The 57671-nt window shown below is 40.2% G+C and carries 38 protein-coding genes, 1 tRNA gene and 2 pseudogenes (2 of these 41 cut by a window edge); 19 read left to right on the forward strand and 22 right to left on the reverse strand.

The window, feature by feature from the left end; all coding sequences use genetic code 11:
• Window positions 1-843, reverse strand: the 5' portion of a protein-coding gene (locus AACQ83_RS05635) for a helix-turn-helix domain-containing protein (protein WP_112876807.1). Its footprint begins 69 nt before the window's first position; only the first 843 of its 912 coding nucleotides appear in the window; its start codon is at window positions 841-843; the stop codon falls past the left edge of the window.
• Between the two features lie 601 nt (window positions 844-1444).
• On the opposite strand from AACQ83_RS05635, the gene AACQ83_RS05640 reads away from it, so the two are divergent.
• Together AACQ83_RS05640 and AACQ83_RS05645 are read left to right on the forward strand one after the other, a co-directional pair.
• Complete coding sequence (locus AACQ83_RS05640; protein ID WP_112876808.1) at window positions 1445-8563, forward strand: Tc toxin subunit A-related protein; 7119 nt, start codon at window positions 1445-1447, stop codon at window positions 8561-8563.
• A 143-nt stretch (window positions 8564-8706) separates the two neighbouring features.
• A complete protein-coding gene (locus AACQ83_RS05645; RefSeq protein WP_112876809.1) occupies window positions 8707-11523 on the forward strand; it encodes an RHS repeat protein in 2817 nt (938 codons plus the stop codon).
• Between the two features lie 331 nt (window positions 11524-11854).
• Here the strand turns inward: AACQ83_RS05645 and AACQ83_RS05650 are convergent, their stop codons facing one another.
• The gene (locus AACQ83_RS05650) at window positions 11855-12799 is read right to left on the reverse strand and encodes a LysR family transcriptional regulator (protein WP_315903371.1); all 945 of its coding nucleotides are present in this window, start codon (window positions 12797-12799) and stop codon (window positions 11855-11857) included.
• A 656-nt stretch (window positions 12800-13455) separates the two neighbouring features.
• Between AACQ83_RS05650 and AACQ83_RS05655 the strand changes: the two genes are divergently transcribed.
• Both AACQ83_RS05655 and AACQ83_RS05660 read left to right on the forward strand, forming a co-directional pair.
• The gene (locus AACQ83_RS05655) at window positions 13456-21033 is read left to right on the forward strand and encodes a Tc toxin subunit A-related protein (RefSeq protein WP_112876811.1); all 7578 of its coding nucleotides are present in this window, start codon (window positions 13456-13458) and stop codon (window positions 21031-21033) included.
• Window positions 21034-21085: 52 nt separating this feature from the next.
• Window positions 21086-25570, forward strand: a complete 4485-nt coding sequence (locus AACQ83_RS05660) for a SpvB/TcaC N-terminal domain-containing protein (RefSeq protein ID WP_112876812.1) — start codon at window positions 21086-21088, stop codon at window positions 25568-25570.
• Window positions 25571-25796: 226 nt separating this feature from the next.
• Here AACQ83_RS05660 and AACQ83_RS05665 read toward each other — a convergent pair whose 3' ends face one another.
• From AACQ83_RS05665 to AACQ83_RS05675, 3 genes are all read right to left on the reverse strand, one after another.
• Window positions 25797-26393 carry an ATP-binding cassette domain-containing protein gene (locus tag AACQ83_RS05665; protein WP_112876813.1) on the reverse strand — a complete coding sequence of 199 codons (597 nt, stop codon included), beginning with the start codon at window positions 26391-26393 and terminating at the stop codon, window positions 25797-25799.
• A 139-nt stretch (window positions 26394-26532) separates the two neighbouring features.
• The gene (locus tag AACQ83_RS05670; protein WP_112876814.1) at window positions 26533-27360 is read right to left on the reverse strand and encodes a DUF692 domain-containing protein; all 828 of its coding nucleotides are present in this window, start codon (window positions 27358-27360) and stop codon (window positions 26533-26535) included.
• Window positions 27361-27397: 37 nt separating this feature from the next.
• A complete protein-coding gene (locus tag AACQ83_RS05675) occupies window positions 27398-27841 on the reverse strand; it encodes a hypothetical protein (RefSeq protein WP_112876815.1) in 444 nt (147 codons plus the stop codon).
• A 664-nt stretch (window positions 27842-28505) separates the two neighbouring features.
• On the opposite strand from AACQ83_RS05675, the gene AACQ83_RS05680 reads away from it, so the two are divergent.
• From AACQ83_RS05680 to AACQ83_RS05695, 5 genes and pseudogenes are all read left to right on the forward strand, one after another.
• Window positions 28506-31253, forward strand: a complete 2748-nt coding sequence (locus tag AACQ83_RS05680; protein WP_112876816.1) for an RHS repeat protein — start codon at window positions 28506-28508, stop codon at window positions 31251-31253.
• A gap of 299 nt (window positions 31254-31552) precedes the next feature.
• A pseudogene (locus AACQ83_RS24545) lies at window positions 31553-31702 on the forward strand (transposase); the annotation flags it as partial.
• 631 nt (window positions 31703-32333) lie between these two features.
• A complete protein-coding gene (locus AACQ83_RS05685; protein WP_112876817.1) occupies window positions 32334-32939 on the forward strand; it encodes a hypothetical protein in 606 nt (201 codons plus the stop codon).
• On the forward strand, window positions 32914-33315 hold the full coding sequence (locus tag AACQ83_RS05690; protein ID WP_112876818.1) for a hypothetical protein: 402 nt from the start codon (window positions 32914-32916) through the stop codon (window positions 33313-33315). The genes AACQ83_RS05685 and AACQ83_RS05690 overlap by 26 nt, the downstream gene beginning before the upstream one ends.
• Window positions 33316-33331: 16 nt before the next feature.
• Window positions 33332-34306, forward strand: a complete 975-nt coding sequence (locus AACQ83_RS05695; protein ID WP_158537756.1) for a hypothetical protein — start codon at window positions 33332-33334, stop codon at window positions 34304-34306.
• A 284-nt stretch (window positions 34307-34590) separates the two neighbouring features.
• Here AACQ83_RS05695 and fbaA read toward each other — a convergent pair whose 3' ends face one another.
• The 3 genes from fbaA to epd all read right to left on the reverse strand — a co-directional run bounded on the left by fbaA (window position 34591) and on the right by epd (window position 37995).
• Entirely contained in the window at window positions 34591-35667 is a 1077-nt protein-coding gene (gene fbaA, locus AACQ83_RS05700; protein WP_112876820.1) for a class II fructose-bisphosphate aldolase, read from the reverse strand.
• Window positions 35668-35729: 62 nt separating this feature from the next.
• Window positions 35730-36893: a phosphoglycerate kinase gene (gene pgk / locus AACQ83_RS05705; protein ID WP_112876821.1), complete on the reverse strand. Its 1164-nt coding sequence runs from the start codon at window positions 36891-36893 to the stop codon at window positions 35730-35732.
• An 82-nt stretch (window positions 36894-36975) separates the two neighbouring features.
• The gene (gene epd, locus AACQ83_RS05710; protein ID WP_112876822.1) at window positions 36976-37995 is read right to left on the reverse strand and encodes an erythrose-4-phosphate dehydrogenase; all 1020 of its coding nucleotides are present in this window, start codon (window positions 37993-37995) and stop codon (window positions 36976-36978) included.
• Between the two features lie 384 nt (window positions 37996-38379).
• Between epd and AACQ83_RS05715 the strand changes: the two genes are divergently transcribed.
• Window positions 38380-38907 (forward strand): MarR family winged helix-turn-helix transcriptional regulator, encoded by a 528-nt coding sequence (locus AACQ83_RS05715; protein WP_158537757.1) that lies wholly within the window; start codon window positions 38380-38382, stop codon window positions 38905-38907.
• A 16-nt stretch (window positions 38908-38923) separates the two neighbouring features.
• Window positions 38924-39295, forward strand: a complete 372-nt coding sequence (locus AACQ83_RS05720) for an antibiotic biosynthesis monooxygenase family protein (protein WP_112876824.1) — start codon at window positions 38924-38926, stop codon at window positions 39293-39295.
• Window positions 39296-39401: 106 nt separating this feature from the next.
• Here AACQ83_RS05720 and tkt read toward each other — a convergent pair whose 3' ends face one another.
• Window positions 39402-41396 carry a transketolase gene (tkt, locus tag AACQ83_RS05725; protein WP_112876825.1) on the reverse strand — a complete coding sequence of 665 codons (1995 nt, stop codon included), beginning with the start codon at window positions 41394-41396 and terminating at the stop codon, window positions 39402-39404.
• Window positions 41397-42229: 833 nt separating this feature from the next.
• Between tkt and AACQ83_RS05730 the strand changes: the two genes are divergently transcribed.
• From AACQ83_RS05730 to AACQ83_RS05745, 4 genes are all read left to right on the forward strand, one after another.
• Entirely contained in the window at window positions 42230-42919 is a 690-nt protein-coding gene (locus AACQ83_RS05730) for a PAS domain-containing protein (RefSeq protein ID WP_112876826.1), read from the forward strand.
• 60 nt (window positions 42920-42979) lie between these two features.
• A complete protein-coding gene (locus AACQ83_RS05735) occupies window positions 42980-43663 on the forward strand; it encodes a helix-turn-helix transcriptional regulator (protein ID WP_112876827.1) in 684 nt (227 codons plus the stop codon).
• Between the two features lie 17 nt (window positions 43664-43680).
• On the forward strand, window positions 43681-44349 hold the full coding sequence (locus AACQ83_RS05740) for a helix-turn-helix transcriptional regulator (RefSeq protein ID WP_112876828.1): 669 nt from the start codon (window positions 43681-43683) through the stop codon (window positions 44347-44349).
• Between the two features lie 606 nt (window positions 44350-44955).
• The gene (locus tag AACQ83_RS05745; protein ID WP_011145309.1) at window positions 44956-45222 is read left to right on the forward strand and encodes a helix-turn-helix domain-containing protein; all 267 of its coding nucleotides are present in this window, start codon (window positions 44956-44958) and stop codon (window positions 45220-45222) included.
• A 115-nt stretch (window positions 45223-45337) separates the two neighbouring features.
• Here AACQ83_RS05745 and AACQ83_RS05750 read toward each other — a convergent pair.
• Window positions 45338-45414 (reverse strand) — tRNA-Asp (locus AACQ83_RS05750).
• A gap of 129 nt (window positions 45415-45543) precedes the next feature.
• Window positions 45544-46290: a DNA polymerase III subunit epsilon gene (gene dnaQ / locus AACQ83_RS05755; protein ID WP_112876829.1), complete on the reverse strand. Its 747-nt coding sequence runs from the start codon at window positions 46288-46290 to the stop codon at window positions 45544-45546.
• Window positions 46291-46347: 57 nt separating this feature from the next.
• On the opposite strand from dnaQ, the gene rnhA reads away from it, so the two are divergent.
• Entirely contained in the window at window positions 46348-46818 is a 471-nt protein-coding gene (gene rnhA, locus AACQ83_RS05760) for a ribonuclease HI (RefSeq protein ID WP_112876830.1), read from the forward strand.
• Here the strand turns inward: rnhA and AACQ83_RS05765 are convergent.
• Window positions 46815-47531, reverse strand: coding sequence for a class I SAM-dependent methyltransferase (locus tag AACQ83_RS05765; RefSeq protein ID WP_112876831.1), 717 nt, complete (start codon window positions 47529-47531; stop codon window positions 46815-46817). The genes rnhA and AACQ83_RS05765 overlap by 4 nt on opposite strands.
• A 42-nt stretch (window positions 47532-47573) precedes the next feature.
• On the opposite strand from AACQ83_RS05765, the gene gloB reads away from it, so the two are divergent.
• A complete protein-coding gene (gloB, locus tag AACQ83_RS05770; protein WP_112876832.1) occupies window positions 47574-48326 on the forward strand; it encodes a hydroxyacylglutathione hydrolase in 753 nt (250 codons plus the stop codon).
• Window positions 48327-48397: 71 nt separating this feature from the next.
• Window positions 48398-49759: a murein transglycosylase D gene (mltD, locus tag AACQ83_RS05775; RefSeq protein ID WP_112876833.1), complete on the forward strand. Its 1362-nt coding sequence runs from the start codon at window positions 48398-48400 to the stop codon at window positions 49757-49759.
• A 191-nt stretch (window positions 49760-49950) separates the two neighbouring features.
• On the opposite strand, the gene AACQ83_RS05780 is transcribed toward mltD, so the two are convergent.
• From AACQ83_RS05780 to AACQ83_RS05805, 6 genes and pseudogenes are all read right to left on the reverse strand, one after another.
• Window positions 49951-50772 carry a peptidase domain-containing ABC transporter gene (locus AACQ83_RS05780; protein WP_339366761.1) on the reverse strand — a complete coding sequence of 274 codons (822 nt, stop codon included), beginning with the start codon at window positions 50770-50772 and terminating at the stop codon, window positions 49951-49953.
• Window positions 50749-51042 (reverse strand): annotated as a pseudogene (locus AACQ83_RS05785) (ABC transporter transmembrane domain-containing protein); the annotation flags it as partial. The gene AACQ83_RS05780 and the pseudogene AACQ83_RS05785, both read right to left, overlap by 24 nt.
• A gap of 140 nt (window positions 51043-51182) precedes the next feature.
• Window positions 51183-51500, reverse strand: coding sequence for a hypothetical protein (locus tag AACQ83_RS05790; protein ID WP_192880992.1), 318 nt, complete (start codon window positions 51498-51500; stop codon window positions 51183-51185).
• 60 nt (window positions 51501-51560) lie between these two features.
• Complete coding sequence (locus AACQ83_RS05795; RefSeq protein ID WP_049583242.1) at window positions 51561-51767, reverse strand: helix-turn-helix domain-containing protein; 207 nt, start codon at window positions 51765-51767, stop codon at window positions 51561-51563.
• A 9-nt stretch (window positions 51768-51776) separates the two neighbouring features.
• The gene (locus AACQ83_RS05800) at window positions 51777-52340 is read right to left on the reverse strand and encodes a DUF2975 domain-containing protein (RefSeq protein WP_158537758.1); all 564 of its coding nucleotides are present in this window, start codon (window positions 52338-52340) and stop codon (window positions 51777-51779) included.
• 684 nt (window positions 52341-53024) lie between these two features.
• A complete protein-coding gene (locus AACQ83_RS05805; RefSeq protein ID WP_240000706.1) occupies window positions 53025-53204 on the reverse strand; it encodes a hypothetical protein in 180 nt (59 codons plus the stop codon).
• Window positions 53205-53487: 283 nt separating this feature from the next.
• On the opposite strand from AACQ83_RS05805, the gene AACQ83_RS05810 reads away from it, so the two are divergent.
• The gene (locus tag AACQ83_RS05810; RefSeq protein ID WP_240000707.1) at window positions 53488-54048 is read left to right on the forward strand and encodes a 2OG-Fe(II) oxygenase family protein; all 561 of its coding nucleotides are present in this window, start codon (window positions 53488-53490) and stop codon (window positions 54046-54048) included.
• Window positions 54049-54421: 373 nt separating this feature from the next.
• Here the strand turns inward: AACQ83_RS05810 and AACQ83_RS05815 are convergent, their stop codons facing one another.
• From AACQ83_RS05815 to AACQ83_RS05830, 4 genes are all read right to left on the reverse strand, one after another.
• Window positions 54422-55339 (reverse strand): MFS transporter, encoded by a 918-nt coding sequence (locus AACQ83_RS05815; protein WP_240000708.1) that lies wholly within the window; start codon window positions 55337-55339, stop codon window positions 54422-54424.
• Between the two features lie 320 nt (window positions 55340-55659).
• The gene (locus AACQ83_RS05820) at window positions 55660-56331 is read right to left on the reverse strand and encodes a dTMP kinase (RefSeq protein WP_112876836.1); all 672 of its coding nucleotides are present in this window, start codon (window positions 56329-56331) and stop codon (window positions 55660-55662) included.
• A gap of 289 nt (window positions 56332-56620) precedes the next feature.
• The gene (locus AACQ83_RS05825) at window positions 56621-57295 is read right to left on the reverse strand and encodes a hypothetical protein (RefSeq protein ID WP_112876837.1); all 675 of its coding nucleotides are present in this window, start codon (window positions 57293-57295) and stop codon (window positions 56621-56623) included.
• Window positions 57296-57316: 21 nt separating this feature from the next.
• Window positions 57317-57671: the 3' portion of a hypothetical protein gene (locus AACQ83_RS05830; RefSeq protein WP_112876838.1), read on the reverse strand. 686 nt of this gene lie beyond the right edge of the window; 355 of the gene's 1041 nt are visible here — the last part of the coding sequence; its start codon lies beyond the right edge, outside the window — the gene reads right to left on this strand; the stop codon is at window positions 57317-57319.

Raw genomic sequence — 57671 nt, forward strand, 5'->3', positions numbered from 1 at the left:
ATACCTTACCGATGGTGCTGGACGTGGTTCAAAATTCAGAAATGTTATACCTTTATCAATATGGGCAGAATAGCGCATTTCATTGGGTGTCATTAAACTTATCGCGACACCCGCTTTTACCAGATCCAATCTATTAGTAAAATCAGGGATCGTCAATAACGCTAAATTCTGGTATTCAGGCAGATAATTCAATGGCATAAAATTATCGCATTGTTTTAAAAAGGCACTATTATGCTGAACCAAAGGAAAGCTATATATTATTTCATCAACATGACTCTCTGGTTCTAAAATATCATTGGATACGGCAAGAGACAACTTTTGATAAGCACCATCTATCCTGATGATATCATCATTATCTGGATAACATTCAGTCGTCACATAAACCGTTATATCCCCTTTCATTAAGGAAGAAAATATTGCGTCTTGTCTTGTTAAATCATCAATGAGGAAATTGTTGATTATACAAATATCGCGGTAATGATAACGTTGCACTGCTCTTTTTACGACCGTAGATATCTTATTAACATATTCTCCACTTGTGCCAATAACCAGTTTGTCTCTGTTTGATAATTTATAATTTCTACGACAATTCCAGTTATCCTCAACTTTTTGGATCCTTTCATAACATGGCAACAACTCCTGATATAATGCCTTACCCTCTTCCGTAAGCTTGGTTTTTCCCGGTAATCGCTCAAATAATTGGCAACCTACACGCTGTTCCAGTTGATATACGAGCCTGCTAAGTGGAGAGGGGGTAATGCAAAGCGTATCCGCTGCTAACGTGAATGACTCTTTCTTAGCTGATTCCATAAAATACTTTAGTTGCTTTGAACAAAATATCATCACATACCCTCTTGTTTTCATTCCAGAAATGGAATATTAACCATAGAACATGACAATGATGTTTCTACTTTGCATTATTTTACATTAGGACATGTATTAATTGATATTGGATTTCACTATTTATATTCTTAATGCTTACTAAACACTTAATTAATTATTATAAAATAAAAATAAATTACCAATATATTTAAATAATAATTTTAATGAAACTTTATATTTTGTGATTAAGTGCAAATATATCTCATCATCACTAATATTCTATATTTCAATTAGTTAAATAAACATCGATAATATTTATATTAAATCAATACCAATATACCATTAAATAAAATACACAATTGATATTTACCATAACTTAACTTCTCTGTTTTCTCATTACGCATAAATCATGATGTACACAACAACCGCTTATTCCCTCCAGCTTTGTTCAAAAAACAATTGCAAATTTTGCGGCTGCTTTTTTTGCAACAGCTATTTAAACAAAACAGTGACATAGTGATTATCCTCATCTTTCTATAGAACGGAATCATTCTCTTATTGTATCGATGGTACAGAGAGCACACGGATGTTTCATTTACCTTATGATTTAAAAGGAATAAACATGAACTCATACGTGAAAGAGATACCTGATGCATTGCAAAGCCAGTGTGGTATTCATTGTCTGACCGATATTTGCCTCTATTCTTTTAATGAATTCCGCCAGCAAGTCTCTGATCATCTCTCTTGGTCAGAGACCAACCGCTTATATCGTGATGCACAACAGGAACAAAAAGAGAATCAATTATATGAAGCACGTATTCTCAAACGCGCTAACCCACAGTTACAAAATGCAGTGCACCTCGGTATTACCCTCCCTCATGCTGAATTGCGAAGCTACAATAATGAATTCGGTAGCCGAGCCAGCCAATATGTGGCACCGGGTTCAGTTTCCTCTATGTTCTCCCCCGCGGCTTATTTAACTGAACTCTATCGTGAAGCGCGTAATTTACATGCCAGCGACTCCGTTTATCATCTGGATGAACGCCGCCCAGATCTCCAATCAATGGAGCTCAACCAGAAAAATATGGACACTGAGCTTTCCACGCTTTCTCTGTCCAATGAAATTTTGTTGAAAGGAATTAAAGCTAATAAGTCTAATCTGGACAGCGATACTAAAGTGATGGAAATGTTATCCACTTTCCGTCCTTCCGGTACGATACCTTATCATGACGCTTACGAAAATGTGCGTAAAGCTATCCAATTACAAGATCCTCAACTTGAGCAATTTCAGAAATCACCCGCTGTTACTGAATTAATGCATCAAGCTTCACTATTAGGGATTGATAACTCTATCTCGCCGGAATTGTTTAATATCCTGACGGAAGAGATTACCGAGGCTAATGCAGAGGAAATTTATAAAAAGAATTTTGGCGATATTGACCCTACCTGGTTGGCAATGCCAGAATATCTGAAAAGTTATTATAATTTTAGTGATGAAGAGCTTAGCCAATTCATTCACAAATATCCAGATAATGAACTCAATACTCAGAAAATACATTTACTAAAAATCAATAAAATTATTTTATTATCACGAACCGTAAACCTGCCATTTTTAAAAATAGATGAAATTGTTCCAGAACAGAGTATTAATCCAACGGTATTAGGAAAAATCTTTCTAGTTAAATACTATATGAAGAAATACAACATTGATACTGAAACTGCCTTAATACTATGTAACGCACCTATTTCACAGCATTCCTATCGTAATCAACCTAGCCAATTTGATCTCCTATTTAATACTCCACCACTCAACGGGCAATATTTTGCTGTTGGAAATACCGACATTGACTTAAATCTGAATAGCACCAATAATTGGCACAAAACAGTACTTAAACGTGCTTTTAATGTCGATGATATTTCTCTTTATCGATTGCTCCATATTGCTAATCATGAAAATAAAGATGGAAAAATTGCTAATAATATAAAGAATCTTTCCAATCTTTATATGACTAAACTACTGGCCGATATTCATCAATTAACGATTGATGAACTGTATTTGCTACTGATGACTATCGGTGAAGATAAGAGAGATCTCTATACAATTGATGATGAAAACTTACAGGAACTGATTAACAAACTCGATACACTAAGCAATTGGTTGCATACACAAAAGTGGAGTGTCTATCAGTTATTTTTAATGACCACCACCAACTATGACAAAACGCTAACGCCTGAAATTCGAAACTTACTAAATACGGTCTACAATGGTTTGCAGAATTTTGACAAAGAGAAAACAGATCTTCTGGCTGCCATAGCACCTTATATTGCCGCAACGCTACAATTACCGTCTGAAAATGTCGCACATTCTATTCTTCTCTGGGCTGATAAGATAAAACCAAGCGAAAATAAAATAACGGCAAAAAAATTCTGGAACTGGTTACAAAATAAAGACATTTCAGAATTATCAAAACCACCAGAAATGCAGGAACAAATTATTCAATACTGTCACTGTCTGGCACAATTGACAATGATTTATCGTTCTTCCGGCATTAACGAAAACGCTTTCCGTCTCTTTATCGAAAAGCCAACTATTTTTGGCATTTCTGATGAACCTGATAAAGCGATACCAGCCCATAATGCACCAACATTAATCATCCTAACCCGCTTTGCCAATTGGGTTAATTCCCTAGGTGAAAAAGCCTCCTCTATTCTAACGGCTTTTGAAAATAAAACCTTAACCGCGGAACAATTAGCTAACTCCATGAATATTGATGTTAATTTACTGGAACAAGCCAATATTCAAGCACAAAATTACAACCAAGTTACTAAAGAAAATGCATTCTCCAATTGGCAATCTATCAACATTATTCTGCAATGGGCCAATGTAGCCAGTAATTTGAATATCTCCCCACAAGGTATTTCATCCCTGATAGCATTGGATTATATACAACCGACTCAAAAAACACCGACCTATGCCCAATGGGAAAGCGCAGCTATGGTATTAACTGCCGGGTTAGATCCCCAACAAACTCATACCCTGCACGTATTCCTAGATGAATCTCGCAGTACTGCATTAAGCAATTACTATATTGGCAAGATCGCTAATCGGGCAGCATCAATTAAAAGCCGTGACGATCTATACCAATATTTACTGATTGATAATCAAGTTTCCGCTGCAATAAAAACTACACGTATTGCCGAAGCCATTGCCAGTATCCAATTGTATGTCAACCGGGCGCTGGAAAATGTAGAAACCCACGCCGTTTCTGATGTTATAACCCGTCAATTTTTTATCGATTGGGATAAATATAATAAACGTTACAGCACCTGGGCTGGCGTTTCACAATTAGCCTACTATCCTGAAAATTATATCGATCCGACGATGCGTATCGGGCAAACGAAAATGATGGATACGCTACTACAATCCGTCAGCCAGAGCCAATTAAATGCCGATACAGTAGAAGACGCATTTAAATCTTACCTAACCTCATTTGAACAAGTCGCTAATTTGGAAGTCATTAGTGCGTATCATGACAATGTTAATAATGACCAAGGGCTAACCTATTTTATCGGACACAGTAAAACAGAAGTTAATCAATATTACTGGCGCAGCGTCGATCACAGTAAATTCAATGACGGTAAATTCTCCGCCAATGCCTGGAGTGAATGGAATAAAATTGACTGCGCAATTAATCCCTACCAAAGCACCATCCGCCCAGTTATCTATAAATCCCGCTTATATCTGATTTGGCTGGAACAAAAGGAAACAGCTAAACAAGATAAGGATAATAAAGTCATTACTGACTATTGCTATGAATTAAAATTGGCTCATATTCGTTATGATGGTACCTGGAATACACCAATAGCCTTTGATGTGAATAGCAAAATATCAGCATTAGAACTGACAAAGTCTCAAGCTCCCGGACTCTATTGCGCAGGTTATCAAGGGGAAGATACCTTGCTGGTAATGTTTTATAGAAAAGAAGATGAATTAGATGATTATAAAACTGCGCCAACGCAAGGATTATATATTTTCTCCGATATGTCTTCCAAAGATATGAGCAATGAACAACGCAACTCTTATCGAGATAATAGTTATACACATTTCGATACTAATAGTGTCATAAGAATAAATAACCGATATGCAGAAGATTATGAAATCCCTTCATTGATGAATCATAGCAATAGCCATGATTGGGGGGAATATAATCTCAGCCAAGTATACGGCGGAAGTATAGTTATCAATTACCAAGTTGCATCAAGTGATTTAAAAATCTATCTTTCACCAAAATTAAGAATAATTCATGATGGAAAAGAAGGCCGAGAACGTATTCAGTGTGACCTGATAAAGAAATATGGAAAACTGGGAGATAAATTTATTATTTATACAAATATAAATAAAAACCCGAATCACTCTAAAAATGATAAACTTATCTATCCCGTTTATCAATATCGTAATAATGACAAAGGACGTCTGCTATTTTATAGGAGCAATACAACTGGTACTGTAAGGGCTTGGTTCCCAACAACTAAAGAAGAAATAACCGCAACTACAAGTAGTAACCAAGATTGTATTATCGATACGATTAATAATGCAGATCTATTTAAAGCATATTTCTATATGGAAGATAAAGAGGGCCAGATTGCCACCGATATTAGTGGATCAATAGATATCAACACAGCAATTTCTTCTGAAAAGGTTCAAGTTACAATCAAAGCTGGCAAAGAATACTCTCTTACGGCGAATAAGGATGTCTCCGCTCAACCATCACCTAGCTTTGAAGAAATGTGTTACCAATTTAATATTCTCGAAATAGAAGGTTCTGACTTGAAATTTATTAATAATTTAGCCAATATTGATGTCACATTTACAGCCTTTGCAGAAAATAACCGTAATTTGGGCAAGGAACGTTTCAGTATCCCTGTCACCCGAAAGGTTAAAACCGATAACGCGCTAATTCTTTGCCATGACAAGAATGGCGCTCAATATATGCAATGGGGAGCCTATCACGTTCGCCTTAATACCCTATTTGCTCGCCAATTAGTTGAACGCGCCACAACAGGTATTGATACGATTCTCAGTATGGAAACTCAGAATATTCAGGAACCGATGATGGGAATAGGGGCTTATGTAGAACTCGTTATGGATAAATATGATCCTGATATCCACGGTACTAATAAATCATTTAAGATTATGTATGGTGATATTTTTAAATCAGGCGATTATTTTCCCATTTATCTAGGAACATTAAGCGATACTACACAAACAATTGTAAGATTATTCTTACCTCGCTTCGATGATGCTTATGGAGACAAAAACAATCTCTATGTTTACGCAGTTTATCAAAAAGTGGAAACAAATTTCATTCGATTTGTTAAAAAAGATAATAATGAACCCGCTATATTCGACACTACCTATAAGAACACGACTTTCCCAGGGCTTGTATCAGCCAGAGTAATACCAACTTTCACGGAACCAATGGATTTCAGCGGCGCCAACAGCCTCTATTTCTGGGAGCTGTTCTACTATACCCCAATGCTGGTTGCTCAGCGTTTACTACATGAACAAAACTTTGATGAAGCTAACCGTTGGCTGAAATATGTCTGGAGCCCAGCTGGCTATATTATTCGTGGCCAAATTAAAAACTATCACTGGAATGTGCGCCCGTTACTGGAAAATACCAGTTGGAACAGTGATCCTTTGGATTCCGTCGATCCTGACGCGGTGGCACAGCACGATCCAATGCACTATAAAGTAGCCACCTTTATGCGCACTCTCGATCTACTGATGGCACGCGGCGATCATGCCTATCGCCAACTGGAGCGGGATACGCTGAACGAGGCCAAAATGTGGTATATGCAGGCGCTGCACCTATTAGGTGAGAAACCCTATCTGCCGCTGAGTTCCACATGGAATGATCCACGTCTGGACAATGCCGCAAGTACTACCACACAAAAAGCATATTCCTACGCAATAACCACCCTACGGCAAGGCACGCAAATACCATCATTATCATTGCGCTCCGCTAATACCCTGACCGATCTTTTCCTGCCACAAATCAACGACGTTATGCTGAGCTACTGGAACAAACTGGAACTGCGCCTGTATAACTTGCGTCATAATCTCTCCATCGATGGTCAACCGCTCTATCTGCCGATGTATGCCACACCGGCCAATCCGAAAGCGTTACTCAGCGCTGCCGTTGCTACGTCTCAAGGCGGCGGCTCGCTTCCACAGCCATTTATGTCACTGTGGCGCTTCCCGCATATGCTAGAAAATGCCCGTAGCATGGTCACTCAACTCACACAGTTCGGTTCCACGTTGCAAAATATTATTGAACGCCAAGATGCTGAGGCCCTAAATGCTCTGCTGCAAAATCAAGCCAAAGAGCTGATATTAACGACGCTAAGCATTCAGGACAAAACCATCGAAGAAATAGATGCTGAAAAAACCGTGCTGGAAAAATCCAAAGCCGGAGCAAAATCGCGCTTTGACAACTACAGCAAATTATACGACGAAGATGTCAACGCCGGTGAGCGTCAAGCTCTGGATATGCGAATAGCTTCCCAAAGTATTACCGCCGGATTGAAAGGCTTGCATATGGCTGCTGCCGCACTGGAGATGGTACCTAATATCTACGGCTTTGCGGTCGGGGGAACGCGCTTTGGGGCAATTGCCAATGCCATTGCTATTGGTGGCGGGATCGCCGCAGACGGTCTATTAATTGAAGCGGAGAAAGTCTCTCAATCTGAAATATGGCGCCGTCGCCGTCAAGAGTGGGAAATCCAGCGTAATAATGCCGAAGCAGAGATGAAACAAATCGATGCTCAACTCAAATCGCTAACGGTACGCCGCGAAGCAGCCGTATTACAGAAAACCAGCCTGAAAACCCAACAGGAACAAACTCAAGCACAATTGGCCTTCCTGCAACGAAAATTCAGCAATCAAGCGCTATACAACTGGTTACGTGGTCGGTTAGCTGCCATTTATTTCCAATTTTACGATTTAGTCGTCGCCCGTTGTTTGATGGCAGAACAAGCTTACCGTTGGGAAACTAACGATTCCTCTGCACGCTTTATTAAACCGGGAGCCTGGCAAGGAACCTATGCTGGCCTGCTCGCTGGTGAAACTTTAATGTTAAATCTGGCACAAATGGAAGATGCCCATCTGAAACAAGAGCAACGCGCACTGGAAGTGGAACGCACGGTTTCTCTGGCGCAGGTGTACCAATCCTTAGGGGAAAAAAGCTTTGCTTTGAAAGATAAAATTGAAGCGTTGCTACAAGGAGGTAAAGAGACTGCCGCCGGTAACGACGGCAATCAATTGAAATTAACCAGCAATACGCTATCCGCGACACTAACCCTGCAAGACCTGAAACTCAAAGATGATTACCCAGATGACATGCAATTAGGCAAAACACGCCGCATTAAACAAATTAGTGTCTCCTTACCGGCACTATTGGGACCATATCAAGATGTTCAAGCTGTTCTGTCTTATGGTGGCGACGCCACCGGCTTAGCTAAAGGTTGTAAAGCCTTGGCGCTCTCCCACGGCCTGAATGACAACGGTCAGTTTCAGCTCGATTTCAACGATGGCAAATTCCTACCGTTTGAAGGGATCGATATTAATGACAAGGGGACATTAACGCTAAGTTTCCCCAATGCCACCAGTAAACAAAAAACCATATTACAGATGCTGACCGATATTATTCTGCACATTCGTTACACTATTCTCGAATAACCATCACCTGCAACAGGCCCTAATCAGGGCCTGTCATTAAAAATCATTTTACGTACCACCGTTATTTCAATTACCTCAATAGAAAAATTATCCTTATTATGTAAAAGGACTGAATTCAATTAACATAACAAAGGAAGTAAATGATGAAAAACATTGACCCAAAACTTTATCACCATACGCCTACCGTCAGTGTTCACGATAACCGTGGACTCGCTATCCGTAATATTAGTTTTCACCGCGCTACCGCAGAAACAAATACCGATACCCGTATTACCCGCCATCAATATAATGCCGGCGGATATTTGAACCAAAGCATTGATCCTCGCCTGTATGACGCCAAACAGACTAACAACTCCGTACAACCGAATTTTATCTGGCTGCATAATTTGACCGGCAATATCCTGCGAACAGAGAGCATCGATGCAGGCCGAACAATTACCCTCAACGATATTGAAGGTCGTCCGGTATTAACCATCAACGCAACCGGTGTCCGCCAAAACCACCTTTATGAAGATAACACCCTACCCGGTCGCCTGCTCGCTATCACCGAACAAGCACAGACAGAAGAGAAAACGACCGAGCGCCTTATCTGGGCCGGCAATACGCCGCAGGAAAAAGAACACAACCTTGCTGGTCAGTGTGTCCGCCATTACGATACCGCAGGGCTCACTCAACTCAACAGCCTTGCCCTGACCGGCGCCGTTTTATCACAATCTCAGCAACTGCTCGTCGATAACCAAGATGCCGATTGGACAGGTGAAGACCAAAGCCTCTGGCCGCAAAAACTGAGTAGTGATGTCTATACCACCCAAAATAGAACCGATGCCTCCGGGGCTTTACTTAGCCAAACCGATGCCAAAGGCAACATTCAGCGGCAAGCCTATGATGTGGCCGGGCAGTTAAAAGGTTGTTGGTTAACATTAAAAGGTCAGGCCGAACAAGTGATTATCAAATCGCTGACCTACTCCGCCGCCGGACAAAAATTACGCGAAGAGCACGGTAACGGGGTTATCACCGAATACAGCTATGAACCGGAAACTCAGCGGCTTATCGGCATTACCACTCGCCGTCCATCAGACGCTAAGGTGTTGCAAGACCTACGCTATCAATATGATCCAGTAGGCAATGTGATCAATATCCGTAACGATGCGGAAGCTACCCGCTTTTGGCGTAATCAGAAAGTGGTCCCGGAGAATAGCTATACCTATGATTCTCTGTATCAGCTTATCAGTGCCGCCGGGCGTGAAATGGCCAATATTGGTCAGCAAAATAACCAGCTTCCCTCCCCTGCTCTACCTTCTGACAATAACACCTACACTAACTATACTCGTACCTATAGTTATGACCGTGGCGGCAATTTGACGAAAATTCAGCATAGTTCACCAGCCACGCAAAATAACTACACGACGGATATAACGGTTTCAAATCGCAGCAACCGTGCAGTACTCAGCACACAGACCGGAGATCCAACCCAAGTTGATGCCTTATTTGATGCGGGAGGCCATCAAACCAACTTGCTATCCGGTCAAGTTCTAACTTGGACACCACGAGGCGAATTGAAACAAGCCAACAGTGCCGCGGGAAACGAATGGTATCGCTACGATAGCAACGGCATACGACAGCTAAAAGTGAATGAACAACAAACTCAGAATATCCCGCAACAACAAAGGGTAACTTATCTACCGGGGCTGGAAATACGTACAACCCAACATGGCAGCACCACCATAGAATATTTGCAAGTTATCACACTCGGTAAAGCCGGTCGCGCGCAAGTCCGAGTATTGCATTGGGAGAACGGTAAACCAGAAGATATCAACAACAATCAACTTCGTTACAGCTACGATAATCTTATTGGCTCCAGCCAACTTGAATTAGATAGCGACGGGCAAATTATTAGTGAGGAAGAGTATTATCCATTTGGCGGTACAGCGCTGTGGGCAGCAAGGAATCAAATTGAATCTAGCTATAAAACCATTCGCTATTCAGGTAAAGAACGGGATGCTACCGGGCTGTATTATTACGGCTACCGTTATTACCAACCGTGGGCGGGCAGATGGTTAAGTGCAGACCCGGCAGAAACAATTGATGGACTGAATTTATATCGCATGGTGAGAAATAATCCGGTGACACAATTTGATGTTCAGGGATTATCACCAGCCAACAGAACAGAAGAAGCGATAATAAACCAGGGTTCCTTTACAGGAATGGAAGAAGCCGTTTATAAAAAAATGGCAAAATCTCAAACCTTCAAACGTCAAAGGGTTATCGCTGCCCAAACAGAGCAAGAAGCCCATGAATTATTGACCAACAATCCCGGTGTAGATATTAGCCCTATTAAAAACTACACCACAGATAGCTCGCAAATTAATGCCGCGATAAGAGAAAACCGTATTACGCCGGCAGTAGAAAATTTAGATTCCACATTATCTTCCCTACAAAATAGACAAATGCGGATAACTTATCGAGTGATGACCTATGTAGATAATTCCACGCCATCACCTTGGCACTCGCCACAGGAAGGAAATAGTATCAATGTTGGTGATATCGTTTCAGATAACGCTTATTTATCAACATCAGCCCATCGTGGTTTTCTGAGTTTTGTCCACAAAAAAGAAACCAGTGAAACTCGATATGTCAAAATGGCATTTTTAACGAATGCTGGTGTCAATGTCGCCGCCGCATCTAAGTATAATAATGCTAGCGAAGAGCAAGTATTTAAGATGGATTTAGATGATTCGAGGAAAGGCTTCGTTGAAAAATTGAAAATAAGAGCCAGTGGACCACAAGCTGGACAAGCGGAAATATTGCTCCCGAGAGAAACACCATTCGAGGTTATTTCAATGAGGCATCAAGGTAGAGATACTTATGTATTATTACAAGATATTAATCAATCGGCTGCCACTCATAGGAATGTACGTAATACTTATACAGGCAACTTGACGTCATCCAGAGCAAATTGAGTTGGGTAAAATAGCCATTAATTAATATATATCCGTCATCTTTCAAGTTGCCTCTTTGTTGGCTGCACTTACTCACCCCGGTCACATAGTTATCTATGCTCCCGGGGACTCGCTCCCTTGCCGTCGCGATGCATCTTGAAATCTATAGGGTATAGTAATAGAAAATCCCCTGAAAAAATATTTTAGGGGATTTAATGATTTTACCGAAAACCATAAGAAGAAATTTACTTCATAATTTCCTTACTTATTTTAATTACATAAAAAACAATAAATATTCTAGCTATAAAAATAATTAACAAAACCTTCCGCAATCTATCCATTTAATCTATTTCTAAATAATTAAATCAGAAATAAATAAATTCAATGGCTCTTTATATTTATGTCTGAGAGTATAAGCACAATATTTCACTGATGGTGTTGGATACGATTTAAAATTTAAAAAGGTAATACCTTTATGAATATCAGCAGAACAAAGCACTTCATTAGGTGTCATTAAACTTATCGCGATACCTGATCTCACTAAATCCAACCGATGAGTAAAATCAGGAACAGTTAGCAAAGTTAAATTCTGGTACTTAGGTAGACAATTCAGTGGAGTAAAGCCGTCACATTGTTTCAAGAAAGCACTATTATGCTGAGCCAAAGGCAATGTGGATATAATATCATCAGCATGATTTTCCGATCCTAAAATATCATTAGCGATAGCAAGACGCAGCACCTGATAAGTTCCATCTATTCTTATAATATCATCGTTGTCAGGATAATGTTCAGTCGTCACATAGACAGTTATATCTTCTTTCATTAAAGAAGAAAATATTGCCTCTTTTCTTGCTGAATCATCAACCAGAAAATTGTTTTTTATGTAAATATCACGATAATGATAACGTTGCACCGCTCTTTTTATCACTGCCGAAATTTTATTAATATATTCTCCACTTGTCCCAATAATAAGTTTGCCGGCGTTCACTAATCTCCCATTTCTACGATAATGCCAATTATCCTCAACTCGTTGAATTCTCTCATAACACGGCAATAGCTCCTGATATAAGGCCATCCCTTCCTCAGTCAATTTAGTCCTTCCCGGCAATCTTTCAAACAATTGACAGCCCACACGTTGCTCCAATTGATATATGATCCTACTTAGGGGGGAAGGAGTAATACAAAGCGTATCCGCTGCTAAAGTGAATGACTCTCTTTTCGCCGATTCCATAAAATATTTCAAGTGCTTTGAACAAAATAGCATCATATATCCTTCTATTCTAATTAATTGTTCCATCCGAGATAGAATGGAATATTAACAATGAAACATTACAACAACTTTTCTTCTTTGCATTATTTAACATTGAAATATGCATTAACTGAGATTGAGTTTTATCATCTTTATTCTTAGCAGTTATCAAACATTTTTTATTATTGTTGCAAAATAAACGTAATTCACCCTTACATCACAATAATATTTCTAAATAAACACCACATGTTATTATTAAGAAAAAACAGGCAACATCAAAAATTTAATTAAATATTTCAATCGGTTGTAAAAACACTCATAATGTTCAACATAAAATAATCACATATTTAACATCAAGTAAATTACACAATCTATATTCACCATCACTGAACTTCACCCTTCTCGCACAGTTCATTATGTAAACAACAGAGTGCCATTTCCATTCAACGCTTATTAGAAAGTCAGTTGCAAATTTTGCATCTGCTTTTTTTGCAACAGCTATTTAAAGAAAACAGTGAGATAGTGATTCTCCGAGAGATCAAGATTAGGTCTATTTTTCATTCGCAAACTATTATCTCAGCGATTTCTCAAAACCTATCTTTGATTATCCCTTCTTCCGATGGAACGGAATCACTCTCTTATTGATCCATGATGTAAAAGCAACAAGGCTGTTTCATTTACTTTATGATTTAAAAGGAATAAATATGAACGAGTCTGTAAAAGAGATGCCTGATGTATTAAAAAGCCAGTGTGGTTTTCACTGTCTGACAGATATTAGCCACAGTTCTTTTAACGAATTTCATCAGCAAGTCTCTGCTCACCTCTCTTGGTCCGAAGCACACGACTTATATCATGATGCACAACAGGCCCAAAAGGATAATCGGCTATATGAAGCGCGTATTCTCAAACGCGCCAATCCTCAATTACAAAATGCCGTACATCTTGCCATCATCGCCCCTAATGCTGAACTGATAGGCTATAACAGTCAATTTGGCGGCAGAGCCAGTCAATATGTTGCGCCGGGTACCGTTTCCTCCATGTTCTCCCCCGCTGCTTATTTGACTGAGCTTTATCGTGAGGCACGCAATTTACACGCAAGTGGCTCCGTTTATTATCTGGAGACCCGCCGCCCAGATCTCAAATCAATGGCGCTCAGTCAACAAAATATGGATACAGAACTTTCCACACTCTCTTTGTCCAACGAGCTATTATTGGAAAGTATTAAAACTGAGTCTAAGCTGGATAATTATACAAAAGTGATGGAAATGCTCTCCACTTTCCGTCCTTCCGGCGAAACGCCTTATCACGATGCTTATGAAAATGTGCGTAAAGTTATTCAACTACAAGATCCTGGGCTTGAGCAATTAAATGCATCACCGACAATTGCCGGGCTAATGCATCAAGCCTCGCTATTGGGTATTAACGCTTCAATCTCACCTGAGCTGTTTAATATTCTGACGGAGGAGGTTACCGAAGGTAATGCTGAGGAACTTTATAAGAAAAATTTTGGTAATATCGAACCGGCCTCACTGGCTATGCCGGAATACCTTAAACGTTATTACAATTTAAGTGATGAAGAACTTAGCCAATTTATTGGTAAAGCCAGTAATTTTGGTCAACAGGAATATAGTAATAACCAGCTCATTACTCCAGTAGTCAACAGTAGTGATGGCACGGTCAAGGTATATCGGATTACCCGCGAATATACAACAAATGCTTATCAAGTAGACGTAGAACTCTTTCCCTACGGTGGTGAGAATTACCAGTTAAATTATAAATTCAAAGATTTCTGGAATGCCTCCTATTTATCCATCAAGTTAAATAATAAAAGAGAACTTATTCGAACTGAAGGAGCTCCTCAGGTCAACATAGAATATTCAGAACATATCACATTAAGTACCACTGATATCAGTCAACCTTTTGAAATTGGCCTAACAAGAGTACTTCCTAATACTAATTACGCCTATGCTGCCGCAAAATTTACCGTTGAGGAATATAACCAATACTCTTTCCTGCTAAAACTCAATAAAGCAATTCGCTTATCCCGTGCAACAGAATTGTCACCCACTATTCTGGAAGGCATTGTGCGCAGTGTTAATCCACAACTGGATATCAACACAGAAGTATTAGGTAAAGTTTTTCTGACTAAATATTATATGCAGCGTTATGCTGTTAATGCTGACACTGCCCTAATACTATGCAATGCGCTTATTTCACAACGCTCATATGATAATCAACCTAGCCAATTTGATCGCCTGTTTAATACGCCATTACTGAGCGGCCAATATTTTTCTACCGGAGATGAAGAGATTGATTTAAATCTAGGTAGCACCGGTGATTGGCGCAAAACCATGCTCAAGCGTGCATTTAATATCGATGATGTCTCACTCTACCGCTTGCTTAAAATTACCGACCATAATAATAAAGACGGAAAGATTAAAAATAGCCTAAAGAATCTTTCCAATTTATATATCGGGAAATTACTGGCAGAAATCCATCAATTAACCATTGATGAATTGGATTTATTGCTGGTTGCTGTGGGTGAAGGGGAAACTAATTTATCCGCTATCAGTGATAAACAATTGACTACCTTGATCAGAAAACTCAATACCATTACCGGCTGGTTACAGACACAGAAGTGGAGCGTGTTCCAGTTATTTATCATGACCGCCACCAGCTATAACAAAACGCTCACGCCTGAAATTAAGAATCTGCTAGATGCCGTCTACCATGGTTTACAAGGTTTTGACAAAGACAAAGCAGATTTACTACATGCCATGGCGCCCTATATTGCGGCCACCTTGCAATTATCATCGGAAAATGTCGCCCATTCAGTACTGCTTTGGGCAGATAAGTTACAGCCCGGCGACGGCGCAATGACAGCAGAAAAATTCTGGGACTGGTTGAATACTCAATATACGCCGGGTTCATCGGAAGCAGTAGAAACGCAGGAACATATCGTTCAGTATTGTCAGGCTCTGGCACAATTGGAAATGGTTTACCACTCCACCGGCATCAACGAAAACGCCTTCCGCCTGTTTGTGACAAAACCAGAGATGTTTGGCACGTCAACTGAGGCAATACCTGCACATGATGCCCTTTCATTGATCATGCTGACGCGTTTTGCAGATTGGGTGAACGCTCTAGGTGAAAAAGCCTCCTCGGTATTAGCGGCATTTGAAGCTAACACGTTAACAGCAGAGCAACTGGCTGATGCCATGAATCTTGATGCTAATTTGCTGCTGCAAGCCAGTACTCAAGCACAAAATCATCAACATCTTCCGCCTGTGACGCAAAAAAATGCGTTCTCCTGTTGGACATCTATCGATACTATCCTGCAATGGGTTAATGTCGCACAGCAATTGAATGTCGCCCCACAGGGTGTTTCCGCTTTGGTCGGGCTGGATTATATTCAATCAATGAAAGAGACACCGACCTATGCCCAGTGGGAAAATGCGGCAGGCGTGTTAACCGCCGGATTGAATTCACAACAGGCCAATACATTACACGCTTTTCTGGATGAATCTCGCAGTGCCGCATTAAGTACCTACTATATCCGTCAAGTTGCTAAGGCAGCGGCGGCTATTAAAAGCCGTGATGACTTGTATCAATACTTACTGATTGATAATCAAGTTTCCGCTGCAATCAAAACCACCCGGATCGCCGAAGCCATTGCCAGCATTCAATTGTACGTCAACCGGGCATTGGAAAATGTGGAAGAAAATGCTAATTCAGGGGTTATCAGCCGCCAATTCTTTATCGACTGGGACAAATACAACAAACGCTACAGCACCTGGGCGGGTGTTTCTCAATTAGTTTACTATCCAGAAAACTATATTGATCCGACCATGCGCATCGGACAAACCAAAATGATGGACGCATTACTGCAATCCGTCAGCCAAAGCCAATTAAACGCCGATACGGTCGAAGACGCCTTCATGTCTTATCTGACTTCGTTTGAACAGGTGGCTAATCTTAAAGTTGTTAGTGCATATCACGATAATATTAATAACGATCAAGGGCTAACCTATTTTATCGGCCTCAGTGAAACTGATACCGGTGAATATTATTGGCGCAGTGTCGATCACAGTAAATTCAGCGACGGTAAATTCGCGGCTAACGCCTGGAGCGAGTGGCACAAAATTGATTGTCCAATTAATCCTTACCAAAGCACGATTCGGCCAGTAATGTACAAATCCCGCTTGTATCTGCTCTGGTTGGAACAAAAGGAGATCACCAAACAGACCGGAAATAGTAAAGATGGCTATCAAACCGAGACAGATTATCGTTATGAGCTGAAATTAGCGCATATCCGTTATGACGGCACCTGGAATACGCCAATTACCTTTGATGTCAATGAAAAAATATCCAAACTAGGGCTGGCAAAAAATAAAGCGCCTGGGTTCTATTGTGCCGGTTATCAGGGTGAAGATACGTTGCTGGTGATGTTTTATAATCAACAGGATACACTGGATAGTTATAAAACCGCTGCAATGCAAGGGCTATATATCTTTGCCGATATGGCATCCAAAGATATGACCCCAGAACAGAGCAATGTTTATCGGGATAATAGTTATCAACAATTCGATACTAATAATGTCAGAAGAGTGAATAACCGCTATGCAGAGGATTATGAAATCCCTTCATCGGTAAATAGCAATAACAGTTATGGCAGAGGAGAATATAACCTCAGTATGGTGCATGGTGGAGATATTCCAATTATCCGTTACCAAGCATCATCAAGTGATTTAAAAATCCATATCTCACCTAAGTTAAGAATTACCTATGAAGGAGCTGATGAGCGAACTCGTCATCAATGCAACCTGATAAAAAAATATGGCAAATTGGGTGATAAATTTATTGTCTATACCAATCTGAGTGTCAATACACAATGGACATCAAATAAAAAGTTAATATACCCGGTATATCAATATAGTGGAAACACCACTAATAATAGTCAGGGTAGATTGCTGTTTTATCGGGATAACCAAATTGGTAAAGTAAGTGTCTTTCTTCCTAATTGGGGAAAAAGCCTATATTCAGAAGTTACCAATAGTGATAACGGCTATATTATAGACACTTCTAATCAAGAACCTTTATTTAAGCAATATCTCTATATGGAGGACACGAATAATGGGCTCCGTATTATTGCTACTGATGTCTATAACGCGGAAGAGATCAAAACTGCAATTCCTGCTGCAAAAGTTCAGATAACAGTAAAAGCGGGTAGCAAAGAACAAACTTTTACCGCGGATAAAGATGTCTCCGTTCAGCCATCACCTAGTTTTGATGAAATGTATTATCAATTTAATACCCTCGAAATAGATGGTACTGGTCTGAATTTTAATAATAATTCAGCCAGTATTGATGTCACCTTTACTGCATTGGCGGAGGATGGGCGCAAGTTAGGTTATGAAAGTTTCAGTATTCCTGTCACCCGCAAGGTGAGTACCGATAATGCCCTGACCCTTCACCATAATGAAAATGGTGCGCAATATATGCAATGGCAAGCCTATCGTACTCGCCTGAATACCCTATTTGCCCGCCAGTTGGTTGCACGCGCTACTACCGGAATCGATACAATTCTGAGTATGGAAACTCAGAATATTCAGGAGCCTGTTTTATGGAGTGATAATTTTACTGCAACATTACCAATATACGACTCAAGTCTTCATGGTAACAGCAAAAATATCACAATTATGTTAGGAAACAGTGAAAAACAATCTGATCAAAAAAATGTCATTTATCAGGGTGAACTAACAGATAAAAATCAATTAATTAATCTCTCTGAAACTTATATATCCGTAAAAGAGCGTAGTAACAATACAAAACCAGTGGATAATAAAGGGAACGATAGCTGGATTTATTTATTTGTAAAATATTCTGCTGATCCAATAAAAATTGGCGAGTTTTGGTTTAAGAATGGTACGAATTTTCAAGGTTATTATCCCAAAGGTAATGAAAAAAACCGTGATCCTATTTTTATAGAAAATCAAAAAACTGAACCGATGGATTTCACCGGCGCTAACAGCCTTTATTTCTGGGAACTGTTCTACTATACCCCGATGCTGGTTGCTCAACGTTTGTTGCATGAACAAAACTTTGACGAAGCTAACCACTGGCTGAAATATGTCTGGAGCCCATCCGGGTACATTGTCCACGGCCAGATTCAAAACTACCAGTGGAACGTCCGCCCGTTACTGGAAGACACCAGTTGGAACAATGATCCTTTAGATTCCGTCGATCCTGACGCGGTAGCACAACACGATCCAATGCACTACAAAGTCTCAACCTTTATGCGCACCCTTGATCTGTTGATAGCACGCGGCGATCACGCTTACCGCCAACTGGAGCGAGATACACTTAACGAAGCGAAGATGTGGTATATGCAAGCGCTGCATCTGTTAGGCGATAAACCTTATCTGCCGCTGAGTACCACATGGAGTGATCCACGGCTGGACAGAGCCGCTGATATTACTACCCAAAATGCTCACGCCAGCTCAATAGTCGCTCTGCGGCAGAGTACACCGGCACTTTTAGCATTGCTCAGCGCCAATACCCTGACCGATCTCTTCTTGCCACAAATCAATGAAGTGATGATGAATTACTGGCAGACATTAGCTCAGAGAGTATACAACCTGCGTCATAACCTCTCTATCGACGGTCAGCCGCTCTATCTGCCAATCTATGCCACGCCGGCAGACCCGAAAGCGTTACTCAGCGCGGCGGTTGCCACATCTCAAGGCGGAGGCAATCTACCAGAGCCATTTATGTCCCTGTGGCGTTTCCCGCACATGCTGGAAAATGCACGCAGCATGGTTAGCCAGCTCACCCAGTTCGGCTCCACATTACAAAATATTATCGAACGTCAGGACGCGGAAGCACTCAATGCGTTATTACAAAATCAGGCCGCAGAGCTGATATTGACTAACCTGAGCATTCAGGACAAAACCATTGAAGAATTGGATGCCGAGAAAGCTGTGCTGGAAAAATCCAAAGCAGGGGCACAATCGCGCTTTGATAGCTACAGCAAACTGTATGATGAAAACATCAACGCTGGTGAAAACCAAGCCATGACGCTACGAGCGTCCGCAGCCGGGCTTACCACAGCAGTTCAGGCATCCCGTCTGGCTGGCGCTGCGGCTGATTTAGTGCCTAACATCTTCGGCTTCGCCGGTGGTGGTAGCCGCTGGGGAGCTATCGCTGAGGCAACAGGTTATGTGATGGAATTCTCCGCTAATGTTATGAACACCGAAGCGGATAAAATTAGCCAATCTGAAACCTACCGTCGTCGCCGTCAGGAGTGGGAGATCCAGCGTAATAATGCCGAAGCGGAGCTGAAACAACTCGATGCCCAACTTAAATCGTTGGCAGTACGCCGTGAAGCCGCCGTATTGCAAAAAAACAGCCTGAAAACCCAGCAAGAACAGACCCAATCTCAACTGACCTTCCTGCAACGTAAGTTCAGCAATCAAGCGTTGTACAACTGGCTACGTGGCCGGCTGGCGGCGATTTACTTCCAGTTCTACGATTTGGCTGTCGCACGTTGTTTAATGGCAGAACAGGCTTACCGTTGGGAACTCAATGATGACTCTGCCCGCTTCATTAAACCGGGTGCCTGGCAAGGAACCTATGCCGGCCTGCTTGCTGGTGAAACTTTAATGCTAAGTCTGGCACAAATGGAAGATGCCCATTTGAAACGCGATAAACGTGCACTGGAGGTCGAACGCACAGTGTCGCTGGCCGAAGTTTATGCTGGGTTACCGCAAGATAAAGGCCCATTCTCCCTAACTCAGGAAATCGAGAAGCTGGTGAATGAAGGCTCAGGCAGTGCCGGCAGTGGTAATAATAATTTGGCATTTGGCACCGGCGCGGACACTAAAACCTCTTTGCAGGCATCCATTTCATTAGCTGATTTGAAAATTCGTGAGGATTACCCGGAATCCATTGGCAAAATCCGACGTATCAAACAGATCAGTGTCACCCTGCCCGCGCTGCTAGGACCCTATCAGGATGTGCAGGCAATATTGTCTTGCAGCGATAAAGCCGGATTAGCTAACGGTTGTGAAGCGTTGGCAGTTTCTCACGGTATGAATGACAGCGGCCAGTTTCAGCTCGATTTCAACGATGGCAAATTCCTGCCATTCGAAGGTATCGCCATTGATCAAGGCACGCTGACCCTGAGCTTCCCAAATGCATCAACGCCGGGCAAAGGTAAACAAGCCACTATGCTAAAAACCCTGAACGATATCATTTTGCATATTCGCTACACCATTAAATAACCATCCCAACGTACTAAAACAGGCTCCGAATCGGGGCCTGTAAGGAGTTTTCATGCAGAATTCACAGACATTCCGTGTTGCCGAGTTGTCATTACCCAAGGGCGGCGGGGCCATTACCGGTATGGGTGAAGCGTTAACACCCACCGGGCCGGATGGTATGGCTGCCTTATCCCTGCCATTACCCATTTCTGCCGGGCGTGGTTACGCCCCCTCACTCACTCTGAATTACAACAGTGGAACCGGTAACAGCCCGTTTGGTCTCGGTTGGGACTGCAACGTCATGACAATTCGTCGTCGCACCAGTACCGGCGTGCCGAATTACGATGAAACCGATACTTTTCTGGGGCCGGAAGGTGAAGTGTTGGTCGTAGCATTAAATGAGGGAGGTCAAGCTGATATCCGCAATGAATCCTCATTGCAGGGCATCAATTTAGGGGCGACCTTCACCGTTACCGGTTATCGTTCTCGTTTAGAAAGCCACTTTAGCCGGTTGGAATACTGGCAACCCCAAACAACCGGCACAACCGATTTCTGGCTGATATACAGCCCCGACGGACAGGTCCATTTACTGGGCAAAAATCCTCAAGCACGCATCAACAATCCACTAGATGCTACGCAAACAGCACAATATGTTAGCCAAACGGCACAATATATTAACCAAACGGCACAATGGCTGTTGGAAGCCTCGGTATCATCCCACGGTGAGCAGATTTATTATCAGTATCGCGCCGAAGATGAAACAGGTTGTGAAACTGACGAGCTCACAGCCCATCCGAACGCAACCGTCCAGCGCTACCTGCAAGCAGTACATTACGGTAACCTGACCGCCAGCGACGTTTTTCCCACACTAAACGGAGATGACCCACTCAAATCTGGCTGGTTGTTCTGTTTAGTATTTGACTACGGTGAGCGCAAAAACAGCTTATCTGACATGCCGCTGTTTAAAGCCACAAGCAACTGGCTTTGCCGCCAAGACCGTTTTTCCCGTTATGAGTATGGTTTTGAATTGCGCACCCGTCGCCTATGCCGCCAAATACTGATGTTTCACCGTCTACAAACCCTGTCTGGTCAAACAAAAGGAGACGATGAACCCGCTTTGGTTTCACGTCTGATACTGGATTATGATGAAAACGCGGTGATCAGCACGCTCGTTTCTGTCCGTCGAATAGGCCATGAGGACAACAACACCGTCACCTCACTGCCACCACTGGAGCTGGCTTATCAGCCTTTTGAGCCAGAACAAAAAGCACTCTGGCAACCAATGGATGTACTGGCAAATTTCAACACCATTCAGCGCTGGCAACTACTTGACCTGAAAGGAGAAGGTGTGCCCGGTATTCTGTATCAGGATAGAAATGGCTGGTGGTATCGATCTGCCCAACGTCAAGCTGGGGAAGAGATGAATGCGGTCACCTGGGGGAAAATGCAACTCCTTCCCATCATGCCAGCTTTGCAGGATAACGCTTCACTGATGGATATTAATGGTGACGGACAACTGGACTGGGTTATCACCGGGCCGGGGCTAAGGGGCTATCACAGCCAACACCCGGATGGTAGCTGGACACGTTTTACACCATTACATGCTCTGCCGATAGAATATTCTCATCCTCGCGCTCAACTTGCCGATTTAATGGGGGCTGGGCTATCCGATTTAGTGCTGATTGGTCCCAAAAGCGTGCGCTTGTATGCTAATAACCGTGATGGTTTTACCGAAGGACGGGAAGTGGTGCAATCCGGTGATATCACCTTGCCGTTACCGGGCGCCGATGCTCGTAAGTTAGTGGCATTTAGCGACGTACTCGGTTCGGGCCAAGCACATCTGGTTGAAGTGAGTGCAACTCAAGTCACCTGCTGGCCAAATTTGGGACATGGCCGCTTTGGTCAGCCAATCACATTGCCGGGATTCAGCCAATCTGCCGCCAATTTTAATCCTGATCGAATTCATCTGGCCGATTTAGATGGCAGCGGTCCTGCCGATTTGATTTATGTTCATGCTGACCATCTGGAGATTTTCAGAAATGAAAGTGGTAACGGTTTTGCAAAACCATTCACACTCCATTTTCCTGACGGCCTGCATTTTGATGATACTTGCCAGTTACAAGTGGCCGATGTACAAGGATTAGGGGCTGTCAGCCTGATCCTGAGCGTACCGCATATGGCGCCACATCATTGGCGCTGCGATCTGACTAACGCGAAACCGTGGTTACTCAGTGAAATGAACAACAATATGGGCGCTCATCACACCCTGCATTACCGTAGCTCTGCCCAATTCTGGCTGGATGAAAAAGCCGCAGCCTTAGCGACCGGACAAACACCGGTCTGTTACCTGCCCTTCCCGGTCCATACCCTTTGGCAAACAGAAACCGAGGATGAAATCAGCGGCAACAAATTAGTGACCACTTTACATTACGCTCACGGCGCTTGGGATGGACATGAGCGGGAATTTCGTGGCTTTGGTTATGTTGAGCAGACAGACAGCCATCAACTGGCTCAAGGTAATGCGCCGGAACGTACACCACCGGCACTCACCAAAAACTGGTATGCCACCGGAATCCCTGAGGTAGACAATACGCTATCCGCCGGGTATTGGCGTGACGATAAGCAAGCTTTCACCGGTTTTACGCCGCGCTTTACTCTCTGGAAAGAGGGCAAAGATGTTCCACTGACACCGGAAGATGACCATAATCGGTACTGGTTAAACCGGGCGCTAAAAGGCCAGCCACTGCGTAGTGAACTTTACGGGCTGGATGGCAGCGCACAGCAACAGATCCCCTATACAGTGACTGAATCCCGTCCACAAGTGCGCCAATTACAAGATGACACTACCGCTTCCCCGGTGCTCTGGGCTTCAGTCGTCGAGAGCCGTAGTTATCACTATGAACGTATTATCAGTGATCCCCTGTGCAATCAGGATATCACGCTGTCCAGTGACCTGTTCGGGCAACCCCTGAAACAGGTTTCAGTGCAATATCCCCGCCGCAATAAACCAACAACCAATCCGTATCCCGATACACTACCGGATACGCTGTTTGCCAGCAGTTATGACGACCAACAACAACTATTGCGATTAACCTGCCAGCAATCCAGTTGGCATCATCTAATCGGCAATGAGCTAAGAGTGTTGGGATTACCGGATGGTACACGCAGTGATGCGTTCACTTACGATGCTCAACATGTGCCTGTTGATGGTTTAAATCTGGAAGCTTTATGTGCTGAAAATAGTCTGATTACCGATGATAAACCACGCGAATACCTCAATCAGCAACGAACATTCTATACCAATGGGAAAATCGATGGAAAAAACCAAGCGCCACTGAAAACGCCGACACGACAAGCTTTAATCGCCTTTACCGAAACGGCGGTATTAACGGAATCTCTGTTATCCGCATTTGACGGCGGTATTACAGCAGATGAATTACCGGGAATTCTGACACAGGCCGGGTACCAACAAGAGCCTTATCTGTTCCCACGCACTGGCGAAAACAAAGTCTGGGTAGCTCGTCAAGGCTATACCGATTACGGGACGGAAGCACAATTTTGGCGTCCTGTCGCACAACGTAACACCCTGTTAACTGGGAAAACAACCCTGAAATGGGACACCTACTACTGTGTCATCACTCAAACCCAAGACGCTGCTGGTTTGACTGTCTCAGCCAATTATGACTGGCGTTTTCTCACACCTGTGCAACTGACTGATATCAATGATAATGTGCATCTCATAATCTTGGATGCACTAGGACGCCCTGTCACGCAACGTTTCTGGGGAATCGAAAATGGTGTGAAAACAGGTTACTCTTCACCAGAAGAAAAACCATTCTCTCCACCAATCGATGTCAATACCGCCATTAATCTGACCGGGCCACTCCCTGTCGCGCTGTGTCTGGTCTATGCACCAGACAGTTGGATGCCACCATTCAGTCAGGAAACCTTCAACACATTAACGCAGGAAGAGCAGAAAACGCTGTGTGATTTACGGATTATCACGGAAGATTGGCGTATTTGCGCACTAGCTCGCCGCCGTTGGCTACAAAGTCAACAAGCCGACACACCATTGGTTAAACTGTTAACCAACAGCATCGGTTTACCTGCCCATAACCTTACGCTGACCACAGACCGTTATGACCGCGATTCTGAGCAACAAATTCGCCAACAAGTCGCATTCAGTGATGGTTTTGGCCGTTTGTTGCAAGCGTCTGTACGGCATGAGGCAGGCGAAGCCTGGCAGCGCAACCAAGACGGTTCTCTAGTGACCAAAATGGAAGATACCAAAACGCGCTGGGCAGTCACGGGACGCACTGAATATGATAATAAAGGGCAGACGATACGAACTTATCAGCCCTATTTCCTCAACGACTGGCGGTATATCAGCGATGACAGTGCCAGAAAAGAGGCTTATGCGGATACTCATATCTATGATCCTGTTGGACGAGAAATCCGGGTTATCACTGCAAAAGGCTGGCTGCGACAAAGCCAACATTTCCCGTGGTTTACCGTGAGTGAGGATGAAAATGATTTGTCCGCTGACGCGCTCGTGTAATTGAATCAATATTCGCTCGTTTAATATTAACGAGCGGATATAATAAATAAGAAACTGCATTGTGAGTTCTAAATAGAGGAACCGGATATTTTATTGCCTTTTATTTCATAGGTAATAAAATTCAATTCCTGTAAAAATCTGTCATCATGAGAACTAAAAATAACAACTTTCTCTTCTGCAAGAGAAATCAATAATTCAATTAAAAATGTTATATACCCTATGGATTTCAAGTTGCATCGCGACGGCAAGGGAATGAATCCCCGGGAGCATAGATAACTATGTGACCGGGGTGAGTAAGTGCAGCCAACAAAGAGGCAGCTTGAAAGATGACGGGTATAGAATCTGAATCAAGGCCATTTGTTGGCTCATCAAAAATATAAACATCTGCATCGATAATAAAAGCTGACGTCAATAAAAACTTCTTTTTTACCCCAAGTGACATTTGCCCATACTCAATACCAGAATAATTAGATATACCAAAACCATTTAAATAGTAATCTAATTGATGCTTTAGATTACTTTTCCTATAACGCTGACTTAAATTAATTACATCCATTCCAGTAATAAAATTATAAAAATTAACATTATCCGATATATAAAAGCCATGCCGTTGCAAATTAAATCGGTGCTTCTCTCCCTTTTTTATAAAATTAACTCTTCCTTTTTTAACCTTATTTACGCCAGCAATACTTGAAAGAAAAGTCGTTTTACCCGCCCCATTAATTCCCGCAATACGGTTTAATCCAACACAAAAATTACAATTAACTGCTGAAAAAACAGTCTTACCATTAATAACAACTTCTAACCCAGTAACTTCAAGCATAAATAACCCCTAAAAATAACGTAAAAATAAAATAACACCAACAATAATAATTTTCGTGTATTGCGTTCTCAACAGAGAAATAAAAGAAACAATAATAATTCGAGGCAGAAAAACAGCGACAATTTATTGAATATTAAGTTCATATTACTTTCCCATACACTCTTTTATATATATCACGAGCTATAGATATTTCATCAATAATAGTAGTATAATCTTCAACATTAGAATCTCTTTCAATTATAACACCACTGACATCCGTTTTTGAAAGTGCAAACTCATATAATTCCCACACTTCACTCCATATATCATTAGCATGAGTGTCTATAATCATATCAAATTTATATGCCCCACCAGCCAAATGAATTTCTACAACATGATCTAATGGTAGTTTTAGCAAAAATTCTTTCGGGTCATAATTATGATTTATTGAATTAATATATAAGTTATTAATATCCAACAACATGCCACAATCACTACCTTTAATTATTCTATTTATAAATTCAATTTCTGACAAATCAGACAAAGGCATTTCATAATAATAAGTAATATTTTCAATGATAAACCTATCACTAACTTGTGATTTTATTTTCTTTATTTTTTCTATTATTTTACATGCATTTTCAACTGAGAAGTGTATTGGCATTAAATGCCCAACCTCAATATCTCCATGCCGTGTTGCTGATAAATGATCACTATACCATTTAGGTTTTTTATCATTAACAACTTGCTTTAATTTATTTATATATTCACTATCCAAGCTCTCCTCACTTCCCAATGACATATCAAGACCATGAAATATAATTGGCACTTCGTTACAACATTTTTCTAAATAAGTATCTTCCTTATCCCAAAAAATTTTCTCAGAATGTACTTCAAGAACATCAATATGTTGAATATTTTTATAAATTTCTTTCGAAAAAGATGACTTATAGTTAACACCAATACCAAGCTTTTCATATTTACTCATTGAGAATATCCTTAGCACTAAGAAAGATTAAACCATTTTAATTTAGCATTTTAAGAGAGGATATGAAGGTATCTCTGTCGATATCATAACATTCATTTACCTCATTAAATATATCACTAGCTAATATTACATTCTTACACGATAAAATAATATGACAGATAACATCACCTATTATACATGAGATAATTTCTCTGGATTTGTTTTTCTTATAAAACATAATATTACTTTCTCTTTCCATTAAATTTTCTTTCAAAACACCAGGAAGCTCTCCCTTATGAAGAAGATCTAGTAATACACTAATATTTTTAGTAAATTTTTTCACTCTCACTGTTGGATGAGAAATAACAAATACTTTTTCCAGAGGAGCTATATCAATCTTTGGTGTATAATCTATCCAATTATCATTCGTATTTTGAAGATCAATTATAAGGCTGTTCTTTTCTTTCTCATATAATGCAATTAGTTTTAAATAAGGTTTCATAATTAATATTTATAATATAATATTAGATTGATATTATATTATGTCAAATTTTTATCTAAGAGTTATTATGATCAAATAATGACCATAACTATTTAAAAATAAATAGATTATAAGCCAAAGTGAAAATTTCAAAATTACAACATGAAAAAATTTCATGTTATCTTATCAGTATTGATAAGTGAAATCGCTTGCGGAACTAAATAGCCTCAGATCTTTTTAAAAACAGTCAATTCAAAGGTACGTAGACTAGACTTGCTTTTTGATCGGAAGGTATAAGCGATCAATCCGGCTATCACCTCCAATAGAAAATTTATCAAATTACGATATCTTGAATGTTTCATTTAAGCAATGCGTTTTAACTAAACAAATACTGCCTCAACCAAATAGCGTTTTCTCTGCATTAACGATGAGATACAAGTGATTCGCTATTTAATCACCATCGACATATCAAATTAGCTAACCACTTGTTTTACCAATAGTTGGCCGATCATACCCACTATCTGATGCCTTAAATTCTATTAATACAATCTCAAAAATTACCAACGCGTTTGCATTTATAACATCTCAACAAATCGCTTTACCCGCCTGTTTAGTGATAAGGTCTTTTGGCTGTTGCCGTAACTTAAATTATTTTAAAGATTAACACCGTATAAGGAGTTCAAATATGAGCATTTATCATTCTGCAATTGACCAAAAAACACCATCGATCAGTGTATTAGATAATAGGAAGTTAAATGTACGTTCTTTAGAATATCTACGCACTCAAGCTGATGAAAACAGTAATGAATTAATCACTCTCTATGAGTTCAATATGCAAGGATTTCAGGTAAAAAGTACCGATCCTCGTAAGAATAAAAACCAAAGCGGCCCGAATTTCATTCGCGTCTTTAATCTTGCGGGTCAGGCTCTACGTGAAGAAGGGGTTGATGGTGGCCGAACTATCACCCTCAATGATATTGAAGGTCGCCCGGTATTGACCATCAATGCAATCGGTGTCCGCCAAAACCATCGTTACGAAGATAACACCTTACCCGGTCGCTTGCTTGCTATCACCGAACAGACGCAGGAAGAAGAGAAAACCACCGAGCGTCTTATCTGGGCCGGCAATACGCAGCAAGAAAAAGATTACAACCTTGCCGGTCAGTGTGTCCGATATTACGATACCGCAGGACTCACTCAACTCAACAGCCTTTCTCTAACCGGCGTTGTGCTATCACAATCTCAACAACTGCTCGTCGATACCCAAAATGCCGACTGGATAGGTGAAGACCAAAGCCTCTGGCAGCAAAAACTGAGCAGTGATATCTATACCACTGAAAATAGTACTAATGCCACCGGAGCTTTACTTATCCAGACCGATGCCAAAGGCAACATCCAGCGATTGGCCTATGATGTAGCCGGGCAGTTAAAAGGCTGTTGGTTGACACTCAAAGGTCAAGCCGAACAAGTGATTATCAAATCTCTGACTTATTCTGCCGCCGGACAAAAATTACGCGAAGAGCACGGTAACGGGGTTATCACCGAATACAGCTATGAACCAGAAACCCAACGGCTTATTGGTATCACCACCCACCGTCCATCAGACACCAAGGTGTTGCAAGACTTACGTTATCAATATGATCCGGTAGGCAATGTGATCAATATACGCAATGATGCGGAAGCTACCCGCTTTTGGCGCAATCAGAAAGTGGTCCCGGAGAATAACTATACCTACGATTCCTTGTATCAGCTTATCAGTGCCACCGGGCGTGAAATGGCCAATATAGGTCAGCAAAATAACCAACTGCCCTCCCCTACACTACCTTCCGACAACAATACCTACACTAACTATACTCGCGGCTACAGCTATGATCACAGCGGTAATCTGACACAAATTCGGCACAGCTCACCGGCTACCCAAAATAACTACACCACCGCTATCACCATTTCGAATCGCAGCAACCGAGGCGTTCTCAGTACGCTGACAACAGATCCCAATCAAGTGGATACGTTATTTGATGCCGGTGGTCACCAAACCAGTTTATTACCCGGTCAGACGTTGGTCTGGACATCACGAGGAGAGCTAAAGCAGGTCAATAACGGTCCAGGAAATGAATGGTACCGCTACGGCAGCAACGGAATGAGGCAACTGAAAGTGAGTGAACAGCAAACCCAGAATACTACGCAACAACAACGGGTAATCTATTTGCCGGGGCTAGAATTACGCACAACTCAGAACAGCACCACAACAACAGAAGAGTTACACGTCATCACATTAGGTGAAGCAGGTCGCGCACAAGTACGGGTGTTGCACTGGGAGAACAGTAAACCAGAAGGTATCAACAACAATCAGCTACGTTACAGCTACGATAATCTGATCGGTTCCAGCCAGCTTGAACTAGACAATCAAGGGCAGATTATTAGTGAGGAAGAGTATTATCCATTCGGCGGAACAGCGCTGTGGGCAGCAAGCAGCCAAATAGAAGCTAACTATAAAACTATTCGCTATTCAGGCAAAGAGCGGGATGCTACCGGGTTATATTATTACGGTTACCGCTATTATCAACCGTGGTCAGGCAGGTGGTTAAGTGCAGATCCGGCAGGGACAATTGATGGTCTGAATCTATACCGAATGGTGAGAAATAATCCTGTGAGTTTTCAGGATGAAAATGGATTAGCGCCAGAAAGAGGAAAATATACTAAAGAGGTGAATTTCCTTGATGAATTAAAATTTAAATTGGCAGCCAAAAATTCACATGTTGTTAAATGGAATAAAAAAGAAAGCAATTATACAAAAAATAAATTATTGAAAGTGGTTCGGGTCGGTGATTCCGATCCGTCGGGTTATTTACTCGGTCACGAAGAATTGTTAAAGGGTATAGAACAAAGTCAAATAATATATAGTCGACTTGAAGAAAATCCATCCCTTTCAGAAAAATCAAAGACCAATCTTTCTTTGGGATCTGAAATATCCGGTTATATGGCAAGAACGATAAAAGATACGATATCAGAATATGCAGAAGGGCATAAGTATAGAAGTAATCATCCAGATTTTTATGCAGAAACAGATTTCTTTGCTTTAATGGATAAAAGCGAAAAAAATGATTATTCCGGTGAGAGAAAAATTTATGCCGCAATGGAGGTTAAGGTTTATCATGATTTAAAAAATAAACAATCAGAATTACATGTCAACTATGCATTGGCCCATCCCTATACGCAACTTAGTAATGAAGAAAGAGCACTGCTGCAAGAAGCAGAACCCGCTATTGCAACCAATAGAGAATATAATTTCAAAGGCGTTGGCAAATTCCTGACAATGAAAGCAATTAAAAAATCATTGAAAGGGCAGAAGATCAATAGGATATCAACAGATGCTATTAATGTTCGCTCTGCGGCTATCGCTGAGAATTTAGGAATGCGGAGAGCTTCATAAATTTGGTAATAGGATTTCAAATAGAAGATAATATTATTTACTGAGTATCGTTCCCCCTGAATGCAAATTCAGGGGGTAATCAATAAACATCTTTGAAAACAAGCCATAAATAAAAGTTTATTTTATGGCTTGTTCCCAGATGCAGATTTTTTTATCCTACCTTTATATTCCAATGTATCAGCTATTATTAAATTCATACAGCCGCCTCTAAAACCAAAATCTAAATAACGTCCTTATTTCGTTCAGAACAGTTAAAACTGCCCCTCCCAATCAACAACTGATGGCTCTATAAAAGGTTCGGTTCCACAACCACTTACACTTGGGGCTCCAGTATTGGTGATGGTCATGATTTTAAAAACGGTCGTCAACTTGCAGCTTAACTCAGGTTAACACCATCTCAATACAGTAGTGGAGGTAAATCGCGCCTAAGGAATATTATAAAATTAGGATGTTGTAACCCGATCACACAAGTGATTAATATTCAACACATACTTAATATATTATTATTTATACCCGTTATCTTTCAAGTTGCCTCTTTGTTGGCTGCACTCACTCACCCCGGTCACATAGTTATCTATGCTCCCGGGGATTCGCTCCCTTGCCATCGCAATGCATCTTGAAATCCATAGGGTATATAATAAATGAAATTATAAAACAAAAATCTCTTATATATTGTTTTGTTTTTTACATCATATTTCATGTATAAATAAATCCAAACATTTTAAAATTTAAATTTTAAAGAATAAAAACCCATATTTAACTTACAATACAAAATTTAACACAAAAATGATTTCATTAAATCAATACTTGGGTTTTTAGTTATTGCCTCAAATTAATAAATTTATTATTTCTCTTATGTATTCTCACATATGTGGAATACATTAACATTAATCTTTTAACATAATGGAGCAAATCATGGACAAGAAAACAAATAGTACTCCTAGCCCCGCTGCCAAGCAGAAAGCCAAGGTCGTTATCAAACCGAAAAGTGATCGTCCTATTCTGATGGCAGCTCACCTGTAATCCCTCCTAAACAGTCAGCCAGCAAGCTGACTGTTTTTATTTTTGGTAGAGAATACTATGGAAAAAAATAACTACGCTATATTCGGCCATTTGGAAAAAAATGACAGTGGTTTCGTATTCAGCGATAAATATATAACCTTCGACGTTGAAAATCTTTCCGGAAATATTAATGACTGGAATGCGGTACTCAACGCCTGCGACGGGAATACTCCGCTGAAAAACATCCTGGAGAAGCACCCAAAAATTCACGGTGAAGAAGCCACTGAGTTTCTGAATGCTCTGGTGAACAATAAGATTGGTTATATCAATAACTCTGGTGAAGAATTTGTATCCGGTGATGAAGCAATACTGATTCTCGAAGATCTCCAGGCGAACCTGCTTTATTCTATGCTCTATAAGAATAAATTCTGGCAAACGATGCAATCCCCACAGGATGTGCCAGAAAAAGTCTATTACGGTATGGCAATTGAAAACTATCACTTCCTATTCCGTGAAAGCTGGTTTGACTCTCCGGTTCTGAGTTACCTGCCTTCAACGAAGGCCAGGCTCATTATGAATGAGTTTTACGGCGAGGAGTACGGACATGATGAACTTATTCTGAGTGCACTAAATCCATTTAGGTATTGCAAGGGAAGACATGGCAGAAACCCTGCCGCTTCCTGAGACTCTGTCTCTCTGTGATGCCCTGGCCTACTGGTCAGCAAACGATCCGCTGTTCTTCTTCAGCATCATGGATATCCTCGAAGGAAAAGATATTAAAGTAAACAGCTATATTTTGGCGATGGAAAGCAGCGGAAAAATTCCGCCTGACTTTATTAAGCCAATTAAGGCACACGCAAATATTAATATTGAAGCCGAACATGGAATTCTTACCCGTGAATTCTTTCATGAAATCCCTGTTGTCCGTTACGACCAGATGAAGAGTATGATTGCGAATACCCAACTCTTCGTTGAGCTTTACGATGATTTTCACAGTGCTGTCTGGAATTATTACTCAGACGATAGCAAACCTCTACTTCGTCGCCTGTCAGATATTTAATTTAACGGAGCCCGTCATGCAGACTTCACCCCAACGTTTCATTACTCCACGTTTTCGAGATGGCGTGCAATACGCCCGCCACGGAGAAGACTACCGTCAGCAGGGAATGGTGCTTTCTCTCGATAAGAAAGATAATTCACTCGGCAATTTTCTCTCTGATTTGAAGGCTGGAGGGAAAACTCAGGCCGAACTAAAAGCGGCTCATCCAGTATTATCTGACGAAATAGAAGATATTATTGAACAGCTCGACAGCCATTATCTTCTGACAGAAAGTCATTATCCAAACATCAGCGGTACCCTGTCAGGCAAACAATTTGCTAATCAGCTTAAACGATATTCACGTGTATGGCATGCGCAGCTGGGTACTTCGGCACTCTATACTGCTATGAGTGAAGGACGAGCTACCCGTTCCCAGCTCATTAGTTTTGCTATCGAATATTATCATATCGTCAAAGCCGCGCCGTTTATCATTGCCTCAGCGATGTCTCATAAATGCCCAGATCCCGTTTTTCAGGGAATAAAACAGCTTTTTCTCGAAGAACACGATCATGAAACTCTGCTGCTGAAAGCACTCTCAGCAGCTGGGATCCCGGAGGAACAGGTTAAGGAAACAACTCCCCTTTCCAGCACGTTTTCCGTTTTCTGTACCCTCGGCACATTCGCGCGTCAGCACCTTCTGAGCTTCATCTCCGCACTATTCTTGTTCGAAGAACCTTATCCAGAATTTAACGATGTCTTCGTAACCACTTGCCAGTCACTCGATCTTCCTGAAAAATTCTGGAAACCAATCATCGACCATTCAGCTATCAATGAGGAAGGTGGTCATCATCTCATCACCGATGAGCTGCTGGAGCATATTTCAGCCATCTCCGCGGAAGAAACTCGCGTCACATTGGTTCACATCATGACGTTGCTGGAAACCATGAAGATATGGGATGCACAGATATGCAGTAGCTATGAATCCGCCCTGAATCTACGCATTTTCGTGTAAGAACCGGCCATAGAACAATAGAGTTTAAATCATTATGTCAAATCGGCGCTCCATGCCCCAATTCTTGAAAAAAGGTCAACATGTTCAGGCATCCATTTGATTCCCCGCCTGAATGGGTTCGCTGGCATGAATGGAGACTACATGAAGGAATGTCTATCTCACCATTGACTGATTCTTTTCACCGGCATACTCGATCAGCGCATATCACACGTGCTGTCTCTCACAGGAGTGTCATGTCGTTCTGTTCCCTCTGAATGAAAATTCAGAGGGAACTCTTTCGTTAATTACAACACATCAACCGCATTCAATTCTTTGAAAGCCTGTTCCAGACGGGCAGTCATAGAAACCTGACCGGCACGCAACCATACCCGTGGATCGTAGAATTTCTTATTAGGTTTATCTGCGCCTTCTGGATTGCCTAACTGGCCTTGCAGATAGCCTTCGTTCTTTTTGTAGTAGTTGAGAATACCTTCCCAAGTCGCCCATTGGGTGTCAGTATCGATATTCATTTTAACAACGCCATAACTGACCGCTTCTTTAATCTCTTCCGCGGTAGAACCAGAACCGCCGTGGAAAACAAAATCCAAGCTGTTATGTGGCAGATTGAATTTCTCAGAAACATAGTCTTGAGAGTTACGCAAAATTTTTGGCGTCAGTTTAACGTTACCCGGCTTATAAACACCATGAACGTTACCGAAAGAAGCCGCAATAGTGAAACGTGGGCTGATAGCATTCAGTTTCTCATAAGCATAAGCAACATCTTCCGGTTGAGTGTACAGCGCAGAGCTATCCATATGGCTGTTATCAACGCCATCTTCTTCCCCGCCAGTACAACCCAGCTCGATTTCCAGCGTCATATCGATTTTTGCCATACGAGCCAGATAATGGCCGCAAATCTCAATATTCTCTTCCAGAGATTCTTCTGACAGATCGATCATGTGAGAAGAGAATAAGGGTTTACCCGTCGCTGCGTAATGCTTTTCACCTGCATCTAACAGGCCATCAATCCACGGCAGCAATTTACGCGCGCAGTGGTCAGTATGCAGGATCACAGGAACACCATAATATTCAGCCATCTGATGAACATGGTGAGCACCAGAAATTGAACCCAGAATAGCCGCTTGTTGACCTTCAACTTTCAAACCTTTACCGGCAATAAAAGCTGCGCCGCCGTTGGAGAACTGAATGATCACAGGAGAACGAACTTTGGCAGCGGTTTCCAATACGGCATTGATTGAATCAGTACCTACACAGTTGACCGCAGGCAAAGCAAAGTTGTTTTCTTTAGCTATAGCGAACACTTTTTGAACATCATCACCAGTGATGACACCCGGTTTTACGAAATCAAAAATTTTAGACATGTTACGTGGGTCCTGTTTAGAGCGGGTAGCCAACCAACCGGCCGCTACCCGTCATGACTTAATTACTGTTTTGCACGTTCTTCCAACATCACAACCGCAGGCAGTTTTTTCCCTTCCACGAACTCAAGGAAAGCTCCACCACCCGTAGAAATATAAGAGATTTTGTCAGCAATACCGAACAGGTCGATCGCTGCCAGCGTATCGCCGCCGCCAGCGATAGAGAAAGCATCACTATCAGCAATGGCGCGCGCGACAATTTCCGTTCCTTGACGGAAATTAGGGAATTCAAATACACCAACCGGGCCATTCCATAGAATCGTTTTGGCGTTTTTCAGAATATCCGCCAGCCGTTGAGCAGATTCATCCCCCAGATCGAGGATCTGCTCATCATCTTTAATATCGCGGGTAGATTTCAAGGTTGCTTCGGCTGTTTCAGAGAATTCTGTCGCCACACGAACATCGGTTGGCACCGGAATATCACAGCTTATCAGCAATTTCTTCGCTTCCGGGAGCAAGTCGTCTTCATAGAGAGAACGACCGACATTGTGGCCTTCCGCGGCAACAAAGGTATTGGCGATACCACCACCAACAATCAGTTGGTCAGCAATTTTAGACAGCGTATCCAAAACGGTCAGCTTGGTTGAAACTTTAGAACCACCGACGATAGCCACCATTGGACGAGCTGGATTATCTAACGCTTTACCTAATGCCTCTAACTCTGCGGACAACAAAGGACCGGCACAGGCCACAGGAGCAAACTTAGCCACTCCGTGGGTAGAAGCCTGTGCACGATGAGCAGTACCAAATGCATCCATGACATAAATATCACACAGGGAAGCATATTTTTTAGCCAGAGTTTCGTCGTCTTTCTTCTCACCTTTATTAAAGCGAACGTTCTCCAGCACAACCAGTTCACCTTCCGCGACATCCACGCCTTCCAGATACTCTTTTTCCAGTCGAACGGGGGAAGATAATTTCTCTTCTAGATAGTCTACTACTGGTTTCAGCGAGAATTCTTCATTGTATTCGCCTTCAGTAGGGCGGCCAAGGTGAGAAGTGATCATGACTTTGGCACCCTGTTTTAATGCTGCCTCAATGGTCGGTAAGGAAGCACGGATACGCGCATCAGAGGTGACTTTGCCATCTTTTACCGGAACGTTCAGGTCAGCGCGGATCAAAACACGCTTACCCGCCAGATCTAAATCGGTCATCTTAATTACAGACATGGTGAATCCTCTCATTGATTCTCTAAATTATTTAATCTTGAGCCGTGTGCGGATCTATTATGGACCGTCGATCAACAACAGATCATTTGAAACCCATAGCAGCCATTGCTAACGTTGTATCCAACATTCGGTTAGCAAATCCCCACTCATTATCACACCAGACTAATGTCTTAATCAGATGTTGCCCACTGACTCGCGTTTGTGTGCCATCAACAATCGCGCTGTGGGGATCGTGGTTAAAATCCGTTGAGACTAACGGCAATTCGGTATAGTCAACTATACCACGAAATGAAGTAGCTGCTGATTTTTGCATTAATTCGTTGATTTTCTTAACAGTTACTGAAGATTTTACCGTAACACTCAAATCGATAGCTGTAACGTTAATCGTTGGTACACGCACGGAGATAGCTTCAAAACGGTCACAGAACTTTGGAAAAATCCGGGTTATCCCTGCGGCCAGCTTAGTATCCACCGGAATGATAGACTGACTAGCAGCCCGAGTACGCCGTAAATCTTTGTGATAAGCATCAATCACCGGTTGGTCATTCATTGAGGCATGAATGGTTGTCACTGTACCCGATTCAATCTCAAATTCATCATCCAATAATTTAATGATGGGAATAATGCAATTAGTGGTACAGGAAGCATTGGACACAATGCAATCCTCTGCTGTCAGTAAGTGCTGATTCACACCATAAACCACAGTCGCATCTAAATCATTACCCCCCGGATGAGCAAACAGCACTTTTTTGGCGCCACTGGCAAGATGTGCCTCGCCATCAGCTCTGCTGCCATAAATCCCACTGCAATCAAGAACAATATCAATCCCCAGTTCTTGCCAAGGCAACATCGATATATCAGGTTGATGAAACAAGCGAATATTATCATCACCAACCTGCAACACATCATTATTCAGACGCACATCCCAAGCAAAACGGCCGTGACTAGAGTCATATTTCAGCAAGTGAGCAATTCCTTCGGCATCTGCCAGCTCATTAACAGCAATAACCGCAATTTCAGCTCGACGTCCAGACTCATAAAGAGCACGTAAAATACTACGCCCTATTCTGCCGAAACCGTTTATTGCTACCTTAATTGTCATGTTACTCCCTGAATATAGTTATTACTACGCAACCGCTTAGAATAACCGACTCAATCACTCATGTACTGATTGTTTATCACAAAATTATTAAAACCAAGCACAAAAAACCGCTTCAGATAACAAAATGAAACGATTCAGCTATAAATAATGAGGTTACGGGAAAAGGAAATTGATAGCAATAATAATCGAATAGTAATAGTAAAAAGTGATCAACCTACGAAGTGAAAATATCGAACTTTAAGCAGAAAGAAACAATCCCACAGTTATTTACTCACAACTGCGACATTGATCATCAATATCACTTGTTGAAATATTGACATCTAATCTCAATAAGTGGAAACTGGTTGTCGTTTTTTGATGTATTTAAGGAAAAGGAAGTAAATCGTGTCAACCGAGAAAACTTCAGCGTTTGAGGTATTCACTGAGATCACATTGGCGGTATTTCGGCTCAACGCCCTACTGCTCTCTAAAGGGGATCAGCTCGTTGCCCCGTTGGGAATCACGAGTGCGAGATGGCAAGTACTTGGCGCGATTGCGCACGTACCACATCCACTTACCGCGCCTCAGATTGCCGCCGCAATGGGTATCACACGCCAAGGAGTGCAAAAGCAGTTGAATCTCGGGCTGAATTCAGGAATGGTGAAAGCCATCACTAATCCTCGGCATGAACGCTCACCACTCTATCAACTGACCGAGCTGGGTTGGCGTACTTTTGATGCGGCGATATCGCTGGAAGCTGAATGGGTCGGATCACTGGTGCAATCCTCTGATCCTAACGAGCTAAAAGTGACATTAAACACATTGATTAGCTTGGAGACGAAGCTGGAAGAGTCACCGGTGCCAAATAGCACTATAGATAGCACTACAGATAGCACCACAGATAGCAATACAAACATAAATATAAACACATAATTTTCAGGAGATAAAAATGGTCAAGCTAGAAGAAATGGACACCCACGTAACCCTGCGGGAACAGTTATTTTCGAACACCGATGGCTCCATCGTGCTGGTGAACATATTTCATGTCGATCCCTCAATGGCTGACACCCTAATAGAAACCTGGCGGGAAGATGCAGAATATTTCCGGTCTAAGGTAGGACTGATTTCCGCACAATTACATCGCGGAATCGCTGGCAGTGGCACATTCATGAACTACGCCATTTGGGAGAGTCTGGAGCGTTTCCGCGCCGCGTTCACGGACCCTGAATTCAAGGAGAAACTCGCCAAGTATCCTGATGGGATTGTCGGTTCGCCTCACGTATTCCAAAAAGTAGCCGTCCCTGGAATTTGCGTGGCATAAGCCGAGGAAAACCGTCACAAATCCATCTTCAATAACGGCATCGTACAGAAAAAGAGCGCACCCGCTCAACATTTACCTCAGGTGCGCTCATTCATGAATTTACTCATTATTTCAGCAGAGCTTTAGCCTTAGCGACTACATTCTCTACAGTGAAACCAAACGTTTTAAACAGTTGATCAGCAGGTGCTGATTCACCAAATGTATTCATACCAACGATAGCGCCATTCATACCGACATATTTAAACCAGTAATCGGCGATACCCGCTTCGATTGCAACACGTGCAGAAACCGCAGCAGGCAGAACCGCTTCTCGGTATGCAACATCTTGCTTATCAAAAGCGTCGGTAGACGGCATGGAGACTACGCGCACCTGACGACCTTCCTCAATCAATTGATTATAAGCCTCCACCGCCAATTCAATTTCTGAACCCGTTGCGATCAAAATCAGTTCTGGCTGCCCCTGGCAATCTTTCAGGATGTAAGCCCCTTTCTCGATATTAGCCAACTGTTCAGCAGTACGTTCTTGCTGTGCCAGATTCTGACGAGAGAAAATAAGCGCTGATGGGCCAGCTTTACGATCAATAGCGTATTTCCACGCCACCGCAGATTCAACCTGATCACATGGGCGCCATGTGCTCAAATTTGGCGTCACACGCAAACTGGCAAGCTGTTCTACTGGCTGGTGAGTCGGACCATCTTCACCCAAACCAATTGAATCATGGGTATAAACAAAGATGCTGCGAATTTTCATCAATGCCGCCATACGCACTGCGTTACGGGCATATTCAACGAACATCAAGAAGGTTGCACCATAAGGCACAAAACCACCATGCAGAGCGATACCGTTCATAATGGCTGACATGCCAAATTCACGAACGCCATAATGGATGTAGTTACCTGCCTGATCTTCGTTCAACGGCTTAGAACCTGACCACATCGTGAGGTTACTTGGCGCCAAATCAGCAGATCCCCCCATAAATTCAGGCAACACCTTACCAAAAGCTTCCAAGGCATTCTGAGAGGCTTTACGGCTGGCAATATTGGCCGGATTTTCTTGCAACTGTTCGATAAATGCTTTTGATTCAGCTTCCCAGTTTGCCGGTAATTCGCCACCGGTACGACGTTTGAATTCAGCGGCTAATTCAGGATACGCTTTTTCATAGGCAGAGAATTTTTCATTCCAAGCGGCTTGTTTCGCATTGCCAGCTTCTTTTGCATCCCACTCAGAATAGATTTCCGCTGGAACTTCAAATGCCGGATAATTCCAACCTAGTGCTTCACGAGTCGCAGCAATTTCCGCATCACCCAATGGCGCGCCATGAGAATCATGGGTCCCCGCTTTGGTTGGCGCACCAAAACCGATAATCGTTTTGCACATTAGCAGAGAAGGTTTATCAGCAACTTTACGTGCTTCTTCGATAGCAGCGTTAACTGAATCTGCATTATGACCATCAACACCGCGAATCACATGCCAACCATAAGCCTCAAAACGGCTTGCCGTATCATCCGTAAACCAGCCTTCAACATGACCATCAATGGAAATGCCATTGTCATCATAGAAAGCAACCAACTTGCCTAGCTTTAATGTTCCTGCCAGAGAACAAACTTCATGAGAAATGCCCTCCATCATGCAGCCATCACCCATAAAGACATAAGTATTATGGTCAACGATCTCATGACCAGGACGGTTAAATTGCGCGGCCAGAGTGCGTTCAGCAATCGCAAAACCTACTGCGTTGGCAATCCCCTGCCCTAAAGGACCTGTCGTAGTTTCTACGCCTGGAGTATAGCCATACTCAGGATGGCCTGGGGTTTTAGAGTGTAACTGACGGAAATTTTTCAGATCATCAACTGAAACACCATAACCGGTGAGATGCAACAGGCTATAAATCAGCATAGAACCATGACCGTTAGACAATACAAAACGATCACGATCGACCCAATGTGGATCAGTTGGGTTATGATTCAAATAATCACGCCATAAAACTTCAGCGATATCAGCCATTCCCATAGGCGCACCAGGGTGCCCTGATTTTGCTTTCTGCACAGCATCCATGCTCAGGAAGCGAATAGCATTAGCAAGGGTTTTACGAGTGGTCATTTTCTACTCCAAGTGGGATAAAAACGTTTAGGGGAATAATTTTCTCAGCACAGTGCGCAAACCGCAATCTTTAAAGCCAAATATCAGGAAACTATCTTAATTTCATCTGAACGACAATTCTTTGATTTGCCTTACTGTTCTACAATGAATTTCAGCATCATCAGAGTAATATACCCTATGGATTTCAAGATGCATCGCGACGGCAAGGGAGTGAATCCCCGGGAGCATAGAGAACTATGTGACCGGGGTGAGCGAGCGCAGCCAACAAAGAGGCAACTTGAAAGATAACGGGTATAAACAAACTCATTGTGCATATAAAGGAGTAAATTAATTAAACACAGCTATTAGTTGCAAATCAAGAGATAAAATAACCAATTAAGAGGCGACACATTCTTGATTTATGGCAATTTTCAGCAACTAAATTGATTTTTTATATTGTTCCGAATTATAGGGCAATGTTCTCTTAATAATTTAATTTATCAATAGTGAATACGTAAAAAAAAACACCAATCAAAAATCAATATTATTATAATATCAATAAACAAATAAACAAATAAACAAATAAACAAATAAACAAATAAACAAATAAACAAATAAACAAATAAACAAATAAACAATTTAAAATAAAATAATACTTATAGTTATATTTTTTTATATGATAACATTTTTACCTAAAATAATAAGTAATTTAATTAACAGATATAGATAAAATAAAAAAATATTATTTTTTTGCGAATTAATTATTGCAATCCATTATACAATCAGGTTATTTTAAATAGAACACATAAAATAGACATACAGATGATTACTTAATTAACAGCTAGGGCACTTCCATGTCAAATATCAAAAACAGACCAAATAATATCACTCCGCAATTAATTTACATGTGGGAAAAAAGTAATGAGCCGTGGGGCGCTAAAGATCGCCAATCAAAATTTATATACGCAAATCCTGCTTTTTACCAACTGCTCAATTTGCCTGAAGATTTCGATATTGCAGGGCTTGCAACGGACGAATTACCTTCACCTATTGCAGAATATACAGAAGAATATTGTCGTCAGGATCAAAAAGTGATGCAAACCATGAAAACAGTCACTTCACTTGAGACTCACCTTTTTGGAGGAAATAAAGTCAAACAAACCTATCTCTGTAATAAATACCCACTTTGTGATGAAAATGGGAACTGCATCGGCATCACGTTTCACATGTCCAAAGCCCAAAACTTTTCTACTGCTTACTATCATGAAAAATCATCTCCAGCGGCTTTAGAATTTACACCGCCTAACGACATACTAACCCAAACTGAATGGGAAGTTCTTTTTCTGGCCCTTCGCACACCGGACGAAGAGAGTATCAGCGAAGAATTAATGATAAGCACAGAAGATACCATTCATCATATTCAGTCAATTTATCAAAAATTTAATCTACCGCTGCATATAAAATTAGAAGATTTCTGCAAAGCAAATAAGTTTGACCTATATATTCCAGAAAGATTCGTTACTATTGGCAGCCAAGAGTTGTAAGTTTCTATTAATTCAAATCTAAAACCCAGATATTTTTCTAATAATGATAGGAATTATGTTGTGAGCTATAAAAAATTAACCGTATCGCCTCAAATTATTAATCTAATGGAAACCAGTCATGAACCCTGGGGCATAAAAGATCAAAACTCCCGTTTTGTTTATGAAAACAAGGCAATGGCTATGTTGCGCGATCTTCCCCGTGGTTTTAATGTAGAAGGACGTCTAGACAATGATCTACCTTGGGAAGGAGCCGCTTTTGCAGAACAATTTCAGATCCATGACAGAGCAGTAATGCAAGCAGAACAAAGAATCTGTTCATTAGAAACCCATTTATATGGTAAAGAAAAACTACTTTCCTCCTATTTCTTTGAAAAATTTCCCTTTTATAATGGGGATAATCAATGTGTCGGCGTTATTTTTCATGCCTGGAAAGCCGAAGCCTTTTCTCTGACACGCTTTTTTCATGGTAAACTTCCCGCTTCTATCATGTTCCAGCCACCTTCTGAGCTATTTACTCAACGGGAATGGGATGTCATTTTTCTATTTCTACAGAGATATACCAGTAAACAAATCGGGCGAATACTGAATATCTCTTATCGCACGGTAGAAACGCATATGTTACGGATATACAAGAAAATTGGTATTAACTCTGGTCAACAGTTGGATGAATACTGCCGCCTTAATGATTTTGATCTCTATGTTCCTGAGAGATTTTTAAAACCGGGAAGTAAAATGTTTATATAATGTGGTAAATAAAACAGATGAAAACAGCAAATAACATATCAGCACAAATAATAAACACCATAAAAAATAGCCATGACCCTTGGGGAATTAAAGATAAAAGCACTTGCTTTATTTATGAAAATAAAGCAATGGCTATGCTACAAGATATCCCACTTAATTTAAACGTCGAAGGGCGTTTTGATTGTGAATTACCTTGGGCAGGAGCAATCTTTGAAGAGCAATTTCAACGACATGACAGAACTGTCATGCGTTTGGAAAAAAGTATATCCTCATTAGAGACTCATAGGTTTGGCAAAGAAAAACATCTTTCTTCCTATTTTTTCGAGAAATTCCCATTTTATAATGAAGATAATGAATGTATTGGCATTATTTTTCATGGACGGAAAGCGGAAGCGCTTGCTTTAAAAGAATTTTTCAATGGGAAACTACCGCCTTCCATTATGTTTTGTTCTCCCTCAGAACAATTTTCTCAACAAGAATGGGAAATTATTTTTCTATTTCTGGCAAAACACAGCAAAAGGGAAATCAGTGAGAGACTCAATATTCCTTATCAATCAGTAAAAGACCAGATAGAAAAAACATATCAAAAACTAAAAATTAACTCTGATTCTCAATTTGAGGAGTACTGCCGTATGAATAATTTTAACCTTTATATACCAGAGAGATTTTTATTCCCTTACTCATAAACATCATCTTTATATTCAAGTTATTATAAGGCAACAATATTATATACCCTATGGATTTCAAGATGCATCGCGGCAGCAAGGGAGAGAATCCCCGGGAGCATAGATAACTATGTGACCGGGGTGAGTGAGTGCAGCCAACAAAGAGGCAACTTGAAAGATGACGGGTATAAAAGCCAACTATAAATATATAAGAAATTTGATTATTACCACGACTCAACCAGATGATATATGGAATAGAATTTCGGGTCGTGGCTTACAAAAAATAAGCAATTTCACTGCATTTATTATGTGAATACAAAATCATTAATAAATTGTATGAAAAACAGAGTGAAAATACTCGTCAGAAATTATTAGTTATTTAAGTTATTAAACCAATAATATTTTTCAAAGAAAATAATAATACTCTTTACATCCAGAAAAAACACCTTCAATATATAGGTCATATTTTGCTATAAAACAATCGATACCATTATTCAGTATTATCTCCGATAGCCAATTCAATTAATCTTCATTGATAATCTGCACCTAATTACTACCAAACAGCAAGACATTGATAATTTATCTATTATCAATGTTTTTCTCACAATTAAAATTTGGAGATTATTCATGGATATTCAAGACTGGCATCCGGCAGATATTATTGCAGCACTGAGAAAACAAGGAACAAATCTTTCAGCCGTTTCCCGAAAAGCCGGATTAGCATCATCGACATTGAGTAATGCATTACATCGCCCGTGGCCAAAGGGAGAAGCATTAATTGCCACTGAATTGGGTTTACATCCATCGGATATTTGGCCATCACGCTATAAACCTGGTAAAGAAAATAAATTCCTAATAAGAATTGCAGAAACAAGCACTATAGAAAGCTGGTAGCGTCTCTATGTCTTATTTCAATGCAATTTCATCATTGTCTATTATCGAGAGATTACTGAATGATATAAGTACAAATGAAAAAGCCCCGGGCAACTACCCAGGGCTTCGGAATCTTTGGCGGTGCGGACGGGACTCGAACCCGCGACCCCCGGCGTGACAGGCCGGTATTCTAACCGACTGAACTACCGCACCGCGCAGTGTTCTGGTTGAGAACGAAGTGAATATTACGAATACAAGATCATTCCGTCAATATTTTTTATAACAAAGTGGCGCACCTGATCAAATTTTCACCCAAAAAGGTAATTTATCTGCAATTTTATATTAGCTTTGTCCAGAATTCATACGCCATAAACAGCTCCCGCCTTTCTTCTCCACTAAATCCAACCTGGATTCATGTGCCGCAAGCTCTTCATCCGTTGCATAAATAACTTTTAATGCCGTTTGAGACCGGGTAATACGCTGTATTTCAGAAACATTCTCACCGCCAGCAACCTCCCCTTCCATTGAAAAGGCAAGAGAAGTCTGCCCGCCTGTCATTATCAAATAGACATCAGACAATATCTCAGCATCGAGTAACGCCCCATGTAAGGTTCGTTTAGAATTGTCTATATCATAACGATCACATAACGCATTAAGGTTATTTCTTTTCCCCGGAAATAACCCTCTTGCAAGTTGTAAGCTATCAGTAATCTTGCAGAAATCCGCAGTTGGCGGAATATCACGATTCAGCTTGCCAAACTCATAATCGATAAAGCCGATATCGAAGGGAGCATTATGGATAATCAATTCAGCGCCGCGAATAAATTCAATAAACTCATCTACAATGTCAGCAAACAGCGGCTTATCCTGCAAAAATTCATCACTGATCCCATGCACTTCAAATGCTTCAGGATCGACCAATCTATCCGGTCGAATGTAGACATGAAAATGGCGACCCGTTAAACGACGGTTAACAAGCTCCACGGCCCCAATTTCAATAATTTTGTGTCCTTCATAGTGAACACCTAATTTATTCATACCAGTCGTTTCGGTATCAAGGACAACTTGTCGTGTAATTACAGTGCTCATAATGCCTTTTTGTGTCAGACTTAGGGTTTTGAATTGAATAAGAAGAGTCTACCAGATATGAGCAAACAGGTAGAAATTTTCACCGATGGATCTTGTCTCGGCAATCCGGGGCCTGGAGGCTACGGTGTGTTATTACGTTATCAACAACACGAAAAAAACCTTAGCGGAGGTTTTTATCGTACAACAAACAACAGAATGGAGCTCATGGCGGCAATTATTGGCCTGGAAACGCTGACTCGCCCTTGCAAAATTGTCTTAACCACCGACAGCCAATATGTGCGTCAAGGCATTACACAATGGATCCATAACTGGAAAAAACGCGGCTGGCGTAAAGCAGATAAATCTCCTGTCAGCAATGTCGATTTATGGCAGCGTCTCGATCAAGCCATTAGCCGCCATGACATTGATTGGCAATGGGTCAAAGGCCACGCCGGACATGATGAAAATGAGCGTTGTGATGAACTGGCCCGTGCCGCAGCAAACTCACCAACAGAAACCGACACGGGATATCTCGAAAATAGAGATTAATTACGCTTTCGGTAACATTTTGTTACGCCAACGGCATTGCCCAATTTAGGTTTTAATCGCGTCACTTTTCTCTGACTTAGTGTTAATGGCAGTGTGCGCTTGCGGGCAATAATCAGACTGACACAGCCTAATACAGACAAGTGCCGATTAGAAAAACCTGTTTCATTTCGCCAGGGCAATACTTGAAAGCTGTCACGATATACCACTTCATAATTAAGCAAGCTCAACCAATCAAGTTGGCGCATCATGGAAAACATCCGGCTGCAATAGGGTTGATGACGCCATAATCCCGGAACTAATTTCCCCAAACCAAGCAAACTCAATGAATTAAAACCACTGATAATGAGCCAGCCATCATCAATCATCACCCGGTCAACTTCCCGTAAAAGACGATGGGGATCAGCGCTGTAAGCCAGCATATGACTCAGTAAGCAAGCATCAACAGATTTTTCTTCAAACGGCAGATGGTAAGGATCGCTAATCACCTGCATATTCTTGCCTTCCTTACCTACATTAATCTGATTAAAAATCGGACAAACATTACTGTCAATTTCAGCACTCAAATTACCGACTTTCAACAGATGGAAACCAAATATTTTCGGCCACCAGGGTTGTAATTGGCGCTCCAAAGCGGCACGGTAATACTCCCCCCAAGGTAAATCAACCCAAGAAGCCGGGGGATTTATATTCTGTATTGTATGTGCAGATTTCATGGCTTCTTTTCCTTATAACCCGCTGTTAATAAGAGGTATACAATGGAGCTTATCAGCATTCCGGCCCTTTCAGATAATTACATTTGGTTACTTTGTGATGAAAATAGACATGTTGTAATCGTTGATCCGGCAGAGTCACAACCTGTTCTTGATACCTTGGAATCTCGCGGCTGGATACCCGATGCAATTTTACTTACCCATCATCATCACGATCATGTCGGTGGCGTCCCTGGAATTATTGATCAATTCCCTGAGCTACTAGTATACGGCCCAGCAGAAACCCAGAACAAAGGCGCCACCATAATAGTATGTGGCGGTGATAGCATCAATTTCGGTCACTTTTCTTTCCAGATCATCGATGTTCCAGGCCATACTCTGGGGCACATTGCTTTTTATCAAGCGCCTTATCTCTTTTGTGGGGATACCTTGTTCTCTGGTGGTTGTGGACGTCTCTTTGAAGGCACCGCTGAGCAGATGTATACATCTATCGGAAAAATCGCTGAGCTGCCCGATGATACACTGATCTGTTGCGCCCATGAATATACCGTTTCTAATATGAAATTTGCTTATACTGTTTTACCCAATCAGACTATTAGCGAATACCAGCAAAAAGTAATCAGAATGAGGGAAAATAATCAACCAACAACACCAACCACACTACAAACTGAGAAAAAAATCAATATTTTCTTAAAATGTGATGATATTGATTTACAAAGAAATATTGGAATTACACCCAACTCTCAACCGCTTTCCGCCGTTTTCCGTCAACTAAGAAGACAAAAAGATCAATTTTGATTTAGAGAGTTGCTATATCAAACCAAGATAAGTATTATTGGTCGTCTTTTAAGCGACCATAAAAATTAATTATGAAGACAAAAGCGATTCTGTTCGCATCTGTCTTGCTGGTTGGCTGTCAATCAGGGCCTGATTGGTCGACGACAGCCGGACAACGGGCACAGAATTCGTCTTCAACGAGTCTAAAGACAGGCAAGATAGCAACTGATGATACCAATCAGCGTGCTGCCTACTGGGGAGAGGATGATTCTGGCGCTCAGCGTGAGCTGTGGGGATATATCCGTGATGAGTTGAAGATGAAGATCCCTGATAACTACAGGGTACGTGAACAACGAAATTATTACCTGAAAAACAAGAGCTATCTCCACGATGTAACTTTACGGGCTGAACCGTATATGTACTGGATAGTCAGGCAGATCAAGCAACGCGATATGCCGATGGAACTGGTATTAGTACCCATAGTGGAGAGTGCTTTTAACCCGCATGCTACCTCACGCGCTAAGGCCGCTGGTCTGTGGCAGATTATCCCGGATACGGGTCGCAATTACGGTCTTACTCAGGATAAATGGTACGACGCACGTCGAGACGTTGCCGCATCAACAACTGCCGCCCTGAATTTGTTACAACGCCTGAATAAAATGTTCAATGGTGATTGGCTATTGGCTATTGCTGCTTACAACAGCGGCGAAGGCCGTGTTATGCGCGCAATAAAAGAAAACCAAGTAAAAGGCAAGCCAACGGATTTTTGGTCATTATCACTACCAAGGGAGACCTCGCTCTATGTACCTAAAGTTCTGGCACTCAGTGATGTCATCCGTAACAGTGATAAATATGGCATTACGCTGCCAAAATCCAATAATCAGCGGGCGCTTGATCAGGTTGATGTCGGTCAACAAATCACGCTGTCTCAAGCCGCAGAACTGGCTGGCATGTCCCTGACATCGATTAAAGCCTATAACCCTGGCTATAAGCGAGGAGTGACATCGCCTAACGGTCCACATTACATTATGCTGCCAAAGGCGAAAGTTGATCAGTTTAAAAACTCGCTGGCAAATAAAACAATTCTAAGCAATATTCGTCAGGAAGTTGCTAAAAACAACCGCCGATTGAGCAAACAAAACCAATATAAAGTTCGTTCAGGTGATACATTATCCGATATTGCAAAGCGGTTTAATGTTTCCACCCGTGAATTACAGCGCATGAATAATCTAAGAACCGCCAGATTATTAAAAATTGGGCAAGTATTAAGGGTAAATAACGACAATGCCATTATTTACCGAGTCCGCCAAGGCGACTCAATTGCGAGTATTGCTAAACGTCACGGTATCAACATTAAGGATTTAATGAACTGGAACAATGGCATAAAAACAACAGAGTTCAAGCCAGGAATTGAGTTAACGCTTTACATCAATGAATATTATGATGAAGCTTAAAATCTTTTCCAGGTGGTATTTTACTGTTGAAATAACCACCACCTCCCCAAGAGGTGGTTTAAGGATGAAAATAATAGATGGCCCTCTTCTGGGGCCATTTTATTTATATCCAGTAGAATAAAGCTGAGATTGCAATATTCATAAAAGCCTCATGATTAATATCTGAATGTTAAACATACTATTACTCAATATTATGATTCCACATTAGACAAAGTTATCACCCGATCTGCACAGGCAATGGTCGACGGACGGTGTGCAATAATTATCCGAGTTATCGATAAAGCTGAAATCGCAGCATTAATAGAAGCTTCATTATCAATATCTAAGTGACTAGTCGCTTCATCCATAAATAAAATATTTGGGCGACGATAAAGGGCCCTGGCAATCAATAAACGCTGTTTCTGTCCACCGGACAAACTCCCACCTAACTCACTTAACATTGTTTCATACTTCATAGGTAATTTAAGAATATCTTGATGGATATTGCTCAATATGGCACATTTCTCAACCCATGTTTCGTCTTTATTATCATCGAAACCAGAAATATTTTCGGAAATACTACCAGAAAAAAGTTTATCTTCCTGTAAAACACAGGCAATATGCTTACGATAATTATTTAACCCAATATCCATGATATTGATATTATTAAAAAGAATCTCACCGTGAGCGGGTTCTATTAATCCTGCCATTAATTTCATCAATGTCGTTTTGCCAATGCCAGAAGGACCAACAATAGCAACACTCTCACCAGGTTCGAAACAAAGATTGAGATTATTAATAATTGGCTTACCATATTCATCATATCGAAAAGTTAAATTCTTGACCTCCAAAGATGATGCCTTTTCTGGTGCCACAATACGACGTGATTCTTTTTGCTCTTCTGTTTTAGATAAAGCAATATCGGAAATACGCTCATTATGTAACGACAACATTCTGAATTGCAAAGCAATGTTAATTAGATTAGCTGTCCTATCTGCAAATAACCCCCGATATGCATTAAATGCGACAAACATTCCTACGGTCATACTCTCATTAATCACTTGATTAGTCGCCAATCCAAGAACAGTAATTTGTTCTAAAGTAACGATTAACGCATTGACTTCAGCAAAAATCATATCAAACTTATTAAGACGAATTTGAGAGTTGCTTGCTTCTATATTGAGATTTAACCATTGTTGTGAACGATGTCTGATAAGACCTAATACTTTCAATGTAGTAATCCCATATAATGTCTCCATTAAATGAGAATTTGACCGAGCATTTTTTACAATTTGTTCATGGGAAGCCTGTTGATAATATTCATATAGAGGAAGATATCACGGGAAAAATATCTTAAACTAACTGTGCCTGAGGATTCAAACAACAAGCCTCAGCAAAAACTCTGATAATACCCCAGGCACTTTATTATTAAACAAATCTTAGATCACAGTACAGTATCTTTTACACATTGAATAAAAGGTTTTACCTCTTCACTTCTTTTTTTATCTAAAGGTTTTTTTGTTTCATCGGAAACATCAAACCTTCCTTTAAATTTTCCATCTACATTCGCCGTTTTCTTATCTGACTTTCCAACAACACTAATTGTGTATGAATGCCCTTTGGGAAGTAAATCCGTACATTTACTCAAGGCACCTTTTTCATTGGTATGAATTTCATTATTAACATCATTTACTGATGTTTCTGCAAAAGAAAACGGGATATAAGCCAAACCAAGCAATAAAGCATATGATAGAAATTTCATCTCTTTTCCTTATTTACTAAATTGACATAACAATTAACAATACTAACTAACACTAACCAACTAATCTTCTTTAAACTCCAGTATATCTCCAGGTTGACACTCCAAATATTGACATATAGCATTTAAAGTGGAAAATCTAATTCCCTTAATCTTTCCTTTCTTTAATAAAGACAGATTCTGCTCGGTAATTCCTATTAATAACGCGAGATCTTTAGATTTAACCTTCCTCTTTGCCATCATTACATCTAGAGTCATATGAATTGACACAGTGTACCCCTATATAATACTCTGATTTTCAGCGTATATATCACAGGCTTGATAAAGAATACGAGAAATTATGGCCAAGCAAGCCGACATAAAAAAAGCGACAAAATGGCCGGTAGTCAAACTTATTGATATAAAATGCCCCCCCTGTGACTCATTCATCGTTAGCCATAAAGTTAGCAAAGGCTCACATAGAATATCTAACATACTCCAACCAATCACTCCCCAACCAGCAAATCCTAAATACCTTGCTGTTTTCTTTGAAAAGTAATCCCTTTGGCTATAATTTCTAAACAGTTGATGTAAAGCCCACAAACTAAATATTAATGATGACAACGGGGTACTTGTTATGAGAATTCCACCGGTAAGCTGCCACCAACTGAAAGAATATATATCAAAATTAGGTAATATTCTCTCCGTGAGAGAAAACCCAAGCCCGTACTTCTCCAGGATCAATTCTGGTTTCAACCAACTAAAAATGTTAATTATAATAGTCACCGTGATGACTAACAGAGAAAATTTAGACATGACTAAGCTAAGATTAGCCATTCGATCCAATTTTGAAGAGTCTGTCATACTAACCCCCATCATCAAGCATGATCACACTATAGCCAAAAATTACCGCAAAACAATACTTCCTTATCGCAAAACGATAATAATTTTATGCCTTGGATTAGAATAATTAGGTAACAAATTGTTTTTCAAGCATCTTTTTAAAAAGAAAAATGAACAGATAAGGTAGATGAACATTTTTTCCTATAAGCAAAGATAATTTTTACATTCAAAAACCTTTATTAATAGGATGACTCCATGATATAAAAATAAAAAAATATATTTCACCCGGTATATGGATTCATTGTCTGGAATAAACTCCCATAAGGATAAACTCTAAAACAATAAATATATCTGTCATAAAGAAAAAGATGATTTTAATACTTAATTACGCAGGAAAAACATAATTTCAGATACAAACAGCAGTTATATAAACTCTTTGTTATAAATTACCATCAGATTAATTTCATATACTTTACCCAACATAGATAATTACAATAAAATTAATAACAATTGTAAAAATACAAATGATTCCATTTATAAATTTATAAAAAATACAATTGCTTAGACATAAACACAACGAAAAAACGAATTAATACACTATAATAATAAACAAGATGAAGATACATTATGTTGAATACAACTTATCGGGTTCAATTTCCAAACTTCTTTTATTGCGAACTGATAAGAATAGAAAATTGTATAATATTATAAATGGCTAGCAAATTTCATCCAAAAATCAAAGATATTCACGAATAAAATAAAAACTCTATCACTATACCTAAGGACTACGACTATGAAAACCTCATCAACAATGCGAACCCCAGTCAAACTACCACCAATGCCATCAGAAAGTGAAGTCTCAAAAACATATAAATCAGCAGACATGGCGCACTCCTATCTAGAGGGAGATAATCTTATTTTTACTGACACCGACGGTTTTGACCGAGCACTCAGGGATGGTTTTTTCCTCCTGAAAGCACCACCATATATGGATTTTGAACACGGTGATCGATTTGCACACCACTTCTTTGAACCCGCCGCAGAAGGTGACCTTCGACCCTATACGGGATTCAAATCATGCACTTTTTCCAATGGTTACGAAGGTTATTTCGACAGAGAACATGATCAATGGGAACATTTCCGCCTCGAACGGAAACACTGGAACCTTATGCCGTCAGAGGTCGCGACACTAGGTCACCATATGACACACGTCGGCATATGTATACTACGCTCTGTGTTAACTTATGTTGGTATTCCTCGTCGTGATTGGGAACTCGTCACCAATGGTATTTCCGAAGGGCTAGAGAACCAAGTGTTATCGTTTAACCACTTCCGATCAGAAAAAGCCACCCGAGGTTCTAAATTTCATCGGGATTCAGGATGGGTAACTGTCCTAAGATCAACTGAACGTGGTCTATTGGCTTATATAAATGATGAGCTTTTGGCTATTGATCCTGTTCCGGGACACCTGATCATTAACTTCGGTAGTTCGCTAGAAGTGCTGACTGAAAATTTAATGCCGAATGTTCGAGCTAACGTGCATGGCGTTGTTCGTACAGAACGCAATCGGCAGCGCGATAGAATGTCGTATGTCATGTATTTAGTCAGCAATCTAGCTGGAAATATCTACAAATATGGTCCCAACGGCCCAATCAAAGTTCAATCCGTCAAAGAATTTACTATCCAAGAAATGAATCGGACATACGATGATGATAATGACGCTTTGTAGATATTTTCTGCATAATAAATCGAGGTCATAACACAGATTTAGTTGACAGATACCTTTATATCGGTATCTGTCAGGTTAAATCGACATATGAACCTCGATCCCTCTCAGACTCACCAAATCGTCAGACATATGAGAATGGATTTCTGATAGTCAAGCTGTCTTCCAACAATAATGGTATTCAATCTGAAATATCGTGTGACTGCTATAAAAACAATCTTGCCGAAAAAGAAGAGGTCAATGGGGTTACATGGGGTTTGAGGACCTACATTTACTCGAAATAATTTAATAATAATTGCTATTGCCGGAATTAAACTTTCTAGAATTTTGTTTTTTATTCACTGGGTTACCACGATAGTAAAAGGATAAAACCGTATCATGACGTAGATTTACGATTTATTAAAATAACCACAATTATGGTTAAAAAAATACCTATAAATGTTGTAAAAAAAACGATGCTTATGGAAGAAAAATAAAATATTGTGGAACCTATCAAAGGGCCAATAAACATGGAAAGACCAACAGAAATTGACGTTAAGCCGAATATTTTAGCCGAGTTATCATTAGTTGCAAATTTCTGCATATAAATGGTAACAATAATATTATTCATAGACGATCCTACTCCTATTATTACCATTGCTAAAAATATAAAAAATAAATTGATTTTATCAGAAAATAAATCATTAAATTGATTTGTTATTCCTATTAAAAGATATCCTGTTCCCCACAAAAAGAATGAAAATAATATAATATTTAAAGATATATTAATCTTATACTTTCCAAATACCAAACCAATTAAAACACCTGAAACACCTGAAAGGCACACAGCAAAACTATAATGGCTTCCATTTAATCCCTGTCCCATAAAGCTAAGCGCTATTAAACTATCTGATAGATAGCCAAAACAAGTTAAAGTGGAAATAACAATAAATGGAAACAATATTTTATTGTCTTTCATTATATTGAAGTAATTAGTTAGTGATATCTTGTTTTTATTGCGGTTAACATTAATCAATGGTTCTGAAACAAAAATATATAAGACTGCTGAAATAAAATAAAGCATTGATATTAAAACAAGAGCCTGTTTTATTGAATAATAGATAAGAATAAAACCTAAAAATAACGGGGCCGCCATTTTATATATTTGAAATAAAACCTGCCAATAACTAAATTTTTTTTCAAATTGGTTGGTTGATATATTCTTTAATATTATAAAATTAGAAGGTCCTAGAAATAAACGAAGAATGTTTTTAATAAAAGAATAAAGAATAAAGAATATATATATTAACGTCATCAATGTTGTATTGAAATGCGGTAATAACACCGCAAAGTAACGAAATGATAATAATACACTTTTTGGGTTTTATATTTTCATCTACAAATGACGAAACATAGGGAGTTAGAAATAGTAACGATGCAGCATATGAAATTGTATATAAAGATGAGTATATCGCTCCACCATTCCAATGATATGTGATTAGCGTGAATGATATTATCATCTCCAAATACAAGGTAAAAGAATTTCCTGATGAGGCTAATATTAATTTGCGAAATTCTTTATCCATTATTTTTCTCCAACTAAAATAGACTTAATAAATATAGTACTTACAGTAATTACATCTTTCTTAGTATTTCCCCTTGAATAATATCCACTGTTAATTTAATGACTGCATCTTTAGTTAAGGTTTCAGTATCAATAATTTTCCAAGTGTCATCATAAAACGTCTGGTATTGATTAAGAACGTGTTTTTGATATTCTATAAAATCATATTTTTCATTTGTCTCTAATTTTCCAGATTCACTAGGCTTTAATATTTTTTTCCTCTTTTCAGCAGTACCTGGAGGAACATCAAGATATATAACCATGTCTGGCTTTGTGTTTATAGATAGAACCGAGTGACTTAATTTTACTAATTCCGTGGATTTAAGTAAGAACCTTGCTAAATATTTATAATACCAACTATCACATATAATAATTTTACCTTGCAATAAACAAGGTTGAATAATTAAACTATCCAAAACAGCAAACCATGATGCTATCAATAGAATCCAATGCCGGTCACCCAGTTCACCCAATGGAGCTGAAATATCATAATCCCAAAGCACATCTCGTATTTTCCCCATGTGGTACATACTATACCCAGATGGTAGTAAAGGATAATTTTTATCTAAAAAAACAATATTATTATAGTCTAGAGATAAAATATCATAAACTTCGCGTGAAATTGTTGATTTACCTGCACCATCATTCCCTTCAAAAGCTATAAATAAACCACGTTTAATCATTTCTTTTTTCCCCGTAGTACGCCTGAGTATCAAGTGAATTTCTACCACTACCGATAATAAATGGTTTGAATCCATATTTTTGATATAACTTATGCATCTCAGCATATGTTTTATAAATATCTTCAAAAATAGGTCTAAATAACTTTCCAAAATAGTGCTCCACTTCGTACAACGCCTTGTGTATCAAGGGGGGTAAGCCACACATAGTTGAGTTATGAGTTAGTACAGTCTATCAGGCACCAGATTTGCACTGTTCGGATATTAATCGAATAGACCAACTGTATCGGTATTATGAAATTCTATTTAGTGTTTTTGCATGATAAGATAACGCAAGGGGGATTCCTCCTGAAATAATAAATAATTTGTTTTTAGCTATCGTAAAAACCTTATCCCACACATAATGATCTTGGTAAATGTTTTCTATGTTTAATGTGGGGCAAGTTTCCAATGAAAATAAATTAATACTTTTACTGTATTCGTAACGAAACTCATCATATAAATCAATTGTTTTTTGTGGCGCGTCCTTTAATTTTACCGATTTATCAAGCCCTCTTGAATATATTAATTCTAATTTATTTGTTATTCCTTTGTTCAATATTGTGGATAGGATATTTTCTTTGTTTTTTCTCAACTCGCATAGTTCAGTACCATATAAGGCTAATTCTGGATCTAAGCCATATCCATTTACTAAGTTACCCATATCAGATGTAATTTTATTTATATTTAAATAATCAACTAGTTCATTCCAAATATGTATTATTTCAGTGCTTGATAATCTTGATATGGGTGATGACAAATTACTTAAGTCCATTAGCATTTCTTCTGCATCACGTAGATGAAATATTGTTTCTTGTAATTGGCATCCATTATTTATTTGGTTAAAATATTCTTGAAAATTATTGGTTTTGGTTCCCTTTAATGTTCTCCAGCAGTGGTGCTTACTTATAATCTTTATTCTTTCCATTGTATTTCCCATATGCATTACTTATGCTAATGCCCCTAGTCTTTCGAATTCCGATAGGTAAAAATTAGCATTTTCATTAGTTATTCCAATTTTTTTCAATTCTGAAACAACTTCAAACTCTGTTTTTTCATTATCTATTACTAACCAAACCTTATATGCATCTGAATTAATTTCACATAATGCTTTTTTTGCGAAAAGTATTAATTTCCCATCTTTGCACAAGACTCTATACCATAAATTTTTTATTATTGGTTTGTTATTTTTATCTGATAATAAAATGTCGGATGTATTAGCTATTCTTTTTTTCGTAAAAGATACATTGTAACTGAAAATATCTTTTCCTTGACAATAGTCTAAAGTTAACTGCCACACTTTA

Source organism: Photorhabdus sp. S10-54 (genome assembly GCF_963878145.1).
In the GTDB taxonomy this organism is placed as follows: domain Bacteria; phylum Pseudomonadota; class Gammaproteobacteria; order Enterobacterales; family Enterobacteriaceae; genus Photorhabdus; species Photorhabdus kayaii.

Excerpts from the sequence above, each read along its gene's own strand:
- AACQ83_RS05815 (WP_240000708.1), bottom strand. The coding sequence starts at position 55,339 with ATGACGTTAATATATATATTCTTTATTCTTTATTCTTTTATTAAAAAC.
- AACQ83_RS05720 (WP_112876824.1), top strand. The coding sequence starts at position 38,924 with ATGGTCAAGCTAGAAGAAATGGACACCCACGTAACCCTGCGGGAACAG.
- gloB (WP_112876832.1), top strand. The coding sequence starts at position 47,574 with ATGGAGCTTATCAGCATTCCGGCCCTTTCAGATAATTACATTTGGTTA.
- AACQ83_RS05645 (WP_112876809.1), top strand. The coding sequence starts at position 8,707 with ATGAAAAACATTGACCCAAAACTTTATCACCATACGCCTACCGTCAGT.
- AACQ83_RS05810 (WP_240000707.1), top strand. The coding sequence starts at position 53,488 with ATGCCGTCAGAGGTCGCGACACTAGGTCACCATATGACACACGTCGGC.
- AACQ83_RS05690 (WP_112876818.1), top strand. The coding sequence starts at position 32,914 with ATGGCAGAAACCCTGCCGCTTCCTGAGACTCTGTCTCTCTGTGATGCC.
- pgk (WP_112876821.1), bottom strand. The coding sequence starts at position 36,893 with ATGTCTGTAATTAAGATGACCGATTTAGATCTGGCGGGTAAGCGTGTT.
- AACQ83_RS05740 (WP_112876828.1), top strand. The coding sequence starts at position 43,681 with ATGAAAACAGCAAATAACATATCAGCACAAATAATAAACACCATAAAA.
- AACQ83_RS05825 (WP_112876837.1), bottom strand. The coding sequence starts at position 57,295 with ATGGAAAGAATAAAGATTATAAGTAAGCACCACTGCTGGAGAACATTA.
- AACQ83_RS05730 (WP_112876826.1), top strand. The coding sequence starts at position 42,230 with ATGTCAAATATCAAAAACAGACCAAATAATATCACTCCGCAATTAATT.
- AACQ83_RS05650 (WP_315903371.1), bottom strand. The coding sequence starts at position 12,799 with ATGGAACAATTAATTAGAATAGAAGGATATATGATGCTATTTTGTTCA.
- AACQ83_RS05695 (WP_158537756.1), top strand. The coding sequence starts at position 33,332 with ATGCAGACTTCACCCCAACGTTTCATTACTCCACGTTTTCGAGATGGC.
- AACQ83_RS05655 (WP_112876811.1), top strand. The coding sequence starts at position 13,456 with ATGAACGAGTCTGTAAAAGAGATGCCTGATGTATTAAAAAGCCAGTGT.
- AACQ83_RS05670 (WP_112876814.1), bottom strand. The coding sequence starts at position 27,360 with ATGAGTAAATATGAAAAGCTTGGTATTGGTGTTAACTATAAGTCATCT.
- AACQ83_RS05820 (WP_112876836.1), bottom strand. The coding sequence starts at position 56,331 with ATGATTAAACGTGGTTTATTTATAGCTTTTGAAGGGAATGATGGTGCA.
- tkt (WP_112876825.1), bottom strand. The coding sequence starts at position 41,396 with ATGACCACTCGTAAAACCCTTGCTAATGCTATTCGCTTCCTGAGCATG.
- AACQ83_RS05680 (WP_112876816.1), top strand. The coding sequence starts at position 28,506 with ATGAGCATTTATCATTCTGCAATTGACCAAAAAACACCATCGATCAGT.
- fbaA (WP_112876820.1), bottom strand. The coding sequence starts at position 35,667 with ATGTCTAAAATTTTTGATTTCGTAAAACCGGGTGTCATCACTGGTGAT.
- AACQ83_RS05685 (WP_112876817.1), top strand. The coding sequence starts at position 32,334 with ATGGAAAAAAATAACTACGCTATATTCGGCCATTTGGAAAAAAATGAC.
- dnaQ (WP_112876829.1), bottom strand. The coding sequence starts at position 46,290 with ATGAGCACTGTAATTACACGACAAGTTGTCCTTGATACCGAAACGACT.
- AACQ83_RS05800 (WP_158537758.1), bottom strand. The coding sequence starts at position 52,340 with ATGACAGACTCTTCAAAATTGGATCGAATGGCTAATCTTAGCTTAGTC.
- AACQ83_RS05665 (WP_112876813.1), bottom strand. The coding sequence starts at position 26,393 with ATGCTTGAAGTTACTGGGTTAGAAGTTGTTATTAATGGTAAGACTGTT.
- AACQ83_RS05790 (WP_192880992.1), bottom strand. The coding sequence starts at position 51,500 with ATGAAATTTCTATCATATGCTTTATTGCTTGGTTTGGCTTATATCCCG.
- AACQ83_RS05640 (WP_112876808.1), top strand. The coding sequence starts at position 1,445 with ATGAACTCATACGTGAAAGAGATACCTGATGCATTGCAAAGCCAGTGT.
- mltD (WP_112876833.1), top strand. The coding sequence starts at position 48,398 with ATGAAGACAAAAGCGATTCTGTTCGCATCTGTCTTGCTGGTTGGCTGT.
- AACQ83_RS05780 (WP_339366761.1), bottom strand. The coding sequence starts at position 50,772 with ATGTTTGTCGCATTTAATGCATATCGGGGGTTATTTGCAGATAGGACA.
- AACQ83_RS05805 (WP_240000706.1), bottom strand. The coding sequence starts at position 53,204 with ATGTCTGCTGATTTATATGTTTTTGAGACTTCACTTTCTGATGGCATT.
- epd (WP_112876822.1), bottom strand. The coding sequence starts at position 37,995 with ATGACAATTAAGGTAGCAATAAACGGTTTCGGCAGAATAGGGCGTAGT.
- AACQ83_RS05675 (WP_112876815.1), bottom strand. The coding sequence starts at position 27,841 with ATGAAACCTTATTTAAAACTAATTGCATTATATGAGAAAGAAAAGAAC.
- AACQ83_RS05745 (WP_011145309.1), top strand. The coding sequence starts at position 44,956 with ATGGATATTCAAGACTGGCATCCGGCAGATATTATTGCAGCACTGAGA.
- AACQ83_RS05765 (WP_112876831.1), bottom strand. The coding sequence starts at position 47,531 with ATGAAATCTGCACATACAATACAGAATATAAATCCCCCGGCTTCTTGG.
- rnhA (WP_112876830.1), top strand. The coding sequence starts at position 46,348 with ATGAGCAAACAGGTAGAAATTTTCACCGATGGATCTTGTCTCGGCAAT.
- AACQ83_RS05660 (WP_112876812.1), top strand. The coding sequence starts at position 21,086 with ATGCAGAATTCACAGACATTCCGTGTTGCCGAGTTGTCATTACCCAAG.